Below are 57,671 nucleotides of genomic sequence, written 5' to 3' on the forward strand. Positions count from 1 at the left end.
TCAATGATCACGGGTATAGTGATTTTCCTGTTCCTACCTCCGCGGCTTCTTTTTGAACAAGCGGAAGCATAATGAGAATTAACAATGACCCAAATTAATGAACAACGTCTTGTAGAACATTTCTGCGATCTAGTGAAAATTGATAGTGAATCTCGTAACGAAAAAGCGATTGCTGAAGCTTTGGCTGAGCAACTCGGTGAACTAGGTTTTGAAGTTCACAAACTGGCGGTTCCTGAAGAAGTGTCTAACGGTTTCAACATCTACGCTCGTCTAGATGGCACTCTTCCAGGTAGCACAGTGTTCAGCTGTCACATGGACACAGTAACGCCAGGTATCGGCATTGAGCCAATCATCGAAGACGGTATCATCCGTTCAAAAGGCAACACAATTCTAGGTGGTGACGACAAGTCTGGTATCGCAGCTATCATGGAAGCGGTTCGTTGCATCAAAGCTGAAGGCCAAGAGCACAAAACTATTGAGATTGCGTTTACTGTATTCGAAGAAGGCGGTCTGTTCGGCTCTTTGAACTTCGACATGTCTTACATTCAATCTGAGCACGCAATCGTACTTGATACAGGCGGTCCAATTGGCACTATCGTAAACGCAGCGCCTGGTCAGCAGAAGATTGTAGCTAAGATCAAAGGTCGCCCTGCTCACGCTGGTTTAGCGCCAGAAGAAGGCATCAGCGCAATTCAAGTTGCTGCAGACGCAATCACCAAGATGAACCTACTTCGTATCGATGAAGAAACGACAGCAAACGTTGGTATTGTTGAAGGTGGTCAAGCGACTAACATCGTAATGCCAGAGCTTAAAGTGGTGGCTGAAGCACGTTCTCTAAACGGCGAAAAGCTAACGGCTCAAGTTGAACACATGATCTCTACATTCCAAGAGAGTGCAAAACAGTTCGGCGCTGAAGTAGAAATCGAATCGACTCGTGCTTACGATGCATTCGTTATTGCCGATGATCACCCGCATATTCTTTCTATCAAATCAGCATTCGAGAAGCTTGGCGTAACAGCGAACACTAAACGCACTGGCGGCGGTAGCGATGCAAACAACTTCAACGCAAAAGGTCTAACAACGGTTAACCTTTCTACGGGTATGGCGAAAGTTCACACCACTGAAGAATACATTGCAGTGAAAGACATGGTCGCTATCACTGAGTTTGTTGTGGCTTACGTAACGCAATAATCGAATCCATTAGTTATGGTAGTCACTTCTATCTAGCACAATGAAAAAAGCCGAGACATCATCACGATGCTCGGCTTTTTGCTGTTTAGATGAACATAGAAGGTCGAATCTAAAACCCCCTACGCTTCCAGAACTGGCCTTCGTCTTTTGCCACTAGGTCGAATGTCTTATCAGCAATAATGTTGCCTTTTAGCTCGACCGTCATGCGCCATTTGCCCAGCTTGTTCGAGACAGGCGCCCAGATAGTGTCACCTAAGTAAAAATCCCAATCATTGTTACCGACATACTCTTCACCATCAAACGGTTCGAGCACTTCACCCTTGTCTGTAGTGATGTTCGGGTGATAAATGCAGTAACGAATCTTTTCACCTTTGGCTTTTTTGATATTCAGGATATAGCCAAACTCTACGTCGATTTCAGCATCAACGGTGGTGGTGAACTCTTGGATTTTTGGAAGATCTTTAGATTTGGAATCCCACGTTGTGTAGATCCCGTAAGATGTCATGTCGACCACAACAGAGCGCTTTGCCATTTCAATCGTTACCTTGAAGTTGTTCTATTAATTTAATTCTATTTGCCATTCAGCCACGCCAGCAAAGGAAAAACGAGGCTATTCTTGCCAATCTTTCGCCATACGCTTAATCACTGAAGGTTCAATGTCGTGAATAGTGCCATATTGCTCTCGGCAGACTTCTATAACCAAATCCGCTTTGTATTTACGTGCAAGTTGGCGGTAGGCTTTCATTTCCCAATGCTTAATAAAGGTATTCGAAACCACCACATCAAGCCCTTGCTTTAAGCCGTTTTCCGCCGTGTTTTGACACCACTCATGAGCTTGTTGCAGCTGTCTAGGGTCAAAGTGGTACTCACCTTGCTCATTCACATAATACATATCGGCTTCGACATGCAATGCATCGTAGGTTTTTGCTTTTGTTGATTTGCCAGAACCGGGCAACCCTCGAATGAGTATCAACTTCATCTGTCACTTTACAGGCTAATTCGAAAACATGAGTTTATCGTAAATAGTAACGAGTTTCTCTGATAACTGCCTTAGCTCAGCATACGAAAACCAAGTACTTACACACGACTCAGACAATCACTGAATACAATGAGACTCCCCTCGAAGCGCGTGGATTGCTTTTGATAGAAAACACAAATAATTTACATCTATCCATTTTGCATATCGACAAGCGTATCAAACTACTATAGATTTAGATGTATAGACGTCTACATATCTAGCTTAGGGAGAAAGCTGTGCCTATTCGCATTCCAGACCAATTGCCAGCATCCGATGTTCTTCGTGAAGAAAACATCTTCGTTATGCCGTTATCAAGAGCATCGACACAGGAAATTCGTCCACTTCGAGTCTTGATCCTCAACCTAATGCCGAAGAAGATTGAAACTGAAACTCAATTTTTACGCCTACTATCGAACAGCCCATTGCAAGTGGATGTAGAGCTGCTGCGCATTGATGACCGACCAAGCAAAAACACACCGACTGAACACCTTGATAACTTCTACCGCCAATTTGAAATGGTCAAAGAAAGAAACTTTGATGGATTGATCATCACTGGTGCGCCGCTTGGCTTAGTTCAATTTGAAGATGTAATCTACTGGGACCACCTGAAAACCATCATGGAATGGGCAAACAAGCACGTTACTTCAACTCTATACGTGTGTTGGGCGGCTCAGGCTGGTTTGAAATTACTCTATGATTTGCCAAAACGCACTCGTAAAGAGAAGCTGTCTGGTGTTTACAACCACGAGATACATAACCCATACCACCCTATTTTACGTGGCTTCGACGATACATTCTTGGCTCCGCACTCTCGCTATGCAGACTTCTCTCAAGAGTACTTAGCGGAGCATACAGACCTTGATGTTCTTGCGACTTCTGATGTTGCGGGCGTATACCTAGCAGCGACCAAAGATAAGCGAAACGTGTTTGTAACGGGTCACCCTGAGTACGACTCTCATACACTTCACAATGAATACATTCGTGATTTGGGTGAAGGCATGGAACCTGTGATACCTATCAACTACTACCCGAACAACAATCCAGACAACAAACCGGTTGCCAGCTGGCGTAGCCACGGACACTTGTTGTTCTCAAACTGGCTAAACTACTGTGTTTACCAACAAACGCCTTACGATCTGGATCACTTCAGCGAAGACAACTTTACCAAAGACGATTAAGTTCTTTCTTCCGATTCACAAACACATAAACCGTGTTCAGTATGTTGTTGATAAAACGACGAATTGGACGCGTTTTTTTATGGTGTGTGGGTCGCATTCCATAATAGATTTGCCACTTCAATGGGTTTGATTTCATATGATGGGTTGGTGTTCATAAGGAGCTTCACATGCCTGCCAAGCCGTCATTCTCAAATCCGATTTCGTTATCCCGCCGCCTTTCGTTATCAAGTGCAGTACTACTCGCCTCTCTTTCGTTGGTCGGTTGTGTATCTGTCACTGAAGGCCCACCAAAGATTGAAAGTGACCCTATCGCTATGTCTGAATCTCGAATCGAATTAGGTTTGGGCTATATGGGACAAGGCAATATGGTAAGAGCGCGTGAAAACCTTGAGCTCGCGATTAAACACGCACCTAGCTACTACCGTGCTCGGCTTTCAATGGCGCATTACTACGAACAAGTGGGTGAAGTAGATGAAGCGAGAAGCACTTACCGCAAAGCACTCAGTCTTGATTCAAGAAACGGCAATGTATTGAACAACTACGGTACCTTCTTGTGTAAACAGGGCGAATACGAGCAAGCCGATAAATACTTTAATCGCGCTATCGATCAACCTTACTACTACTTGGTGTCTGCAAGTTATGAAAATGCCGCGTTTTGCGCATTTAAGGCTGGCAATACAGACCAAGCGAAGTACTACTTTAGCAGAGCGATTGACCACGATCCCAACCGGGTGAAATCGATACTACAGTTATCAAAGATTGAAGTGAGTGACGCCGATTACAATGACGCTCGACTTCGTTTATTCAAATTCCACCAACGTTATGGATATCAAATTCCATCGCTTAAAATCTTGGTCGATCTCGAAAATAAAGCAGGCAACAGAGCTCTAGAGCAGAAATATCAGAGCAAGTTAGATGAGTTGCTTTCTGCTTAGCGTATAGGCAAAACACAAAAAACGGGCTTGTTGCGTTAACAACAAGCCCGTCCGTATTTCTGCTTGATATCTTAACTAAGTACAGCGGCTATTTAAGCGCAATCCACTCTTGTCTTTGTTCGTCGTCCATAAAGGTCCATGCGATAAAGCGACTTACCTTCTGGCCTTGCGACATCTCGACGACTTTCACTTGTTTAGCTCGCAGCTTACCCAACTCTGAACGAACCATATCGACGTTGTCTTTCTTAGAAATCAATGTCGTAAACCACAAGACTTGAGTAGCAAAAAGTTGACTCTCTCTCGCCATCTTCATAATGAAAGCGGCTTCACCACCAGGGCACCAAAGCTCGGCTTTTTGACCACCAAAGTTTAAGGTTGGTTTAGCTTGCTTAGTTGATTTATCTAACTTAACTGGCTTCTTGTTCGTTTCTGGCTTGAACGACTGACCGGCTTTCTTAGCTCGGTTCGCCGCTAGATTATCCAGTTTACGTTGTGAACCCTTTTCCGCTTCTTCAAGAGAGCTGTGGAATGGAGGGTTACAAATAGTGACATCGTAACGTTCATTATCCTTAATCACACCCTTGAAGATAGATTCAGAGTCCGCTTGTAGGCGAGCACGGATCTTACCTTTTAGATTAGGGTTACTTTCAGCAATGAAGTTCGCTGTTTTGATGGAGACTGAATCGACATCGGTCCCTGTACAACGCCACTTATACTCTGTCGCACCAATAATTGGGTAGATACAGTTTGCACCAACACCAATATCTAATGCTTTCACGGACGCGTGGTTATAGGGTTCGCCTTGGCCATCGCTATTAAGGATGTCTGCCACTCTGTGGATGTAGTCTGCACGGCCAGGAATTGGCGGGCACAAGTAACCTGCAGGAATATCCCAATGTTTAACGCCATAGTGATGCGCCAACAAAGCTTTGTTGAGTAGCTTAACGGCCAATGGATCAGAGAAATTAATGGTGTCTTCACCCACTGGGTTCTTGATCAGATACTCTTTTAGCTCGGGCAAGGCTGCAACCAACAACTCGAAGTCATAACGACCAGTGTGCTGGTTTCTTGGGTGTAATCCACCTTGAGGTTTTTCAGCCGAACGTCTTTTTTGGGCTGCGCTTTTGTTAAAAGCCGTTTTATTGAAAGAACCCTTATTCGATGACCCTTTATTCGAACCCGGTTTACATTTGCTGTCTTTTGCAAAAGGTCTCTTTGCCTTGTTACTACCAGCACCTTTAGGGACACTATTCTTGCGGCTTTTATCAGATGTGTTCTTTGTAGAAATACGCTTGTCGCTGCCTTCTTTAGCTTGGTTATCTTTTATTTTTGCTGATGAAGTACTGTTTTTCGACAGGCTTAGCGTCGTTCTATTTTGTGATTGGCTCATTGGGCTACTTCTTTAAATCTAAATACATCATGAATAAACGGGCATCCAACTCAAGTTGATGATATTCCGGTTCCATGTGACAGCATAGTTGGTAAAAGGCTTTGTCGTGCTCTTTCTCTTTAATATGCGCCAGTTCGTGTACCACCAGCATTCTTAGCAAAGGTTCTGGTGCATTTTTAAAAACACTGGCGATACGAATTTCATTCTTTGATTTTATCTTTCCACCGTGATTCTTAGCCACGTAAGAATGAAGACCTAACGCATTGTTGATTAGGTGTATCTTACCGTCGTATATCACTTTGCTGAGCGGTGGTGTTTTTTTCATGTAGCGATTTTTTATCTCAATCGCATAGTCAAACAGGGCTTTCTCGCTTTTTATTTCATGATTCTTTGGGTAGCGAGCTTCAAACCAAGGCACCAATTTACCCGACTCTACAAGTTGAGTAACAGGATCAAGAATGTGCTTAGGATAGCCTTGAATATAGCGTAAAGAAGGATGCATGCTGAAAGACCGTACAAGTTACACCACGACAATACGTTGTGGTCTTGAAAATTGAGCCGCATAGTGTAACTGATCACACTTTTCTAATCACCTAGGATTCGTTACACTTTAGCGAGATTCACCAAGAGAATGAAAAAATGAAACGTGTTGTATTGTACGTCGCAGACAAATGCCCGCACTGTAAAGATGCCCAAAGGTATTTAGACTCTAAGAAAATTGTTTACCGCCTGACGAATGCAAAGATGCAGCGAGGTCGTAAAGAATTGCAAGCGATGGGTGCTCGTTCTATCCCCGTGCTTAAGATCGGCGATCAAGTGATGGTCGGTTGGAATCAGAAGAACTTCGATAAGATGTATAACTCAAAGAACACTTAAAGTGATTTAAGAGATTTATATTTCTACAAACAAAGCCCGAATGTCCAACCTAGGATGTTCGGGCTTTGTGTTTTGGGTATCGGCAACCAAGGTCTTTTTCAGCGCTACCCTTTCACTTTAAGAAGACCGCTGCAAGAAGCGCATCTGTACTTCTCTTTTATACCAAGGACTTTGTCGACGGATGTTCTGCGGACTCTAATGAGCCTGCGTTCTTTGCACTTACACTTCATTGGGCTAGGGTTACCGAATTGATTAACTTAGAGACAGTTAATATCTCTTAGCTCCTCTTCGTTAGCCATATTGTAGAGCGCACATTTTTCACAGAATAATATAACCATCACTGGTAACTTTGTTCAAAAAGACAATCACGGCTATTAATCAAAAGGTTACAATCCACTGACATTTAAAGTGGAAGCGAAGAAATCAACGTTAGTCTAACTAGAGACGATTTGGTCAGCTTAACACAAGCCTTATATTTCGATTCCAACCGCATCGATCATTTACCTTTAATTTTAAAAATCACACCGCAGTTCACACACTGGTATCTTCCTTTTATACCAAAGAAACGATCCAACAACGTTCTATGAATCCTAACCAGATTTTGCTCTTTACATTCACATTTCATACCAACAGAACACCATACTCATAATGAATAGGAATTATTAAATATGCTGTACGCTTAGTAAATTATAAACACAATAAATAGTGATATGAATCGCATAATCAGGGTGATAGTGAGATCTTAGTTCAGATTAATTACCCACATATAAAATTAGCTACACATATCGCTTAACGAAATCGATAAAGGTTCGGTCTGCTTTTGACAGATACCCTTCTTTTCTCCACGCCAAAGATAGGTTCAGCTTCACAGGGTCTTTAAATGGCACGCCTACTACGTCTTCCTCGTATTCTGTAACCAAGCTAAGCAACGCGGTGATGGCAAACTCTCGCTTCACTATAGAAAGAATCATCGGTAATAAATTGGTTTCGAAGGCGATGGTCATATCGAGGTTGTACTTCTTACAAGTCGCATCGATAAAATCACGGTGGAAGTAGCCTGATTTGAACATGATCAGCTCTTGAGAAAAAAACTCTTCAAAGGTGATGGATGGTTGCGTTGCGAGTGGGTGATCTTTGCCAACTACAGCTAACATTTCTGAGCTTAACAGGTGGTCAGTTTCAAGATCATCAGGCACGTTTTCATGGTTGATTACGCCAATATCGAGTTCGCCGTTTAACAACATTTCACGAATAGAAGCGGTGCCAGCATCAATCAGAGTCAACTTTAGGTTTGGGTACTGGCTTTTAAATGCCATCACGACTTGGGGAAAAAAATAACTGCCCATCATGCTTGGAGCGCCTAATCGCACTTCTCCCTTTTCCAGTCCCTTTAGCTCATTCATCGCAAGCTGCGCGTCATCAAACTGCTGGGCTATTCGCTTCGCATGCTCAAACAATACCTTTCCCTCTTCCGTTAAGGTGACAGATTTATCTCCGCGACGAAACAGAATCAACTCAAGCGTCTGTTCGAGTTTTTTAATAGAGATACTCAATGCAGGCTGAGCGATATGCAGCGCTTTGGCGGCCTGAGTGAAGTTACCAAACTGCGCAACAGCCAGAAAATGTCGAAGTGGTTTTGATTCAAGCATGGCGATATATTAAATATATAGAGGTGATATTTTTAATATATTTCTTTAATCATACTTGTGCTGATAACTTGTTCACAAATAGCTTACTAACTCGTGCAGGCACAACGTAAATGTTTGATAAAGGCAGTCCTCAATACAAACGAATTACCCAATCATTGGCGATTGGTTCATTTATCATTTTCTGTAACCTTTATCTCTTTCAGCCAATCTTGCCGCACATGGCGGAGCACTTCCAAGTATCTGAAACTCAAATCAACTGGCTGTTTGCTGCAACAACACTTGGGCTCTCCATTAGTTTAGTGCCTTGGGCAATCGCTTCTGAAACCTTTGGCCGAAAACCCATCATTCTGTTCAGTCTGTTCGCTATTCCTTTGATTGGATTGAGCATGGTGTTCACAACCACCCTACTACAGCTTGTTATTGCCAGAGCATTCATGGGAATTGCGGTCGCTGCTTTTGCGGGCGTGGCGGTTGCCTATATGGTCGAAGAGTTATCACCCAAAGCATTCGCAGTCGCGATAGGCGGTTATATAGCGGCTAACTCTCTAGGCGGTATCTTCGGGCGTGTACTCGGTGGCTTGATTACGGATTATTTCGACTGGCATGCGACAGTTTTGTTTTTCGTTGTCGGCTCTTTGCTTGGCGCACTCTATATTGCGTATAGCCTGCCTGACCAACAAAACTTCAAACCACAGAAAGGGCTGTTCTTTCATCATAACCGATCTGTAATGATGCACTTAAGAAACCGTACACTTTGGTTAGCTATGCTGATTGGTGGTGCTAACTTTGCCCTGTTCGTTAACCTGTATTCAGTAATGGGCTTTAGGCTGGTATCTGCGCCTCATTCAGTGCCTGTGGGTTTAGCATCGCTGATATTCCTATGTTACTTGTCCGGTACGGTAAGCTCTAAGCTCTCCAACAAATGGACACTTCGCTTTGACCCTTTAAACGGAATTTTAATGGGTGTGTGTATCAGCCTAATTGGGATGTTGGTTTCAGCCGTCGATAAAGTCCCGTTCATGTTAGCAGGCTTGTTATTGATTAGCGGCGGCGCGTTCTTTGCCCACACTCTTGCCTACTCTTGGGTGAGTCAAAAAGCGCCGAGCGCGAAAGCGACAGCAACGGCAATTTACTTAGTCCACTACTACATAGGTGGCAGTTTAGGTGGTTTCTTACTCTTATATTGTTGGCAGTTGTTCGGTTGGAATGGCGTGATTGCAGGCGGTTCAATCTTCTATGTCGCGATATTTGCTTGGGTCTACCAATTAAAACAACTTCAAGTATCGGCCTCTAAACTCGCACAAGCATAAGTGCGACAGAGGTTGTAACTCAATTATTGCTTTTGATTAACGTCCGTTCTGATATCCTACGCAAAATTTCATTTCGGAACCTGTTATGTCGAACACTCAAAGCACAGACCTTCAAACCATCCACGACCAAGTTAAACAGTGGTTAGACGATGTCGTTATTGGCCTAAACCTGTGTCCATTCGCAGCCAAGCCACAACGTAATAAACAGATTAAGATCTTTGTGAGTGAAGCAAATACGGAAGAAGCGTTGTTGGAAGACATCATGACGCATTTCGTAGAGTTAGATAACACGCCAGTCGCAGAGTTGGAGACGACTTTGGTGGTTGTACCTAACATGCTGCAAGATTTCTTCGACTACAACATGTTCATTGATTGGATTGAAGCACTGATCAAGCAAGAAGATTGGGAAGGCGTTTACCAAGTAGCAACCTTCCACCCAGACTATTGTTTTGGTGGTGCGGATCCTGGAGACGATGAAAACCTAACGAACCGTTCTCCGTACCCGGTTTACCATTTGATTCGTGAAGCGAGTATGGAAAAGGTGTTAAAGCACTACCCTAACCCTGAGGCGATTCCTGATACTAACATCGCGAGAGTCGAGTCTTTAACGCCAGAAGAACGCCGTAAACTGTTCCCTTACTTGTTTAGCTAATAGTTCAGTTAATCGCTAACAAGGTGGCTCATATTCCTGAGCGCTCTTGATGATATGGACGAGAAATAAACTGATCTCGTCCATTTTGTTTCGCAATGTACAGACATTCATCGGCAACTTTGATCAGCTTATCTAACGCCGACATCCTTTCCCCTTTGGTATCCCCTGTACTCAACTCAAAATGACACGCACCAATCGATATAGTGACAGGTTTTCTATCCAGTGTGATTTTCTTCATCTCTCGCAAAAGAGTCATGAACTTATCTTCAACACAACTTGGTGTTTTATTTGGATACCAAAGAATGAACTCTTCACCACCAAAACGCGCCACAAACTCACCCTCTTGAGTGTTATTGCTTAGCACGTTCGCCACTTTCTTTAATACAACATCACCCATTTGGTGGCCATAGGTGTCGTTGACCTGTTTAAAGAAATCGATATCGACAACGGCCAAGGTTCCCTTTCCTAAAGAACCTTTTAACTGCTCCACTTCTGCATTCAATGTTTTGAACAAACAACGTCTATTTGGCAAGTGTGTCAGAGGATCATACAGAGCTTGGTACTCTAACTTCTCATTCAGCTCTTTGAGCTTTCGTTCTTGCTGCCTTCTAACCAGCTCCACTTCGATCCATGACGCCATTAGCCTCATCACGTCGACATCGAACTCTTTGAACTCGCGATGATAGGGGGCTGGGCTTGAAAAATTTAAAGTGCCATAAAGCTCATCATTAACGAAAATGGGAACCCCAATATAAGACTCCAAACCAAAAGACTGGTAAGCGGGATGCTTCGCATATTTATCGTGTTTGCCACAATGCTCAATGCAGATAGGGCCAATCGATTTACAGGTAATTTCGCAATAGGTTGAACGATAATCGAAGGTGTCACCGCTATTGAGTTCTACTCCTTCAGGCGTAACACAATGTTCAACAACATAAGTATTGCCATCGACTTTCGATAAGATACCAATATCAAGGTTGAAGCGTTCAAGCCCCATAATAAGCAGCTGAGCGATTTGAATATCGAAGCCCTTTCGATAATCATTGGTGATTTGATACAAGCGGCGTATAACAATTTCGCTTTCACTGGCTTGGTTCATAAATGGGATTCCACTACTGCTGACATTAATGGCAACATTAATATTTCGTATATTAAGAAGAGTAAAGTGTAAAAAAACATAATAATCAATTAGTTTGTATGCAAAATACCTCATTGGTCCAATGAATAAAAGTCGACTTCTTCGACTTTGCGTTAGCACCCTATTCCTAGCTTTGGTAAAATAATCCATTAACGAAACAGAATGGATAGGAAAATGAACCTTTCTCAACTAAACCAAGAAATCTACGATCACCTTTACCGCGACATTGAAGAGTTCCGCAGTACTTTTGATCTGCCTGTTGCTGCTCCTGAAACAATGGACGAAAAAGGCGATACGCTACATACCTCTCTAGCGATCGAAGAACTAACAGAACTTGCAGAAGCTGACTCTAAAATCGAACAAGCGGACGCTATTGTAGACAGCGTTTATGTTTTGATGGGACGCTTGGTTCACCTTGGTCAAGCTAAGGTTGAAGACAACCTAGCAATCAGCTACCTGATCGACCTACTGTTGAATGTTTCTAAAAACCGCTCAATTGACTTCTTGCCTTGCTGGGACGAAGTACACTCAAGCAACATGAGCAAAGTATGTCGCAACGAAACTGAATACGCTGAAACAGAAGCTTTCTATGCTGAGCAAAACATCAAGCTGATGGCTGTTCAAAAAGGCGAATACATCATCGCTAAGTGTGCGGAAGATTTCGTATCTGAAGGCAAGACAGTTCGCCAAGGTAAAGTACTAAAATCTGTACACTACCGTCCTGCGAACCTTGAGCCACTAACGGCTTAAGTAAGGTTAAGACTGAAGCGGTTAAAAGCTTCAGCTAACTTGAATAGCAAACGCCACGTTTAAATAACGTGGCGTTTTATTATCTGTCAGTCAATTCTAACTGTGTAAATTGCAGCTGTGTGTCAGTTGTACCTGTATGTTAATTGTAGCTAAATGCTATACCAGTCGCGCCATATGATAAGCTGCCACATATTCGCCATTTCTGAAAGCGAACCCTGCGGACTCTCCTTCAATCACGAAACCGAACTTCTTATACAGGCTGATCGCTCTTTCATTATCGGTGTACACCGTTAACTCCATTCGCTTGATGTTAATCCAGTTATCACACAGATCGATTGCTGTTGCGAGCAGTTGGCTACCCACACCTTTGCCTAACACATCGTCTTTAACACCCATACCAAATGAAGCAACATGTCGTCTTCTTGGGTTCACACACACTTCCATTCCCAAGTTGCCAACGATCTCATCGTCGATCATCGCGACATACGAGTACACGTTGTCAGGCATATTAGAGATTCGTTTTTGCCAGCTTTCCAGAGATGGATTTGGGAGTTGCAGCGTACCGGTATAAGCATTAGTGCATTCGTAAACTTCTTTTATTCCCTTTGCATCTGACGGTTCAGACCGTCTCACTATAATACTCATCGCAACTCCTACTATTTTCATCGCTAAATATGAAACACATCCTTAATGTGCACCTAAACACACTAACAAATAGTAAATATTTAACAATAGGTTAGATGAAATTGTTTTTATTAGGGCTGATGTGGGGAATGTATGTGGATGATCTGAAGAAGTAAATTTGAGGAATCAAGGTTAATTAAACTGGAGGTAATTCGATATGGGCACCTCGGGTGTGCCCACGCCGCTAAATCTATGGAGTTAGTTAGCATGATCTAACTAATTCTGTTCTGGTTAATCATGAACTAGTTCATCTTGATCTAGTTAATCACGCTCACATTGAACTTGCATGACTTTAAGGTCTGTTGCATTTAGCTTCTCAGCTAGCGCTGCGCCTTCTTCATTACATTGCTCAAGAGTCGTAAATTGGGTGTTAACTTCCATTTCTGCTGTGCTGTCAGCGCCACCCATCATTAGACTTAGAATCAGTGTTAGTTCGTACATAAGTTAATCCTCTTTCGAGTTTTGAAAGCATCCATTCGAATAAGATAAAGTGATCAGATTAAGTCCTAGCTCACTTGTTTCGTTTGAGATAATTCTAGTCATTCGCTCGATTCGAGTCTTACCATTTTGTGCCAAGAGGTAACAAAGTAAGTACGCTTATCTTATTGGGCTTAGTTGATACTGAGTAAACGCCCTCTCTCAATATCTTGCTCAAGTACCTCTGGTGTTAAATCGCCATGTCCATGGTGGTCATGTTTATGGTGATGCCCATGATCGTGTCCGTGGGAATGACCTTGATGTTCATTTGCTCTTTGAGCTAACTTGTCTGAGTCCAAATAAGTATCAGTCAAATCAGCACAATAATCTTCAGTCCATAAGCGACGAGCCTCGTCATCACTCATGATTTGCTCGGCTTTAGGACCCAACTTGTTCATGTAGAACATCCCTAACTCCTCTCCTTCCACATTGGCGTGGTTGATCAGGTTCATGAAAGCAGGTTCTTGATTCTCATCTGATAGATGACCATTTTTGTAACACACGGTTAGACCAATAATGTCATCACCAAGTTGTTCTAGTGCAGGGTTGAAATGATTGTGACTGTGATTATGTTCGGCAGCGGCTACAAGCATTGGAGTAAGTAAAACACATGCGATAGCCAGTAGTTTAATAGTGTTATTCATGGATAGACCTTCTAAATTTGAGAGAACAATTTGATTAGTTGCTTGGCTTAACTTCTGGTGAGATGAGCAGATGGGAACGTCAGGACCATTTCAGCCTGAGCCCCTCTCTCATCTCACTACAAATAATCAATATGATTGGATAACGAGGCTCGATATAACGAGAGCTCTGAAAACAAAAATCACTTATCAACCACGATTCTTGCTGGCGCGATGGTGTAAGCCATCTGCTTCATCTCCCATTGCCCTTTTGCTTCCAAGGCAACCGCTAATGCTTGCGCCTCTTCACATACCTTCGCTGGTTTTCCATCAGCCCAGAATGAAGGACCCGAGGTATATCCACACATAACAGAAAAAGCGTGTTGGCCATCCTTTATTGTGTATTCCGTCATAATGCCTCCACCTTCACCGTGCGTTATTTTTAGCGAGCCTTCATCGGCAACATGCATTGCATCGGAAGGGTTCGGTTTGACATACGTTGTGTAGGTGCCGCCATCTGACATGTATTGGTTGTCATACATGGTGTAGCCTTCTTTTTCTGAAGGTAAGGTCAGTTCGTAGTTAGGATCAATATCCGCTAAACGTTCCGAGTTATTCGTCGCACCAGGTTGATAGTTGTGAGCATTTGATTGTCCGTTAGCGAAAACAGAACCTGCCACTAAAGATAGAATGACGACCGCTAAAATTGATTTTTTCATAATGAACTCCAGATATTCTAAGCAAAGATGTTGCTAGCAATGATTTTTATGATTGAGTAAGAGAGTGAGCTGTTTCCTAAGTTTTTAGGATGTGAGGGCACATCAGCCCTCACTACAAATGCCCTATTTGCTATCGGTTCCCGCCCCTTCACCAGGCTCAGTTGGACGACTTACCGACTTGCGCTCAAGATTGTGGTGAGCACGCACTCTATCCATGTATTCTTGCTTGGTGTTCATACCTTGCTTCATTGCTTCTGGTACTTGTTCAGCTGGGATCACGATGTCACGGTCGACTGGCCACTCAGTTAACAGCTCTGGATGGTAGCCTTCTGGGTAGTACAGTTTTGGATCCAGCTCTAAATCACGAATCTCTTGTTCTTGTATGTCTTCACGGCTGTTTTTCGGTAATGGAATTCTAAAATCAGACCCATCTGCCATATCAAATTGTGGCGCTCGCGCGTTCGGGAAATCAGGTAAAATACCTTCACGAACCCACGCGTTATCTTTAGTCATGTTAACGACAATGCCATCTGGCGCACCGAAGTGGTAAGGCCCTTGCCAATGGTGTCGAACCTCTGCAACGGTTTCCTCATTGAGATATGGGTCGAATGTCATGTGCGTTGTCATGAACAAGCGCGGTTGTACTTCATTGGCCACATAACCCGCCGCGTACGCTGGCGTATGGTGAGTATCAACGGTGTAACGTGCTAAGAATGGCGGCACACCTTGAATAATCGAAGACACACCAAACGTTTCGGTTTGCAGCTCAGTAATGAACAAGTCTGCACCTTTTGCGTATTTCAAATCCAACTCGGTTGGACGACCGTCTCCTGTCCAAACAAACGAAAGCACTCGACCGTCATCTTGAGTCCAATTTAAGCGATAGCCAGACGCGCCATCTTTTGCATGGCTGCGTCGCCAGTGAATGACTTCGACATTGTCTTGGTCATAGATAACGCCTCCGTCATCGCGGAAATCAAACTCGTGTACCACAATGTCGTTGCCTGATGGGAACACATCAAATGCATCGGTGTGCCAGTTCAACATTTGCTGCATGCCTTCAATCATATGACGAGTGCCATATTCTGGAGTCGCACCACTCGGACCATAAATGTTAAGCGGCTTTTCCCAGCGACCATTCCAACCACCAAATTGATACAGGTAAGGTAACGAGCCGTAATGGTCTACGTGTAAGTGAGTAATGAAGATATGGTCGAGTTCATTCATCGCGACACCCGCCGCTACGTAGTTCGCAATTGATCCTTCACCTAAATCAAAGACAAAGTTAGAGCCGTTACCCAATTCGACGTATATCGAGGTGTTTGCCTGCCCCGGGCGAATCATTGGTGATGTCCCCATGAACGTGACACGCATTTCATCCGGTTGAACTTCTTCAGTGCGTGGGAACCAGTTGGCGCCGGACACCATGTGATCGCCATAAGGTGCAATGCCTTCAAACATCAGGCCTTCTTTCCAACCTGAATTGGTTTCTTTGCGATAGTCACCATTGTTTACACCGCCCATTAACACAGAAAGCACTTCTTCTTCTGAAGAGTACAAGTTCCCCTTGGGTTGGTTGCTCAAATACTCTTCAAGGGTTTCACCCTCGTGATATTCAAATTTCTCGAGTTTTTGAATATCAGAGTTAGTTTGCTTGGTGTTGTATTGCATCATTGGGTCAGCAGCAAAAGCGGTTGTCGTGATGATCATTGCTGTAGAGATGATTGATAATTTTGCGAAAGTTCTCATAGTTTCACCTATCGGTCTGAGTATTTAGTAAATGAATGAAGTTCCTTCCTCACTCCGATGCAAACAAGTTTATTAATAAACAGAACCTTGATATATAGTGTAAACTTTACTTAAAACCTCCATTTCATTTATGAATTAGAAAGGCTTCACAATGATTTGGATGAGTGGCAATAAGAATAGAGGGAACTGAATTTGGACCTTAATCTACTGACGACATTTTTGGCCGTTTACAAACACAGCTCTATCACCGTGGCATCAGAGCAGCTCGATATTTCTCAACCCGCGGTAAGCGCGGCGATTAAGAGACTTGAAGGTGTCGTGGGCAAGGCTTTATTTGTAAGAGAAGGACGAGGTATCGCGCCTACTGGAGCAGCGGTATCACTCGCTAATAAGATAGAAGACCCATTGAACATCATTGGAACGGTTGAGCAGCAAAAGAATGACCTTAAAGTCTATTGCACAGAGAGCTTGCTTCATTTCGTTAGTCAGGTTGAAGGCGTAAGCTTCACGGAAGCGCCGCTTGAAGAGGAAGAACTGTTTGATGCGCTTACTGCACAAAAAGTGGATATCGTCATTGATGTACTTTCGAGTAAGAAACATTCACTGATTGAAGAAACCATCGTCGATGAGGAACCCGTGTGTCTGACTCGAATTAACCACCCTCGAATTGGTGAAACGCTGAGTAAAGAAGAGTATTTCCAAGAGGAACATATTGCACTTAAGATCAAACGCGCCAATATGAACACGGTCGAGTTTTTATCAGAGAGCGATATCGAGCCGAGAAAAGTCAGAATTGAAACCAGCTCAATTTCAAGCATGCTGATTTTGGCAAGCACGACGGATTATATCGCCGCTTCTACTCGTTCTTTTGCAGAAATGCTTGCACCAGCGCTTGGCTTACGCGTTCACCCTATCCCCATCAAATTAAGACCGATCACGTTTCGAATGCTCTATCACCGCCGTTATGCTAATGACGAACAGCACATCAAAACCCGCGAAGCAATCAAATCAGCATTAAGAAAACATAAATGAAACTGAGGTTTTAACTAAAGTTAACCCTATTAATATAAATTCAGTTTAATTACATACTCTCCAGCAAGTTAATTCAATAGAACGACACTGGAGAATCCATGAAAAAGCTTAACCTTATTGCTCTACCACTTACGTTACTCAGCAGCGCAGCGTTTGCGACTTCGACTCAAGTTTACATCGAACAAAACGTTGCCTCTAATGCTGCTGATAACGGTGTCTACACCACAGAAGCTGGCGCATTAATCGATACCTCAGAAAATGGACAAGTCTATATAGGTTTTGATGACCAGGGTTGGTTAGCCGCGGGTTACGGCCACGACTTTCACATCAGCGAATCCTTCACGTTCAACCTATACGGTGAACTCGGTAAATGGGACAACGGTGAAGAGTTATTAATCGAAGGTATTATCGATTATCAAGTGAACGACAACTTCAATGTATTCAGTGGATTGGGATATAACCAGTCAGGGCAAGTACTCGAGAATGTAAGCGACACCACGATCAACACCAATAAGTTCATCGCCGGTGCGGGGTACTCACTCGCAGGCTGGGATTTAGCTTACCAATACACTCACGAAAACAGTGATGGATCCAATGGCGGGTTTACCCACAACGATGACAACGTTATCTTTCATCAAGGCGACTACCGTACCAATGAACACGAAGTCGTTCTCTCTAAGAGCATCGACGACTGGACACCCTACGTGAAATACACCTACTTCAATACCAACGAAGGTGACCTTTACTTGAACGGCCAATCGATGGGCCCGATCGACAACGACAATATCATTACGCTTGGTTTGTCTTACGACTTCTAAACATCTCAGATTCAATTCTCATAGGCAGATGGATTTGCCCACCTTTCGAGGGCACTACTATGAAAATGACTCCTCAACGTAACAAAGTCATTAATATCGCTGCAGCGATCAGTATCGTTTTGTTTTCCGCGATTCCCACCTACGCAAGTGCTGATCACTTAGATTCCCATTATCTAGAATCGAGTTATCTAGAAACCAGCTTTCTAGACTCCTCCTTCGTCGCATTCAGGACACCAGATTTTGATCAGGGGTATCTTAACGATGAGATTAAAGAAAACCTTATTCTGGAATAATTCGTCAACACATTACAAAACGTAAAAGACCAGAAACTCACGCTCTGGTCTTCTTATATAGCTCTTGTTTTCTATATAACTCTCATCTTCTTACAGAGCTTTACTCAGCGATTAAGACTCTGTTTCTGAGTCACTTTTCTCTAAGCTAATCACATTCAAAACTGCGAATGCTGAGGCTAGGAATAAGCCCAATATCCAAACAAAATACCACATGAGAAACTCCTTAATACAGTGAATGGCCATTACGTTCGACATACTCGCTATCGAGTCGTCCAAACATGGTTCGATAACTAAAAGCGGTATAACACAGGATGATTGGCACCATCACAAACGCCACACCTGTCATGATGTTCAAGGTCAGTTCACTGGAGGTTGAATCCCACAACGTTAGGCTATGACTCGGGTTAACGCTAGACGGGATAACAAACGGGAACATCGAGAAACCAGCCGTTAAAATGATGCAAGCATTAGTCAGGCTTGAACTGATAAAAGCAATCGCATCCCATTTCAATCTTGCGCCAATCAAAGCCAGTAATGGAATGGTCACGCTGCCGATCGGTGCAAACCACATCCAAGGGTACGTATCGAAGTTGGTTAACCAAGCGCCTGCTTGTGTGACGACTTCTTTGTTCAAAGGATTCGAAGCCGAGCTATGATCCATCGCACTGACTATCACATACCCATCACTATGGTTAATCGCCATACAGCCAACCACCATAAGGAAAGCGACAAGTACCGCACTCGCCTGCGTCACCGTTCTTGCCTTTTTGTACACTGCGTCTGTGGTTTTCATCATCAACCACGCACTGCCTTGTAACAGCGCCATCAATAACCCAACCAAACCACACAAAAGCGCAACTGGATTAATTAAATCGATTAACGAACCATGGTACTCAACCATCAATAAGCTATTGAGTGTAAAAGGTAAGCCTTGCATCAAATTGCCAAACGCCACCCCAAACAAAATAGGAGGGAAGAAGCCTGAGAACGAGATTGCCAAGTCACACACCCGTCGCCACTGATCGCTGTCGATCTTTGCTCGATACTCAAGCGCCAAAGGACGCAACCACAATGAGATAAGCACCAAATACATCGCTACATAAAGGCTTGAAGACGATGTCGCATAAACCAAAGGCCAAGCTGCAAACAACGCACCACCTGCGGTAATTAACCATACTTGGTTGCCGTCCCAATGGGGCGCGATGGAGTTGATCATGACTCGTCTCTCAGCGTTCGTTTTACCAATAAACGGTAACAACGCCCCCACTCCCATATCAAAACCATCGGTGATCATAAAACCAATCAGCAGTACACCAATCAGAACCCACCAAATTAAACGCAATGTGTCATATTCGAACATGAGTCAATCACCTTATTGTTGAACTTGTTGTGCCAATTTGGCTTCAAGTGAAGTTGTATTTTGTTCATAGTGATAGCGACCCGTTTTTAAACTGCTTGGCCCTTTTTTAGCCACGGTAATCATCAAGTAACTTTCAACAATGATGAATAGGGTATACAGGCTGATAATGAGAGCAAGAGACGTAAGCAGGTTTTCAACGGTTTGAGAAGAAGCCGCGACCGTCACGGGAAGGATTTCACCTACTGCCCAAGGCTGACGGCCGTATTCCGCAACAAACCAGCCAGCTTCAATGGCAATCCAAGGTAATGGAATCGACCATAGCGCCGCTTTCAGTAACCAAGGCTTTTGCGTAATGTTTTTACGGTAGGTTTGCAGGAAGGCCGCACCAAAGACAAACAACATAATGAAGCCAGAGCCCACCATGATTCGGAATGACCAGAAAAGTGGCCAGACAGTTGGGATTGAATCATCTGCCGCTTGTTGGATTTGCTGTTCAGTCGCATCGGTTACAGCAGGGGTATAACGCTTGAGCAATAAGCCATAGCCGAGATCGTGCTTGGTTTGATCAAAGGCTTGTTCCGTCTCATAAGAGGTATCGCCTGCTCGTAAACGCTCCAGCAATTCATAAGCGATGATTCCGTTCCGAATGCGAACAAGGTGTTGGTCGCGTAGGTCATGAAGGCCCGTTACTTGCTCATCCAGAGATCGCGTCGCAATAATTCCCATCACATAAGGGATTTTGACCGCGAAGTCGGTTTTGCCTTCCTCTTGGTTTGGTAATCCGAACAAGGTAAATGCCGCAGGTGCGGGTTCTGTGTGCCATTCCGCTTCAATTGCCGCAAGTTTCACTTTTTGAACATCACCCAGTTCATAGCCCGACTCATCACCTAATACGATCACCGAGATAATAGAAGCAATGCCAAACGAAGCTGCGACAGCAAACGAACGTTTTGCAAAAGCAACGTCACGACCTTTAAGCAAGTAGTAAGAGCTCACACCAAGGATAAACATTGATCCACAGGTATACGCTGATGCCACGGTATGCAGGAATTTAACTTGTGCGACAGGATTAAGCACCACGTCAGCAAAGCTGGTCATTTCCATACGCATGGTTTGGTAATTGAACTCTGATCCAATCGGGTTTTGCATCCAACCGTTAGCAACCAAAATCCACAATGCAGAGAAGCTTGAGCCCAGAGCCACCAGCCAAGTGACTAAAAGGTGTTGGCGTTTAGATAGCCTTTCCCAGCCGAAAAAGAATAAGCCGACAAAGGTGGATTCTAGGAAGAACGCGACAAGCGCTTCGATGGCTAAAGGTGCACCGAAAATATCGCCGACATAGTGAGAATAGTAAGACCAATTGGTGCCGAACTGGAATTCCATGGTTAAACCGGTCGTGACACCCAAGGCAAAGTTAATGCCGAACAGTTTGCCCCAGAAGCGGGTCATGTCTTGATAGATTTGCTTACCGGTGAGTACATAGGTCGACTCCATGATCGCCAGTAAGCACGACATACCGATAGTCAGAGGGACGAAAAGAAAGTGGAACATAGCGGTTAGCGCAAACTGTAAACGCGACAATTCAACTACATCAAACATTTAAGCTCCAAACATCATAATGATGGCTTTCATATTAAGAATTGGAGCGTATTTCAGCACAGTTCTCACGAACCAAACTAGAACAGATTGATTGTTAAAAAACAGAACAGATTTGCTTATTAGACGAACGACTGGTCAGAATTTAGCTGCAACTATTGGCTTGCAATTCCATTGTCTGAATCAAGCCGCCTAATGTTTGAATGGCTTCTGCTATTTTGTCGTCACAAGCGTACGAACAGTTGAGACGAATGTGATGAGAGAACTTTTTGTCACTGCTGAATATGATTCCCGGTGCGACAGAGATGTTTTGTTCAAGGGCTAGTTCATACAACTTCTCAACACAAACAGAGTGAGGCAGTTCAATCCAAATGAAGTAACCACCTTGGCTTTTATGCACCATCGCACTTGAAGGTAAGCTAGATTCTAACAATGCAATATGTGCCTTCTTCCTTTCATTCAAAAGCTTGCGAAGTTTTTTAAGATGGTTGTCATAACTATAAAAGGTTAGGTAGTGAGACAGTCCAAGTTGAATAGGAATACTGCTTGAGAGCGTCGAAAGGTGCTGCAATCTCTGAATCTTTAACGCTTGTTTCCTTGCAACTACCCAACCGATTCGAAAGCCAGGTGACAATGATTTGGAAAATGAACCACAAAGCATGATCTGCTCGTCAGTGTCATACGCTTTAGCAGGCAATGAGCTTTGATTACCGACGTGAAGCTCTCGATACACATCGTCTTCAATCATCGGGATCTTATGTTGGTTCACCAACTCGGCCAATCGCTGCTTGTTTCCATCACTCATCGAATAGCCAACAGGGTTTTGCGATTCTGTCATGAACCAGCACGCCTTGATGTCCATTGAAGCGAACACCGATTCCAACACATCTAAATCAATCCCTGTTGTCGGGTCTGTTGGAATCTCTACGGCAGTGAGGTTTAGTCTTTCAATTGCCTGTAACACACCATAGAACGCAGGATACTCGATAGCGACCAAGTCACCCGGTTCGGTACAGGATTGTAGGCAAAGATTAAGCGCTTCCATCGCCCCAGAAGTAATCACAATATCGTCTGGCAGTACGTTCAAACCTTGAACTTGATAACGTTGGGCAATTTGCCTGCGAAGTGTTTCACTGCCTGGAGGCAAATTGGTGAGCATACTGTTGTCGGGCATTTGACGGCTGGCATTAGCTAAACTGCGTGACAATGCTTGATGCGGAAACAAGGCGGGATCAGGGAATGCCGAGCTAAGTGGAATAATGCTAGGGTCTTTGGCTCGTTGAAGTACATCGTATAGCAGGTCACTGATTCTAACAGGATACGGCTTGATGGCTTTTTGCTTTGAATGATCCGAAACGAATACATTTCTGCGCGGTAACACGAAATAGCCAGACTTAGGCTTTGAGCACACATAGCCTTGGTCTTCAAGCTGCTGATAGGCTTGCAGTACCGTCTCGATACTGAGTTTATAGCGCTTACACGCATCTCTAATTGATGGGATCTTCTCACCACTCAACCAAATATTTTGCTCTATCTGATTCTTGATTGTATTGGCGAGTATCTGTGATTTTTTCATCAAAAAGTCTTTCGTGTTCGAAGATAGTAAACACATCATGTTACAGGCAAAGGGATACTCTGCCCTAATCGAAATTTATTTGCCTTGGTTTAAAGTAGACAGCACCTTAGCAAAACGTCTAACTAACTTAAGGCGAATACCAATTGAGTGACCACCAATACCAAGCACAGCACTACCGTTGAATAAAAGGTTAACGCAAAACCAAAAGCCCTTGCCGGTGCTCCATGACTGTAGCCTTTGAAAAAGAAGATACGCCCAATAAAAAATAACACTGAACACACGAGTCCCGCCGATAACCAAGCAAAAGGCATTAATAAACACCACGCGGTATAGACACCAAATGCGATGACCAGTTGCTCTAAGGTATTTTGAAGCAAGCTTTGCAGCATGATGGCTTGCTTTGTTCCAGACGTTAACCCACTGCCATCGATATCTTCTGGGCTGAAGAAGCGAAACTTGGCTAAGCGTCCAATAGAGACGATTAACATCAAGGTCGGTAGTATCAGAGACTGCCCTAAAACAGTCACCCTATCTTCTAGCAAACTGGTTTGAGCGTAATTGAGAGGGTCTAAAACGATGGCTGCCCAGATTGCAACAATGGCGGTTAGCATAGCCCACGCCATTCCCTTAAAGACTCCAACTTGCTTACTGGTTAGTTCCATAAAACCCTCGTCATCCATCCAACAGATTTACTCATTATTAACTATCAACCAGTCGATATTTGTGACGTTCTCTTACTATATGAAAGGATAAAACCAATAGAAATCAAATCTATTTCGCTTATTAAGCCTTTCCAATAAAAAAGACACCACACTCGTCAAAAAGTGTGGTGCCTTGGTTATTCCTTTAAAGCTAATTAACTAACGATAGTTAAATTAGTTCGCTGGACGCCAAACGCCCCATTTGTCATTTTCGTAGGTCGCTTTAGGGTTTGTACCACCTTGAATCCACCATTGTGCTTTCCATGACTGGTTCGAGTAAGTCACGACTTCACCACCAAGGTAAGTCGCTGATGAGTCCCACGAGCCCGGGTCTGGCGTAGGGTCTGGGTCAGGAGTCGGATCAGGATCCGGCGTTGGATCTGGGTCTGGTGTTACGCCACCGTCATCAGCAATCACCTCGAAAGTAAAGGTTTCAACACTGTCGCTTTCAATCGAGCTAGCCATAAACGATAGAGTTTCGTTTGCAGTGATGCCAGTGGTATCCACTACGATAGAAGCCGTGCCGTTATTTTGAATGCTTACAGAAGAACCTTGAGTTTGAGTTAGATTTGCCGCTTCGCTTGTTGCAATCACAACCTTATCGCCAGCATTCACTACATTGTCACTCTTCACTAGCTCGTAGATGTCACCTTTCAGTGGTTCAACACCACCGTCGCCACCATCAATCAGCGTTAACTGACCAGAAGCACGGCTATCTTTTGAGTTGAAGAAGTTACGTGAAGGATCGTTTTGGAAATACATGTAGTGCTGCATTTCAGCATGCCAGTCACCAATGAAGATCGCGCCATCTTTAAACTCTTCGTGCCAGCCATTAATTTCTGAAGCTAACAAACGAGCCCAATCGTTAACGTTTGAAGCATCGATGACGATGTCGAAGCTACGCGCTACTTCACCATACTTGTTGATGATGTCGTACTTAACGGTGTCACCAATTTCTGGCGTTCCAAATTGGTCTGAAACAAACAAATCACCACGCACTAGATCAGGCTCTGGACCCGGCTCTGGTGGAGGGGTTGTACCACCCGCGATAGTGATGTCTGAACAGTTGTAGAAGCCTTCGCCCGCAGCATCATCACGTTGCCAGCGAACGAATAGAATCGCATCGCCAGAACGGTCTGAAGGAATAGTGACATTAATGCGGTACTTGCCGCCATTAACCGGAACATTACCCTCTTCTTGGATAAGATCTAAGTCTCCCCACGCTAGGCCTTTGCTTAGGTCTGCGTTTGGTTTCGTTAGGTAGAACTCCCAGAAAGAAGGGTTGTGTGGCGCAGTCGCATTGAATACATATTCAAACGTACCAGTATTTAGCTCGGTACGAGTCCAACCAGTATGAGGCGCACCCATGCCGCGTTTTTGCGAATCATTGGCGTAACATAACGTGCCGTCAGGAATCGCCGCTTTTACAGCATTGATGTTATTGAAATCCTGAACATTTTTAGCGTATTCGTTACGTTGAACAAATGGGTATGAACCCGAAATGTCTTTTGCTTGAGCACACGCAGCATTAGGTGGTGTACCCGACCAAATCCCGCCTTGCTCGTAACACGTGTTCTGACGCGCACTTGGAAACTCAGACCAGCCATGAGCATTTGCCACCGAAGGCACACTCGATAGCATAGCCATACCTACTGCTACTTTTAGAATATTATTATTTATTGTTGTCACTTTCCCACTCTCTATTATTTTACCCTGCACACAACATTAACTGGTCACTTACCAATCAAAATTGCACTTCGAGGGTTTATAGTTTTTATTTGAAGAACAACGAAAAATATATACGTCAATTTTATCAATGACAGCGGGTTTTATATTGATAGGAATCAGAGTCACACAACTCAAAGAAATGCGTTGTCGATAGATGATGTTGCTTCGAATTATTGGATCTCAGTATTCCGTCTTGATTGAGGGAACATTATTCAAAGTGAATAAAAAAGCGGCTCGATGATTAAGCCGCTTTTGCATCTGGAGATTTAATATACAGCTAAGTGAGTTCGATTAACTCGTAATTAATCTAACTTTTTCCATTGTTGCTCAACCCAATTTGGATCTGCTGCCACGCCTGGAAGATACGCTTCATTGTTACATTCTGCTGCCCATGGGCCGTAACATTGATAAACACCTTCGCCTTCAAATAAAACGACGTCGCCATCAACATAGTTACCAAAGCCTTCTGGGTAGACATAATCATGTGCAGGTGGTGGCGCATCGGCATCAACTAAATGGAAATCCATCATTTGTTGGCCTACCAATTTACCTTCGCTGTTTTTGACACTCACTACCAACATATGATGACCAGCCTCTGATTTAGACAAAGGTAATGATACCGATTCTGACGAGTTATCTTCAACCTCCCCACTCCAGTATGCTAAAGACTCTCGAGCATGGTTATACACGGTGAGTTCAGCTTGGGCATCGCCCCCAGCTACCAATGATAAATCGAGTACGGTTGCCTGTTCTCCGATCACGTATTCTGAATCCAGACCTTCACCGTAAGGGACGTATCGGGTTCTGGCACCTCAACATCGTAGCCTATTTCCACACGCTGAATACCGCTGTCAGAATTCACATATATTGGGTTCACACCGTAAATAGGTGCAAAACCATTTTCAGTCAACACGCCAGACTTAATGTTATTGCGATCTTCATTAACTTTGGTTGCTAATGCCTTAGACCAGTTCTTTGGTTGGCCATCCTCACTATTTGCAATCTCGATACGAGTACTGAGCGCTGAGTTTTCACCAGATCCATCAAACACGCGCGTATATACCGCGTCGCCTTCTTTCAAATTAATCGTAGGAATTATCTGACCTGCTTTTTCCCAACCCGGAAGTTGAGAATCATCACCATCAAACACCACATCAATCGCGTTATAGAAAGCCTTGTCGGTGTCGCCCACATCCCACACAGCCAGAATCACGTGATAGCCTTCTCTCTCTGGCACGTTACACGTGTGAGTCGCCGTGTTCTGTGTCATCTCTCCATGGGCATCAACTTCACAAAAGGGATTTAAGTCAAACTCTGAGCGCGCTAATGGTGAATTTTGGTCCCAACCTTCTTTCGTGATGTAATATTTAAAACCAGCCGCAATATGGTTGGCTCTAAATGTCCATTCAAATTCTTGAGAGCCCGCTTCTATTGGGCGTTTCTGCCAGCGCTCTGAAGTTTGTTCATCTAGGTTTCTTGCCATTAATATTTCAGCACTGACAATGTAACCATCAGCAGGGCCATCTTCAGGGAAGCCGTCAAAGCCTTCCACACTTTGTGGCTCATACTGTATGTCGCCACAGTCCATGTTCTTCGCCTGACCTTCAGAATCTTCTAAGTGACACAAAGCGACACGACTTATGATGTTGCCATCATCGTTCAGCGATATAAATCCATGTGCCATAGCGCCACCACAAGCCGCAGACAAAGCGATGGCTAAAGCCGTTTTCTCTATTCCGATTCTCATAACATTTCCACTTAAAGACGTCATATTTCCCATTAACAAGACAAAATGATCTTCGCTTGTTTACCTATCCACTTGTTTGACTGAGTAAGCACCTCAATTTGCTATTAACCGTTACTTGGCTCGAACATTAATAAAGCAAATGCATATCAATCAATTTGAGCATGGTCGAGGAAGGTAGGATTATTTATTCAATAAGGCTGATTGATATTCATCAAAGGTAATACGAAGGGGAAATTATCTTATACATCTGAAGACTATGAAGTTTATTCAATAAATAGAGCAAGGGAACAGGCTAAGAACCTGAGAGACTAGAGGTGAGAAACGTCTGAACGGGCTGTTCAGGATATCGCATTGACGCGAAAGTAGAGGGTTTGTTGTCAAAATAACGGTTTTGACGAGTCACATTAGATAAAGGTGCTTTGATGCAAAGTTGATTTAAATAGAGGGAGCTTGGTAGAGCTTTAATAGCGGCTATGCATGCCCATGCGATGTGACATGTCGTCGTCCATACGACCGCCCTTCCAACCGCCGCCACCCAATAGATTAAGTACATCTCGCGCTGTGTAGTCTTCTCCGCCGAAGAAGTCATTAGACACATCATTACGCAGCAACTGAATAGTTGGAGCTAATTCAACAGCAAGATCTTGTGGATCCGCAAACAAGGCTAAAGCAATCTGTTGTTGGCGTTTACTCAACTCACGAGAACTTGTTTCAACCTGTCCAATAGAGAAGAAATCACGGCTTCCATAGCTCTTTACCATCTTTGCTGACAAAGACTTAATCACCTTTTTGATTCTTCTTCTTTGGATGTATCTAAACATATTTGCTTCCTTTACTAACTCGCCTTAAACCCAATGAGCAGCTTAACCAATTAGTCTTTTAACCAAACAAAAGATAGGTCTGATTGTCGACTGAGATACTTTTGACTTCGGTGTTAAACACGGACTCTAGCTGCTCAGGGGTAAGCACTTGATCAGCTGTGCCTGATGCTTGAAGTACGCCTTTATCAAGCAGCAACACTTGGTCGGCGTGTCTCAGGGTTCTGTTCAAATCATGGTTTGCCATGATCACTGCAATGCCCTTCTCTGCCACTCGTTCAATGAGCTTGTACAACAAGGCTTCTTGAGCAATATCCAGTGGAGCTGCGGGTTCGTCGAGGATCAGCAGCTTCGCGTATGGGTTAAGTATCGGCCAAATTTGCAAGCACATTCCCGCCAAACGAACGCGTTGCCATTCACCACCCGACAAGGTCTGAATTGAACGATGAAGTTTGTCTGTGATGTCCAACATCTGACTTATCTCTTCCAAAGCTGCGTTGATTTCAGCATCAAGTCCATGCGATGAACTTGGCAATGACAACGCAAGGTATTGGAACACTTCTAAGTTGAAGGCTGGCCTTGCGCTTTGGCACAAGTAAGCACGATGCAATGATAAATCTTGTAAAGACAGCTCCGACAAATCCTGCCCGTCGATCTTTATATCGCCTTTGTAACCATCACCAACGCCAGATATCGCTTCGAGTAAGGTACTTTTACCACTGCCATTAGGACCGATGACATGAGTCACCAGCCCTTGCTTGAGCTCAAATGATAGTGGTAATAAACGAGCGCCAACGCTCAGGCTCTTAATTTGAATCATGATTTTTAATTAACATCCAAATGAAGATAGGCGCACCTATACTGGTGGTCATCACACCCAAAGGCAGTTCTGCGGAATCTAGCAAGGTTCTTGCACAGATATCAGCAAATACCAGCAGTGCTGCACCAGCAACGGCAGACAAAGGAAGAAGGTATCGATTATCGGTACCAATCGCTAAACGCAATAAGTGTGGCACAACCAAGCCAACAAAGCTGATCACGCCACCTAAGGCAACTGCGCAGCCGACTAAAATAGACACAGCGAAAATTAAACGCCAACGTAATCTCGGAACGTTCACACCCAGTTGCGCGGCATGCGTTTCGCCAATCATCAGTTTGTCTAGTTTACTGCCTTGCAAACACAACCAAATAATCACAGGGATCATCACTAACGTAAGCGAGTGTTGATACCAAGTGACGCCACCTAAGCTGCCCATCAGCCAATACATCAGCAAGCGTAGGCTTAAGTCATCACTAAAATAGAACGCCCATGTCACCATCGCGCCAGAAAGAATGCCTAATGCGACACCCACCAGCAGTAATTTAGCCGTGGTGAGTCGCATCGTTTTTACCATGCTCACCAGTATCACGGTGAAACAGAGCGAGCCTAAAACGGCGGCAATCATGAACAGTTCTGGTGTAGGAGCAAACGGCAAGAAGAACAGCACGATAACCATCGCCAAACTTGCGCCACCAGAAATGCCGAGCACACCTGGCTCTGCTAATACGTTACCCAATAAGACTTGTAAGCTTGCGCCAGATACAGCTAACCCTGCCCCGATGGCAATAGCCGCCAATAATCGAGGTAAGCGTAAATCAATCAGCAGTTTTTGTTCTAACGTGGACAATGTGCCCAGAGGGGAAATGAAAAGATCGCCAACCATTAGGTAAATCGCACTCAGCGCGACAAGCAGTGCTGCCATCAGATAAATGGCTCGGGTCCATTTGCGCTGTTTTTGGTGAAGAAGTTGTTGGAAATCCATATCAAGCTACTTTGAAATTGTTCGCGTAACCTTACCTGTATCCCTAAATAAACTCAAGGCTCACACCGTAATGTGAACCTTGATATTTCAACCAGTTGAGCGGTTGTTTTGGCCGTTCTAGTTCGACTAGGTATTAATCGTACACAAGCTGACCGTGGTCGAATCGAGTTTCAACTTCGCACACCATTAAGGCCGCTCGTTGACCGATAGCAACGTTACGATTTGGGAATACCACCGCTTCGTTTTCATTCTTCGCCATCAATGGCTTATCGCCATCATGACCAAACACTTCACCGTGCTTGAACGCCGTAAAGTTCTCAACGTCATCAGAGAACATGAAATCAAAGTCATCGTGCAAACGAACAATGGTTCGGCTTACGCGGTAAGTAATGGTTTTCTTTGGTAAATGCTCTGGTTCTATTTCAGCAATCAGATTGCGCATTGCCAAATCGAAAGCCGTTAACTTATCAAGTTGGTTCTCACCAATTCGTGCTACCTGCCCCAGCTCCATTGTCAGTGCTTGCGCTTCGAAGTTTTCAGCGCTGTACCAACTGAAAGTGCTGGTTGGCGCATTCGATAGCAACACAGCTTCAACGTGAGCACTGTTGATGAAATCGAACAAAGCTTTGCTGCGTACTTCGTGGCGAACCTTAGGGCTTACGGCGAACGAGTAATGCTTGGACAAACGGATCGCACAGTGTAGATCTAAGTGCCAACGAGTAGCAGGTACCGTTTCCTTGTAAAACTCAGTAACCAAGTACTTAAGGTTCTTCGCGATATCCACTTCTCGATTACTTTCGTGCTGTTTTTCATCAAACAGACGGTTCATATTCACATCAAGAAAACGAGTATGCGCGTTGGTTGCTTCTGGGTGAGCAATGATGAATAAACATCTTGCTGTCACTACTTGGAAGCCTGTTTCAATATCCTCAATGAGCTTGTCAATCAGCTCCATTGGTGAAGTTTCGTCGCCATGAACACCTGTTGAAAAGATGATGTTCTTGGTTTCAGAATTGTACTCTGCGGGAATCACTTCCAATACACCGCGTTGATGAAGCTTAATTTGAACACCGTTACTCAGTACGGTCTGTCCTGCAACCACTTCTTGCTCAAGATCTAGGCTGTCAAAAAGAAATGATTGGCGAAAGAGGGTCTTCGTCATGCGCTACTCCTTAATTGCACGGCCGTATGTTAATAAATTGTACATAGAAATTGTGTTGCTAGGATCGCACTTATCAATAGAAACTCCGTTATCACTCACAAATACTACCCATATATTTTTGTATTACCTGCTGATTTTGCTAACCGACATCTGTTCCAAATAACTTTCTCCATTTAGAGCAGCTTTTGGTTGTCTCTGGTCATCTCAGCAAGATAAGAGCCACGTAAGCTAACACAGCTCTTACCTGCCATGAACAGATTGAGATCAATTAATCTTCCTGATCGAGCAATCTTTCAAATTCATCGATTTGAACTTTGACCATGTCGATGCTTTGTTGCCAAAAATCCGCTTGAGTCAGGTCCATACCAAGGTGCTTTTGAACCACTTCTTCCGCCATCATGCTGCCTGTATCACGAAGCAACGACACGTAATCGCCGTAGAATTGCTCGCCTTTTGCATCACGCTGAGCGTAAACACCTTTACTGAACAGGTAACCGAACAAGTATGGGTAGTTGTAGAAGCTTACTTGAGAGATGCTGAAGTGCAGCTTGCTCGCCCAGAAGTAAGGGTCGGCTTCTGTCATTGCATCGCCGTACCACTCTTTCCAAGTCGTTTCCATCAAGTCACACAGCTGCTGAGCCGTTAGCTCGCCTTTTTCACGCTGCTCGTAGAAGGCTTTTTCAAATTCAAAGCGAACGGGAATGTTCACCATTAATGCCAAAGAAGAAGAAAGCTCTTCCCACAGCATTTCAAGTTTCTCATTGCGTGTTTGGGCTTGCTTCAATAGATGGTCACGAACGATGTTCTCTGCAAAAATTGAAGCGGTTTCTGCTAGCGTCATAGGGTAGCGTGTTTGACACAACGGCATGTCTTTCATCACCCAGTTGTGGAACGCGTGGCCTAGCTCGTGTGCCAATGTCATTAAATCTGAGCGGCTACCGCTCCATGTCATGAACACAAGCGGTGTGCGTGTCGCAGCAAACTTGGTGCAGTACGCGCCTAAACGTTTGTTGGCAGCTGGTGCGGCATCAATCCAACCGTTCTCAACCATCAAAGCGACGAAATCAGCCATCTCTGGATTTACTTCTGCGAATGCAGTTTTAATCACTTCGATCGCTTCATCAAATGGGTAAACCTTAGATTCAGCGTCACCCAGTGGTGGCATTGCTGCTAAATGATTCCAAGGCTTCATTTCATCGAGCCCGTGAACTCTTGCCATCAACAAACCCGCTTTCTGACCAACAGCTCGATTCGCTTTCGCTACCGACATCATGGTGTCTAGCGTTTCTGGAACAATGCGGCTGCCGTGTAGGCTTGGATCAAGGAAATGCACATCGCTAATCTTCGAGCGCTTTTTGTTTTCAGTGAGTCGCCAACCCGCCAGTGCATTTAGGATTGAAGCAAAAGACTCTTGATGCGTTTTCATTGCGCCTTGAACCGCGCGCCATGCCGGTTCTTGTTTGTCGAATTCGCTACCATACAACAGGCTCGCGGCTTGTGAAAAACCTAGAGCTTCCTCTTCACCGTCCAGCTTTAGCGACAGTTTTAAAGATCCGGTTAGGTTATCGTATAAACGACCCCATCCGTCACGGCCATCAACCTTCATCGCTGCCAATAACTGCTCTTCAGCAACACTGAGTCGGCTACTTGATAACTTACGAGAGCTTTCAATCGCAAAGCGCTGCCCTGCTACGTCCGCACTCTCATGCTCTAATACTGCATCAATAAATTCTGGTTCTGCGTGAATTAACGTGTCTTCGTAAGGGCTAAACGCTTGAGACATTTCAGAGTTCAGCTTCGCGACGCGACCAAGCAGTGCTTTAGCTTCTGTGTGTGTCGCGTCTACCGATGCGTGACAATTCGCGAAGGTGTTGATCGTGCTGAGTAGCGTGCCTGCCGCTTCTGAAGTCTGAATCGCGTTTTGCATCGCTAGAATGATGTGACGCTTTTCAACGTGTAGGTTCAACAGCTCAATGCACTGCTGAATGAGTTCAATGTCCTGTTCGATTTTTGCATCATTAAGATCGCTATAAGCAATGCTTAGATCCCAACTTGGTGTTGTCATGACTAAATTCCTTTCACGTAGGTAGTAATACCAATCAGGTATAGCGGCTGTGAACGCCGCTTTATATTTCGATTCTTATTTCTGTTTCTATTTACAGATTTATTAGCTTGTTAATTCTTAAACTGTGTTTTTTGAACACTCAGAGAACAGGTAGCCCTATTGATTTAACGCTGATAAAACTCTGCGCAAACTGAGTGATTTGAATATGCGTTATCGATGCGTTTTCTATCGATAACTTCGAGTACAAACTCGGGTTTTTCCAATCAATATCAAGGCAGTGCGCTAACAATATGCGAATCACACCACCATGAGTAACCAACAATATATTGTCACTTGGATCATTCAAAAGTTGCGACCAAGCTTGAGTTACTCTGTCGTGGAAGCCCTGTAAACTTTCTGCACCAGTTAATTGATGATTAGCAGGATCTTGCCAAAAGGTTTCTAACATTCCCCACTTGTCTTCAAGTTCATCAAATGGGACACCATCAACTTCACCGAAGTTCATTTCCTGAAAGCCTGGCGCAACAGACAAAGGCACAGACAGACGCTCTGCATACAGGTTTGCTAGGTCGCTGCATCGTCTTAATGGCGAGGTAACCACACTATCAAAGGTAATATCTTGTGTAGTTAGTGCCTCACATATCTGTTCTTGAAGCTCAGGGTTGACCAACACATCAGATAAACCATTGAGCGCAGCTTTTCCTTCGACTTTGCCATGTCTTAGCAGATAGATGTTTTTGGTAGTTCCATTGACCATGTGTGCGACCTAGCCTTGAGTATCAAGCAAGTGATTAGATGGTTTTAAGAGCAGCGGCAATCCGGCAGCAACCAGCGTGACGCGCTCAACGACGCGAGCTAGCGCTTGGTTCATTCGTCCTGCATTGTCCACAAATAAGCGCGACACTTTACCCAACGGCACCACACCTAAGCCAACTTCGTTAGACACCATGATAATTTGCGCTGGGCTTTGCTCGACGCTTTTGACCAATACTTCAACCACAGCTTCAACCTGTTCATTGGTTGCGTCTTCACCCTGTTCAAAGATGATGTTGTTCAACCACAAGGTTAGGCAGTCAATCAGCACCACATCTTCTTTCGCAAAAGACTGCAGTTTTTCGGCTAACTCGACGGGTACTTCATGCTCAATCCACTGCTCACCACGACGTTGTTGATGGTGCGCGATTCGTTCTCGCATTTCGTCGTCCAAATAAGTGGCCGTTGCAATATAGTTAAGGCGTCCATTTGAACATGCTTCAAACGCACATAATGCTTGTTGCTCTGCAAAACTCGACTTGCCAGAACGAGCGCCGCCCAATACCAGATGGCTGTTTCGCTGTCTTTCTTGATTAGTTTGACTAGCTTGAATAGTTTGATTCGTGTTTGTCATAGGAAGCCGTTATAGAAAGCCATTATAAAATGCAGTAATGAATACAAGGTAAGTCAGCAACTCCATCAACTGTTGAGCCGCCCCCAAGCAGTCGCCAGTAAAGCCGCCAATTCGAGCCGTTAACCACTTTTTTAAACCTGTTCTGAACAGATAGGCGACGACAGATAAAACCAAAGCGAATTCAAGACCAAACCACAGGCTAGGCAGCACGCCTACAAGCAATAAGAAGGCAAGTTCACCTTTGGTTTGCTTGTTGGCCAATGGCTTACTTTTACTGGTATCTAAATCGCTAACATAAGGCATGTCGTAAATCAGTGATGCTGCAATCGCGCGGCTAAAGGTATAACTGGTCACGATAACCATAAACAGTCCGGTCATGCTTATGAGTTCATTCAATAAAACCCACTTGCCGAGCAAAGCCATAACCAGTGCAGACGCGCCATAAGTACCAATTCGACTGTCTTTCATGATGGTCAAACGACGTTCTAGAGTCATGCCGCCACCAATGCCATCCGCCATATCAGTCAAACCATCTTCATGGAATGCACCTGTGAGCATCAGGCTAAAACTCATCATCAAAAAGATCGCCACTGCACTCGGAAGTACCGTATCAAGTAGCAAAAACACACCGCCACATAGAACACCAAGTAACAAACCAACCGTTGAAAAGTAGCGACCAGAACGATTCATTCGCTCTGATGAATAGGGCGTGTTCTTTGGCATTGGCAAGCGAGAAAAGAAACCCATCGCCAGCGCAAACAGCTCCCACTGATAAGTAACTCGATCTTTCAACGATCTTTCTGGTGCATCACTCATTAAACTGTGACTCCAGCACTTTCGAAGCTCGCCATGTTGTTATAGAACTCGGCTGCCGCACGAATAATTGGCATAGCTAGCACAGCACCTGTGCCCTCACCTAATCTCAATCCAAGATCGAGCAGTGGCTCAGCGTCTAGCAGCTCTAACAGAATTTTGTGCCCCGACTCTTCAGAGCGATGTGCGAAGATCATATAGTCTCGGCAACTCGGTTCAATTAAGGTCGCGACATACGCTGCAACCGACACGATAAAACCATCGACCAATACTGGGGTTCTGTTTTGGTAAGCACCAAGGAAACCACCCACCATTTGAACGATTTCATAGCCACCGACTTGTGCTAGTACCTCTTTAATACCTTTAACTTCTTTAAGCTCTAAACCTTTGCAACGCGCAACACCTTGCTCAACTACAGCCACTTTACGTGCAAGCTGTTCATTGTTGATGCCTGTTCCTAGGCCAACACACTCATCTGCAGACCGATTCGATAATGCACTTAAGATCGCTGATGCGCTGCTGGTATTTCCGATACCCATTTCACCAAACATGATGATATTGGTGCCATTCGAAATGGTTCTAGAGACAAGCTCACTACCTAGGTCAATCCCACGCTCAACCGTTTCTAAACTCATTGCCGCTTCATTGGCAAAGTTATTGGTTCTCGTACCCAAACGCTGAGAGATCAACATGTCACTGTCAGATTCCACAGGCAACAATATCCCCGTGTCCACTACCGTGATATCGATGTTATTCACCGCACAGAAGCAATTGATCGCCGCTCCACCGCTTAAGAAGTTCAACACCATCTGTTGTGTGACCGCACTTGGGGCAATACTCACACCTTCGTCAGCAATGCCATGGTCGCCAGCAAAAATGATGATACTTGGCTTATTTAATTCGATGTGTTCAACCGCCGCTTCTTTGCCTTGGCTCTGAATCAATGCCAGTTGATGTGCTACTTTTTCTAATAAGCCAAGCGCACCGAGTGGCTTGGTTTTTTGGTCAATTCGGTGTTGGATGTACTGCGAGTATTGGGTATCTAACATAGTTTTTAAAAACGCTTATTCTGGGTACGTTGATTTAGGGACTGCTACTTAGGGATTGTTACTTAGGGCGTGCGACAGAAAACACATTGGAAAGCGTCGCGTATTCACCGCCACCAAGTCGAGACAAAGGGTCCAATGCCAACGCATCAATCTTAAGACGTTCACTCTCTTTGTCGATCACGTCTTCGGAAATGTACACGGTTTCGACTTGAGCAAAGATGAGGCTTTGTGGCACCTCTCCAACCTCTTTTACTTCGTACAAGGTGCAGCCAAAAGCGACCGCGCACTCTTTCACTCTCGGTAAAGAAAATCCTTCAAATTCAACTAGCTCAATGTTATTCGCGGTGACTTCCGAATCACCATGTTCAAGGGTAGCTGCTGTCGCTGTCATTGTTTCTGCAGAACTTGAAGAAGCAATGTGAATCACTAGCTTCCCCGTTTCAAGGGCGTTGCGAGTAGTGTCTTTGATTTCACCTGAAGGCTTTTTCCCAACCGATAACATCAGTAGCGGCGGATTACTAGAAACAGGCGTGAAATAAGAGAAAGGCGCTAGGTTGTACTCTTGGTCAGAAGATTCCGTCAATGCCCACGCAATAGGGCGAGGGACAACGGTTTGTGTCATCAGGTGATAAATCTGAGTGGGAGCAAGAGTATCAAGCTTGAGGTTCATAGCACGTCCTTGGTCTATGTGAATTACGACTCAGTTTACGTGTTAAGCAATGCTGTATCTATGCCTAATCAACAGAAACCGTAGAGAGTGTTCTTAATTTAAACAGATCACACTGGTTTTTTCTCAAATTGACAATCAAATTGACGAACCCTAAAACACCTACAATACTGATAATAGATTTATCAATAACTTACATTTTGGCATCGTTTATGCTTTATTTAAAGTACTTGTTAATCTCTCCATTGATAAGTACCCATACAGTGAATGCCCACAACACTAACGCTACACAAAGAAAGACAATCGATTGAAAGACAAAACAGAACAACGATTTAGGAGGTGTAATGATTCCAAACTCAAGTAAAAGAAAACCAAATAAATCAAGTAAGAAAACCAGCAAAAAGGTAAGGAAAATCCCACTATCCTTCACCTAGTAAGAAGCAAGAAAAGTAACAAAGCCCGTCGCCCAGCGGGCTTTGTTATGTTTAACGCCTAACTTAAGTTTCAAACCGCATTTATCTTTCCCACCGCCATTATGTTTCATATCGTACTTATGCTTCAGACCGTACTTATGCGTCGAGCCAAACTAAATCATCTCTTTTTCCATAAACAGGCGACTCCCCACATACTACTGACCACTCGTTTAACAAACTTTTATTCGCTTAAAATTCAAACACTGTTTATATTAAACAAGCACTTGTGGAGTGAAGAAGGGATTAAAATGAGCATTTCTGGAGACAAAACATCGGTCGTGGTAGCTGGTGCAACCGGGTTAATTGGTCATCATGTGATGAAGTTGCTCATCGATGAACCCGCCGTTGATCATATCTATGCCCTATCTCGCCGAGCGTTAGATTCACAGTTTGATTCCAACAAGCTCCACACACTCATTCACAGCGACCTGCAAGTTACCAGTTGGGATGACACGAATGCGACGCCTAATCTTGGCGTTATCTGCTTAGGTACGACTAAGAAAAAGGCAGGATCAAAAGAAGCGCTTCGCAAAATCGATGTGGAACTGGTTAGCCAAGTCGCACAGTCGATGAAGTTTCTTGGGGTTCAACGCGTAGCGGTCGTTTCTAGCTATGGCGCTTCACCAGATTCCTATTCGCACTACCTTCGCTGTAAAGGACAAATGGAACAAAATTTAAAACGTATTGGCTTCAAGCAGCTTTTCATCGCACGCCCTGGGCCTCTGGTGGGTGAGCGTGATGAACCTAGAGCTGATGAAAAACTCCTGCAAAGTGTCTTTCCTCTGCTGTCTCCATTTATGCTTGGTAAGTTCAAAAACCTACGCCCTATTCAGTCGGAAGACGTAGCCAAAGCAATGTTGTTCCGGTTATTCGAAAATAATTTCCAAAATATCGAAATTTACTCGTCAAGTGACATGCTCAATTTATTGGCAAAATATCGCTAAAAAGCTCACCTATTCATCACAATGTTGAATATCCACCCATCCTATTGAGTGGATATTACTAATCGTTCTAATAAATTACTTTTCCTTATTTTACGTTTTGTTACAGGTCGCTACTGTAGCTAACAGTATTTGCGCCCATATATCTAAGCGCCCTATCGATTTAAAGAAATTCATAAGGAAAACAAATGTCATTTTCAGCTATCGCTGCCTTAGCGGTATTCACTGGTATCCTCTTTTTTCTCTACGGACAGCAGAAAAAAGAAAACACACTTTCTCGCCTCGTTTTACTCGGTTTAGTATTTGGTAGCGCATTTGGTCTTGGTCTACAGCTGTTATTTGGTGAAGGCAATCCGGTCATCAACGAAACACTTGATTGGGTAAACATTGTTGGCCGTGGCTATGTTGGCCTACTGAAAATGGTGATCATGCCATTAGTATTGGTTTCAATGATTGCCGCAGTAGTGAAGCTTGAAAAAGGCGGTTCACTGGGCAAGATTTCTGGCATCACCATTTCTGTACTGTTAGCAACAACCGCGATTTCTGCGATTGTTGGTATTGTTGTGACTCAAGCATTCGGCTTATCTGCTGAAGGTTTAACAGAAGGCGCTCGCGAAACAGCACGTATCGCAACACTTGAAAGCCGCATCGGCAGCGTTTCAGACCTAACAATTCCGCAGATGCTGATTAGCTTTATTCCGACTAACCCATTTGCAGACCTAACGGGCGCTCGCTCTACGTCTATCATCGCAGTGGTTATCTTTGGTGTGCTAACGGGTATTGCTGCTCGTAAAGTGATGGCTGAGAAAGAAGAATTAGAATCTCCAATCCGTACGTTCGTTGAAGCGGCACAATCTATCGTTATGCGCTTAGTTAAGATGATCATGGCACTCACGCCATACGGCATCGCAGCGTTAATGGCGAAGGTGGTTGCAACATCAAGTGCTTCTGACATCCTGAGCTTATTGGGTTTCATCGTTGCATCTTACGTTGCGATTCTACTGATGTTCGTTGTACATGGTGTGTTGGTTTCTTTTGTTGGTGTAAACCCGAAAGAGTACTTCCAAAAGATCTGGCCTGTACTGACGTTCGCTTTCACGTCTCGTAGTTCTGCAGCAACGATTCCACTGAACGTTGAAGCTCAAATCACTAAGCTAAACGTGCCACCAGCGATTGCTAACCTGTCTGCCTCTTTCGGTGCGACGATTGGTCAAAACGGTTGTGCGGGTATCTACCCTGCAATGCTAGCAGTCATGGTTGCACCTACAGTTGGCATCGACCCAATGGACATCAACTTCATTCTGTCTCTGATTGCTATTATCACAGTGAGCTCATTCGGTATTGCTGGCGTAGGTGGCGGTGCAACGTTCGCGGCACTTATCGTACTTCCTGCTATGGGCCTTCCTGTAACGATTGCAGCACTGCTTATCTCTATCGAGCCACTTATCGATATGGCACGTACAGCGCTTAACGTATCTGGTGCAATGACAGCCGGTACCATCACAAGCCGCCTATTGGGCAAGAAAGACAAGCAGCAAGATCTGGAACAAGCGAACGCTTAATGAGTTCGATTGATTCAAGCACTTGAGTCTCGTTAAACAAAAAAACCGATGCACATGCATCGGTTTTTTATTATCTTTTGCTTCTAACTTCCATTACTTCACAAGCAACAGCACTTAGAGCACACGTTGAATCACTTTTTCGGCAAGTGCTTCATCGTCATCTTCACTCAATCCGCTGATACCAATAGCACCAATCACCTGCCCCTTTAACTCAATAGGAACACCACCTTTAAAGCCAGTGATCTTTGAGTCGGTCCAGTAACTTAAGTCTTTACCAGTTTCTCTCGCCCAAGCACCTAAGTTACCACTTGGCTGTCTATCTCTTGCAGACGTATAAGCTTTGTTCTGTGCTAACAATCCGGCTTGAACACTCACATTATCCATGCGAATAAACGCCATTAATTCACCATGCGTATCACACACGCTCACCGCGATTGCTTGTTGATTACGCTCAGCAATGTCGAGAGCATTAGACACCAGTTGTTGTGCGATCTTTTGATTCAACATATTCATTCCTTATGGCAGAGCTTGACCACGTGAGTACACGTATAGGTTGTACCACTCTTCACGCGACAGGTTTATCTGAGTCGCGATTGCCGAAGCTTTGATTCGCTCTAGATTTGTGGTGCCAATTACAGGTTGGATACGAGCAGGGTGACGAAGCAAAAATGCTAACACAATCGCTTCACTTTCTACGCCGTATTGGTTCGCTAACTGAGCCACATAGTGCGCTGTCTTTTTCACATTTTCATGTTCTGAATACAAACCCTGCTCAGCAAATCGGCCTTGTGCCAAACAACCCCAAGCTTGCAGTTGGATGTTATTCATTTGGCAATGCTCTAGCGTACCTGAGGCGAAGTCTGATTGATGGTGCCCTTGCGAGTTAATCATCACCCCATCGTTCAACCAATCCAATTTGGCTAAGCTCATCTCAACTTGATTCGCGACAATGGGTTGCCCGAGCGCAGATTGCAGGTACTGGATTTGATGGCTGTTCATATTCGACACACCAAAGAAATCGACTTTACCTTGCACTTTTAAGTGCTCTAACGTTCTTGCTAGCTCATCGAGTTCCATCAAAGGATCAGGGCGATGCAATAACAGCACATCGAGCTTCTCAGTATTCAAACGGTCGAGAATACCGTCTACCGATTGACCTACCCAATCAGCCGAGAAATCATAACGACCAACATTGCCCTCGCCTTCAAAACGAATCCCACACTTAGATTGAATGAACATCTGTTCACGCAGATCAGGCGCTTGTTGTAATGCTTGACCAAAGGCTTGCTCAGCTTTGCTGAAGGTATAGATGTCCGCATGATCGAATAAGTTAATACCCGACTCTAATGCGGTGTCGATTACGCTTCGCGTTTGAGCAACATCCGCACTCGTCACTGGATTATCATTCCAGCCACCACCTAACCCCATACAGCCATAGGCAATTTGCCCAACATTCGGTAGATAATTTGATAATTGGATACGTTTTTTGTCATTCGTTTTGTTAGTAGATTCAGTGCTGTTCGTCATATCGATTCTCGCTTAGAAGATTTGCTGACCAGAAATATGCCTCTATCATATTGTTCTTTTTAAAAAACAGAATATGCTAGTTACGAAATGATTGTTTTATATGACGAACAATAGATTAGTAGGAACGCGCGAATGAACGAACACAAAAGAATAGAACGACTGATCCTGTTTGTAGAGCTTGCTCAGCAGCTTAACTTTACCAAGGCAGCCGAAAAGCTCGGTATCTCTAAGAGCTACCTTTCTGAGCAGATCAAACGTTTAGAGAATGATTTACAGTGCCCGCTTTTGGTCAGAACCACGCGCAGTGTTCGTTTAACCCAAGAAGGCGAACGCGCGTTACAACAAGGCTTAACGATTCGCTCACAAGTCTTACAGCTTGAACGCAGCGTTTCAGAGCAACACGACATCGTAAAAGGTCTATTGCGCCTCACCGCGCCAAAGATGTTTACTGAGGTATATCTATTCGATATCTGCCAACAGTTTAGGCAGCAATATCCAGAAATCCGCTTTGAAATAAACAGCAGCTACACCAACTTTAATCTCAACCAAGATGATATCGATATCGCGTTTCGTGCCACCAATACGCCACCTGACAACATGGTGGCGAAACACTTGATTAGCTATCAACATGATTTAGTCGCGACTCCCGGTTATCTTGATCAATTTGGTCGCCCTACCAATGTGAATGACTTAATTGATCATCAATGCTTAGCAACGCTGCACCAAACCGAGTGGCCTTTAAAATCGGCAAATATTGATGTGTCCGGCTGGCTTTCAAGTAATGACAACCACTTACTTAAGCAACAAGCCATGGCAGGCAGCGGTATCATCCGTATTGCAAGTTACTACGTTGCGAAAGAGGTCGAGCTTGGAGAGTTAGAGCAAGTGCTGCCTGATGAATGCTTACAACAAGGCAACAGTATTTATCTGTTCTATCCGCAAGTTATTTATCCGGCAAAGAAACACCAAGTGTTCGTGAAATTTGTTCAAGCTTACTTTGATAATTTGAGAGCTTGATCATTTGGCAGTTTAAGAATATGAGAACTGAGTTAACGAATTGAAAAATGAGAAGCCGAGGAACCGATAAATTAAATAACACGAAATAAGGTTTAAATAACCCTCTTGGTTTATATACCTATATTTAGAATGGGATTATCGAACAATAATAAAGCGATTTGGGGAATACTCTCATCGATGATTGTGTTTAATAGAAAGAAATCGTGCATTTGTTCAATAATACAATGAGTTAGTTATGAACGATTAACATAACTGATATATGATGCACCGCTTCAGTATGTCACATCATTTTGGCACCAGTTCGATAACGGGATCCTCATGAGCTTTATTATATTATTACTTCTTCTGCTATTCGTAGGCTTTACACGTTTACTTCAGTGGCGAAAAACTTCTCTGTTTTTATCTCTTGTTCTTATATCGTCATTTGTGCTGATTGGTTCAGGTTTAATTCCTCGTTATTTACTGAACGATCTGCAAGCCGATTACGAAAATAAGCCTGATATCCAATGGTCTGACAATAACGCCATTGTTCTTCTGGGTGCGGGAACGCAGTTAATTAAAAGCACACAAGAGTTCGAGCCAGCCTTTTTCTCTTTTGGCCGAATCAGTGAAACAGCCAGCCAATATAAAGATTGCGCTAAAACCCAAACCACATGCAAAGTGATCATCAGTGGTGGCGATGCACAAAATAACGGTGTTACCGAAGCAGAAGTTTATCAACAACAATTGCTGAGACTTGGCGTTCCGATGGGTGACATCATTCAAGAACCAAATAGCGTCAACACTTGGAAGAATGCACAGCTCACGAGTGACCTAATGAAGCATCATAAATTCGACAGCATTGTGTTGGTTTCGTCTGGCCTGCATATTCGTCGCAGCGAGCTCTACTTCAACCACTTCGGCTTGAATGTTATTCCAGTGAGAGCCGACTATATGGCCTCTCAAATTTCATGGTTGCCATTGTGGTACAACTTTGCAGTCACAGATTTTGCTTTGCATGAGCAGATAGGCTTTGCCCGTTACAACATCTACAACTTTATGGGTTGGAACAGCAAACGCGAAAAGCCAGGTGATGCTTAATCTCGTTCAATTAGGTTAACTCGAATCATACAAAATGCAGCAACAATCGAACGGTTGTTGGCTGCATTTTTTGATCCTGATTATTACAACATCCTTTCTTATTTGGCTTACTCAGTACTTCCCCACCCTTTAAGCAATAAACCTCTCTAATCCATCTTGCTGGCCTAATTTTTCCAGGCCAACATACCAAATGGCTAGACTTCAAAAACAGAAACGTTCAACAATTAATCACCCATAGATTGGATTGTTGAAACTAATTGAAGTCATCAAGATAACTCTTTATCAAACAACAAGTTGTTCAATACAACCTCCTGATATCTATAAGTATTTATTTTCAATTCATTTCAGTATTTTTGGCATTGTTTTATATGACAAAGTACACCCCGCTAGAGCCCCTCGGCTTTAAATAATATCAATAAAATCTAATAACTCGATTCTAATAAAAATAGCCAAATAATGGCATTTAGGAACTTATTCATGCTTAACGTCAGTAAAACCGTTCTATTTAGCACTGCCCTATCGGTAATCTCTTTTACAGCTCATGCAAAGATATACTCAGACCAAATCGTATTGGATAACCTCGGTGAAGACATCTGCCGCTCCGATTATCGTCCGCTCAGTAATACAGAAGCGCAAGAACATAAAACTGCCCTGCTATCGCGCATGAATGTGTGGGACATTGCTGGCCTTAAAAATGACTGGGTGATCATGGGGTCTGGCTACCACGGGCTTATCAAAAAAGGACAACCAAGCGACAATACTTGGTGCTACCCCAATACCCCAGACGCAGGCCTGCCTTACTACGAAGCGCAAGTCATCGAAACGAACAATAACCTTGATGTTCAACGCGCCTTAGTCAGCGACAACACAAACTTTATCAGACCACTGAGTTACTTGGCCCATAACCTGGGTTACGCTTGGGTTGGAGGCGATAGCGCGCGTTATGTCGGCCAAGACATGGCAATAAAACCGCTTAACAATGGTTGGGAGATTAAGGGCAATAACGATGGAAGCTGTGCCGGTGATCGCTGTAATGAGAAGACAAGCATCACTGTTGATAACTTCGCTTATACACTCGATAACACATCGTTTTTACACGGTTCTATAACAGAGACCGGCCAAGAGCTGATTGAAACCGTCTCGGCTTATGCAATCAATGATGGCGACCAACCTAAACAAATCGTCGTTGACCTTCATTTTGAGCAATCCACACAATGGAGTAAAACACAGCGCTTCGACCTTGCTGATTCAGTCGTCATGGATGAGACCTTTCACTGGCCACAAGTTGGAAAAACAGAGGTAAGAGTCGCGCTAGAAGAAGGCCAACGTTTCTCCGATACCAACAGTGGTTCTCGTTTTGAACCAACAGAACTTCAAGCCATCATTACCGTGCCTGCTCACTCAGTGCTACCTTTTCAAGTCGAGTTCTTACGCTCTACCATCACTTACCCATACCGTATCAAAACCAACATGAGTTACGACGTCAACTTCATAGGTTTCCTTCGTTATAGCGGCAATGCGCTAAGCTCACACCCAACAAACCGCCCTACGGTCTCTCACACCTTTACTATGGGAACCACCAGCGAAGATCAAGCCAATATCCGCTACCAATGGGATCACCGTTATATTCCTGGAGAGATGAAATGGTGGGATTGGAGCTGGGCAATCAACACCAATGGCTTGAGTAGCATGCAGTATGCCGCAGGTGCCAGTGTGCGTCCTTTCTACACCTATGTTTCAGGCCAGTTTAGTGCGGAGTCACAATACTCTGGAATGATAGACATTGGTACCGAGCACTCTATTGATTCATTTAACGCCATGACACCTTCAGGCGATTACACAACCTACTACGCAGGTGACATCGAAGTTCTGACTGACTTCGACCCTGTGGCTCTAGCGCAACTGGGTTATAACAGCGCTCAGCTAACGCTTACCCTAATACAGCAATAACGTCATAGAAAGTGTCATCTGTTATTTCAAGCCCATTGCGTCTGCTCTGGGCTTGAGTCGTCTTACATTCTCTCAGTCATACATCTGCATTAGCCGCTAAGTATTCACTTTCTGAATCGTTTTTCATTGACTTAAAAATGAAATCATAACGACACACTAATTTGCGTAACTTAGGGTGCAAATAGGCAATCAGATTACAGTGCCTATCAGGAGGATGTATGAAACCAAATCGATCTACGGTACTCACTGGACATGTAAAACACTGCCCATGTTGTTCTACCGAACTGGTCATCAAAGACCACATTCACGTTTGCCCGCGCAATGAAATTGGCGACTGTTACTTCGATGGCTATGACCAACACGAACAGCGTGCTAATACCGATTTTATCGATCATGCAAGTGCCAATGATAGCCTTGTTTACGGCATGTCAGAACATTAGCTAGCGAACGAACGTCAATCAGTCTCAATTCCTGTTCAAATGCAAACAAGCCCTGATGCGAAAGCTTTTTCTAATTAAAAGCGCATCAGGGCTTTTCATTTATTGCGCCCTTTTTATTCTTCAATAATCCCTCTTCCTCCTATCAGAATTCCCACCCACTCTTGGCGCAAAGTGACCTATCTGTATTTTCAGTGGTTGCTATTATTCACAGCACGAATCACGGAGAGCAAATCAATAGGATTTGACAAAGCTTCGTTACTTACTATTCGTTTAGATTGATAGCGAATAGCTGAGACATTGCGAATGACCCTACGACAACGCTGGAGAATCCATCAGATGCTATTTCGATTTAGTTCACTCTTTACGACTCTGTTACCAGGTTTACTGCTTAGCTTTAGTGCTATGTCGTCAACCATGGTGATGTGGGAAGACCTGATTCCGCCGCCAACAAAAGAAGTCGCGCTACCCGCGTTGAATCAAGATCAAGTCTCTAATCTATTTGCCGTTTTGAACTATCAGCAAACGAGCCTCAAGCGCGAGATGAACTCTGAAGAGACACAACAATACGAAGCAAGCAAGCTCGCATTAAGTGAATCTGGTTATGACGCTGATGAACTGCTGGCACTAAGAGAAGAAGCACTAGCGGTAGAACACATTCGCTTAACAACGGTCAACACCGACCTCGAACTGAACGATGTGACTATTCCGGGCTTCGTTGTCCCGCTTGAAATGGACGGCATGTTAACGACGAAGTTTCTTTTGGTGCCCATCGCAGGCGCGTGTATCCATACCCCGCCGCCACCGGCAAATCAGACCATTATTGTCGATATTGATGAAGGGTTCCCACTTCAGGATCTTTACAGAGTCGTTATGGTGTCGGGAGATATCGCCACCTTTGAACAAGATCTACCTATCTCATTCATTGATGGAACCGAAGTGATCAGCACGGGTTACTCAATGGCGGCGCATAAAGTCAATTACCCTTAGCAATTCGCCAACTTTCAATAACGTATTCATTTTCAATAACGTATTTATTTTCAATAGGAAAGCAGTCATGAAATCATCCATTCGCTCTGTTGCGTTACCCATAGTCTTAATTGCGTCAGCAGCTAATGTTTATGCGGCTAACGCTTACGCAGAAAACTACGATGTAGTCATTCAAGGTGGTCATGTTATCGACCCAGAGACAGGTTTGAGTGATGTACGAAATATTGGTATCAACAAAGGTACCATTGAAGCGATCACTAAAGATTCAATCACGGGTAAAACCATCATCGATGCGAACGATCACATTGTCTCCCCAGGTTTCATCGACCTCCATCACCATGGTCAAAACATTGCTGGCTATCGTATGCAGGCACAACAAGGTGTGACCACCGCCCTTGAATTAGAATCGGGGATTTTGCCTATCGGCGACTGGTACAAAGGACAGGCAGAAAAGAACCTGCCGATTAACTATGGCGCATCAGCAGCGTGGACATTTGCTCGTATCGCAACGTTCACCGACAGTGAGCCACAAGCTAATTTGCAGTACTTTCAAAGCATGCAAGGGCTCGATAACTGGAAACAGAAAATCGCGACACCAGAGCAGCTAGAAAAGATCATGGCATACGTTGAACAAGGCTTAGACGAAGGCGCGATCGGAATTGGTATCAATGCGGGTTATGCCCCTGGCTATGGTCAAAAAGAGTATTATGCCCTTTCTAAACTTGCAGCGGAGCGCGACGTTGCGACTTACACGCACGTTCGTTACGCAAGCATGATGGAACCAGGAAGCAGCTTTGAAGCTATTCAAGAGTTGATTGCGAACTCTGCACTGACTGGCGCAAAGATGCACATCAACCACATCAACAGTACCTCACTGCGCGATATTGACGCGACATTAGAACTGTTCGATGAAGCAACAGAGAATGGTTTCCATGTTACAGCCGGCGCTTACCCGTGGGGAGCAGCAAGTACGGTGGTTGGCGCGGCGATGTTTAGCGGGCCAGAATGGAAAGAACGTTTAGGCTATCAAGAAGAAAGTATCCAAATGGGTACCGAACGCCTAAATAACGAAGAGCTTCTCAAAGCACAGAAAGAACAACCGGGCTCAATCATTAACTGGCACTTCTTAGATGAAGCGGTACCAAGTGAGTTGTCTGCTCTGGATAAATCAATCATCCATCCCAATGTGTTGATTGAATCAGACTCTATGCCTTGGATGTTGATCGAAGATGGCAAGGTAAGCTATTACGATGGTGATGAGTGGCCAATTCCAAGCGAAGCATTTGCACACCCTAGATCGAGCGGTACGTTCACTAAGATCTTAGGTACGTACGTAAGAGAGCGTGGTTTGCTTTCTATGGAAGAAGCGATTCGAAAAATGAGTTACATGCCTGCTACTGTGCTTGATGGCTTCGTTCCTCAAATGGAGAAAAAAGGCCGTATCCAAGTGGGTATGGATGCAGACATCGTTATCTTTGACCCGAAAACGGTCGCGAACAAAGCGACATACCAAGTACCGGCCGCGATTTCGACAGGCATTGATACCGTGTTAGTTAACGGTCAGTTTGTGGTTCAAGATGGTGAGCTTGTAACAAGTGCAGCCCCAGGACAAGCAATACGTCGTGACACTCAGAAGTAACGTCATTCGAGCGTTAGAGTAAGATACACAGCTCAAAATTAAATTAAATCAAAATAAAGCCAGCCCCCTCCAACTTACATCTAGTAGTTGGCAAGGGCTGGCTTTTTGTTTACCCGTTAAAACATATCTTAATTAGCTGGTTTGCTTTTGATATTGCGCCGGCGTTTTGCCCAACCACCCTTTGAATGCTCGGTTAAAGTTAGATAAATCGCTATAGCCACATCGCCATGCTGTCTCGAAAGGTGATGTGTTGGCTTTAAGCAACCGCTTCGCCACCTGACAACGAGCCTCATCTCGCAAACCACGAAATGTACAACCATGATCAGTGAACTGCCTTTGTAGAGAACGCGACGAAGTTCCAATCAATGAGGCAAGCCATTGAATATTAAACCACGGTAGCACCGCGTAGGTTTGTACCAATGCATTAATTACCGTCAACCAATCGCTGTCTATTGGCTTGTCTACTGGGACAAAATCCGCTGACAACGGCACTTCAATGGCACCAAATGCATGGTCGAAATGGAACGCGTCTAGATTCGCAGTATTGGTAACATCTCTCGCCAAGTGGTCAGGAAAACTCATAAACACCGAGTTAGGCTCCCAATGATTACCCAAGAACATGCGACACAGCGAAATATAAGCAAAGGTTCGAAACCATTCTGCTTGGTCATAGCCGGGTAACGAAGGATGGTATGAGCCTCGGTGACACAAGTACCACTTGCCATCGATTTTATCGACCCAAACCACCATGTAGTTGTTTAACGTCGGCATCATTTCAAGCAGATGATGAAGTGCATGTTCTAAGTTTTCACATCCCGAGAACTCAGAAACTAACTCAGGCGAGATTTGGTCAAGCGTGATTAACCGCCCCACGTCAAACCCAACATTCTTATTGGTTTGTTTGACCATTGCACCGAGAAAAGCCATCGCTTGATGAGAAGACAACCAATACTCTTGGTCTTCAATATCTTCAGGGAAGTCGTATTCAGCTGCAATTTTTCGCCACTCAATCCCCTTTTGTTCAAAGTAAGCTAAGAAGGGAGCAAGGTTGTTTGAATTACTGATATTAATAGGATTCTGCATTAAGCGATTAAAACCTTAGAGACTATCTATTAACGACTATAGCGTTAATTGTTTTTCGATGTGAACTGTTACCGAAACATTGAGTAGTACGCTGCGAAAAAGTACGCTGCGAAAATACACTACAAGTGATAAGAGCCACGTAGATGTGCGGGCATAGATCTTTGATTGAATGGTTTTGGGTGAGCAGATGGAAGAAGCGTACAAGGGGCGATATTAAAACAGGTTGCGGAAAGTGAAGGAGTAAGATGAGAAACTGAAATTGAATGAAGCCTCCATGCTTCGGGATCTTTAATCGTTAAATAGGTGTAGGTTCTAGAAGTAAACCTTATAGAAAACCCACGCTACCGTGTCATCAATATCGATTTTTTTCGATGTAGATTTCATGCTGCCATTGGTGTTTTCAATCTTAAATTGCCCCCAACGAGTACCATCGCTCGACAAAGGCGTACCCGCAGTTATTGAGCTTTTCAGTAATGAGGTTTCAATATCACCATCCATGTAGGTGTATTCAGGTGAAAGCATAAAGTACGTGCCATCAGCACCCGGCTTCCATGAGATATACGCCGCAGCCATACCACCGAGTATGTCGGTCTTTTTTTCACCCATCGAAGATGCAAAATCACTGTCATAATCACCCGCTAGTACGCCCACTCGACCGAACAGAGTTAGGTTTTCTACGTCCGGTTTGATCATCACGACTCCGCCCAACGCTGCAGTCGTGAACTGAGTATTGTCGATGATATCAATCGAGCCCGCCGCTGACGGCATAACAGGGTTAGCGAAATTCATAACATGGAAATATTGCAGTCGGCTGTCTTTGTATTTTCCGTCTTGGTCCATGGTGCCTTCGATGGTACCCATCGCCATTTGACCGTTTTGTAAACCATAGCCAATAGAGCCCGACAGTTTCACGTCTCCTTGATTACTAAAGCCTAGGTAAGCGGAAGTGTTAACGGCGGTCAGGTTGGAAGGATCAATCACTTCCTCATTAGAATCTTGTGCGTGAGCTAAAGTGATGCCAGCGCAAAACAGAGTGGTTGCGAAAGCAATTTTGGTGCGTTTTTTCATGTGTGTTCTCCCGTATTAAGGGGACGAACTATAGAGGTTTACCTAAGTTTATTAAGGTCATTTTGCGCCAAAAAAAATGCAGCGCCAATCGAGTGATTGTTCGCTGCATTCTTAGATCCTGTAAACTTAGCTAGCCATTAGAATGGAGCTAGGTAAAACGGATTACCACATTAGATCATCTGGGATCACGAAGTCTTTGTACGGGTCATCTTCGTCTACTTCGTCTGTGCTACCTGCCTGCGTATCAACGATAGATTCTTCGTCGCGCATAGCAATCTTGTTCGCTACTGCTGTTGGAATAACAACATAGCTCTCGCCTTGACGAGCAATACTTAGAATGCCTTTACTTAGTTGCTTTTGAGTCAGCTCTTCTACGTAAAGATATTTAACTAGCGTACCGTCGGTGAAGTTGTATTTGATCTCACCGTTCTTCTGTTCGATCTTGTTCATCTCAATCAGTTGCTTCACTTGAGCTTTAATTTCTTTGCTCAACTGCTGTTCTTTCAACTGTTGGTTTAGCTCTTTGTCTTTCGCTTGCTGCGCCAGTTTAGTTTCTTCTGCTGCCGCTTTTGCTTCACGAGACTGAACGCGAGACTTTTTAGAGCCTTTCTTCGCCTTCTTTAATTTTTTCTCATTTACCAAGCCAGCTTTAAGCATCTGCTCTTGGAGTGTTAACTTTGCCATGACTTTCCCAGTTCAGGATTAAAAACGGCACTATCATACCTGTTTTTAAGGTTTCTGTTTACTGAACAAGAATAAATTACAGAACAATCGCAAAATTTGTGCTGATAGGTCTAAGCTGTCGACATAATCCCTTCTAGCTGCCCACAATCTCTACTCTCCCCGAACAAACAGTTTTCATTCAAGCATGCCAACATTGGCTGTTCCGCAGACTCGAAACCATTATCTGACTCTATTATTCGCGCGCGTACCATTTATCATTCCAACAAGACAATATGTTAATTTTCAATGGTTAATCAATTTTATAAAACCTTGGCATATATCTCATATTTGAATAAATGCCATAGAGTTATAACTCCAATGTCATAACTCTTGACTACGTTATTCTAGACATCAATCAATAAGGATAACGTAAACGATGAAAACTCAATGGACTTGGTTAGCTGCACTTGTGGCATCCACATCAATCGCTTCGACCTCTGCCATAGCAGACACTGACGTGTATCTCACCAATAACACCAATCAAGTAATGACCATTCAAGCCAACCACAGCGGTACCGACCTGCTTCAAATCGGTGATGAGTGGCAACAGCATGTTGAACAGATTGGTCCTTGGGAGACGAAGAAGCTGATCAGTTTTAACCGCTGGACTGGTGTGAAATCTGGGAAGACCTATGAGTTTGACACTGTGGTATCGAACGCTGTGGGTGAGAGTGTCACGCTCAACCAAACCATGAAGGGACATTGGTATAACTCGACACTGCAACATGGTTTAAGCGCCGCAGACGTCAATCTAACATTGCATGACGATCGTAATATTCATCGCAGCACGACCGATGCATTCGGGGTCAATGCAGAGCTAGCCCTCAAAGCCGATTCTACGGCGCGCTATGATGATATTTATTACACCATCACCCCACCAAAAGTGGATGAACAGCCAGAGCCGGATGCCAATACACTGAAAGTCATGACTTACAACATCTGGGCGCTGCCTGCCATCGCTTCGCATATTGGTGACCGCTACGATCTTCTTCCTCAATACGTAAAAGGCTACGACGTGTTGGCGCTTCAAGAGGTGTTTGCCAACGGCAGAGATGAATTCTTGCGTGAACTTGCAAAAGAGTATCCTTATCAAACCAAAATGCTCGATAAAGATGGGATTAACATCTATGACGGCGGCGTAATCATTGTCAGCCGCTACCCTATCGTTAATGAAGCTCAGTATGTTTTCCCTGATTGCACGGGCACAGATTGCTTTGCTGATAAAGGTGTTAACTACGCCGAAGTGATCAAGAACGGTCAGGCTTACCATGTGTTTGGCACTCACACCGCATCATTCGATACGGACACCGCTCGTGACTACCGACAACGTCAATTCAAGCAGATGCGTCAGCTTGCTCAATCACTGGAAATACCAACCTCTGAAACGGTTATTTACAGCGGTGACTTCAACGTGAACAAGCTCAAGTTCCCAAGTGACTACCAACAGATGTTCGCTAACTTACAGGCTGATGAACCACAATATTCAGGTTACACCGCTTCTACCTTTGACCCACGCATCAACAACTTTGCGGGCGAACCTATGTCGGGTGGCGAGAACGTTGAGTATCTCGATTATGTGGTGGTGAGCTCGGAATATGCCGCTAAAGCGCATAACGACAATCGCGTGGATGTCCCAAGATCAACAAGCAGTGAGTTATGGAAGCACTACAATCTTTCAGACCACTTCCCTGTTAGCGCTGTCATCAAGTAACTCGGTGAACCCATAATGCATCGAGTTATATTAATCCTAGTGCTCGTCTTAACGGCGAGCATTGTTGGCTATTCGTGGTCATCAAAATCCACTGAAACACCGCAACCTTCTGCTCAACACACAGAACCTAAGCCGCGTGTTTCTACGACAACTGCTGACGATAACTTCACACCAACTGCAACCGCCAGTTCGGGAAATGTAGCATCGCAGAGCAAACCAGCCGAAGCTGAATCATCGGGCGGAGAAACGAATGCTGAAAACTTGACTGAGCTTGAAGGCAAGGCTTTGCTCGATAAACTCGATGAGTTCTGGAAGCTGTGCCAACAACGTGATGACTGCACTGAGCAACTCGCACGAATAAAATCGGAATTGCCGGGCATATGGTTTGAGTTACTGAGCGACTATCCGCAGCTATCAGCCGACTGGCAATTAACCCAAAGCACTATCCCTCTTGAATCCATAGAGACTCTTGAAGATCGTGTTGCCTTATTCAAGCAGTCTGCACAACAAGTATGGGGAGAGTTGGCCCACCAGCTATTCGCAGACCAGTTTGCGCATCTAGATTTTACGCTCGACGCCAACACCCTTGAAGAGAACGAAGCGAGCCAGTTTTTGGCCAATTATCAAGATTTGCTTAGTGAATGGCAAAACAATACGGGCACGTTAAACGCCGAAACACAGCTTCAAAAATATGAACTGGCAGTCTCTTTGATACCCAGCAGCTATAGCCCTGCTGAAGTTGCATCAGTCAAAGCCGACCTCCAAGGTGCCTACTTAGATGAAGCGCAGGCCAGCAACATTGCCGCAAGAGAACAACAAGTCGCGCAACAGCAGCAAACCGTGATGAGTTATCACGAGCAACTGGATCAGCTCCAAGTGACCTTAGACTCTCAGCGAAGCTCGAGTTATGCCACTTGGACTCAATACGATTGGGACAGTTACTACCAACAGCAAGTCACCGATTTCAGGGAGCAGTTTTTTAGCAAGTAACTCTTTAACTTAAACCGTCACGAAACTGCGCGGGCGTTTTATTGAGCCAACCTTTAAACGCCCTTCTGAAATTTGCGGGGTCGCTATAACCGAGCCTTTCACCGATGTCATCGATACTCATAGTTGTGCCGAGTAACAGCTCTTTGGCCAGTTCCACTCGAACTTCGGTAAGCAATATTTGATAACTGGAATCATGGGTCACTAGCTCTCTCCTGAGCGTACGAGAGCTACAACCAAACTCATCCGCGAGTTGCTCTATATTCGGGAAACTACCTGCGGTTTGATAAAAGATCGTTTTGATCTGGTTAGTCAGCAGGTGCTCAGAGTCCAGCGTTTCGACTATCGACTGGCAAGACGCAAGATAGCGCTTCAGTGTCGCGGCATCATGAGTCAATAAGGTTTGTGATAAAACCGAGGCATCAAAACGCAGTTCACAATGGTTTTGCTCAAAAATCACCGGGCACTGGAAGCGGTTGTCATAAAGCTTGGTGTAATTGGGACGAGCGTAAGGCAAAGCCAAAATATGAATATCCAACTCATGACCAGTCAGTTCTTTGAACAAAGAGACGATTGAACTCAAGAAATATTCACTGCAGAAAGGGAGCAGATCACCCACTTCCAAGGTGTTCTCAATCTGAATCACTGCTTGCTCGAAATGTAGAAACAATTTAACCGAGAAGATAGGACCGTTCAGGCGCAGATATTTAAAGCCCGACTTGATGGCCTCCCCGACATTTTGACTGGTCGATAGCGCATAACCCAACACACCAAAGTGGCTCAAGCTAGCGTGTTCCCCCAGCCAAAGCCCTAAGCCATCGTGAGGAAAGCTCTGATTCGCCGCGCTAAATAACGCAAGTTTATCAGCGTATGTCAGTTTTCCATTCGGATCTCGCCAATCCATGTTTGGCAAACCCACATCATTGAGTAGCCTTTCAATATCGATACCTCGTTGCTCTAGCGTATTCAACAGCAGCGCGATATCTAATGTCCCCAACTGATGCCGATGTCCGGTCGGCTTATACTCCGCGATAATCTCCAATCGTCTCTCCTTATATCGAGCCCATTCCCATCAACATGACTACTCAGCTTCAACAGCACATGCTGACGAAATCGTGATTGGTAACATGCTCTTGTCCGAATATGACCTCCCAATTCTACGCTACTCATCGCACAATGATTTTAGTTGTTAAAATAATGTGAACCATCGCAATGATAAAAACCAACCCAGCCCCACACAGTTTGATTGATTCTAATGGTCAGCCGATCATTGGACATTTCGATGGCATCCCAAAGCACCTGAACATCGAGAACTTTGACTACCGAAACTCGATGGATTCAAAAGCAAACTCTTGGCAGAAGCACTTCCACTACAAACAATTCCAGTTTGTCAGCATCGTCACCGACACACATATTATTGGCGTGGCCATCGCGGATATTCGCTACTTGGGCTCAGCATTTTGTTATGTCTACGACATCGAGAACAACCATCTACAAGAGTCATCTTGGTTGAGGCTATTAGGGTTTGATAAGCATGTAACGCGTTCACCATTCGAAGGAAAGACAAGCATTGCAGATCAAAGTATCACCTTTGATATTGAAGACGGACAATGGCGAGTTCGCTTGAATACCAAACTCATCAAGGCCGATATCGCTTTAGAGCCTGAAACTGATAGCTTGCCCATCGCGATGTGCAGCCCAACGGGTTATTCAGGTTGGACTTACACCCAAAAGCACAATGCTTTGAACATCAGCGGCGACATCCAAATCAAAGGAGAATCACTCGATCTCACTCAAGCTCGTGCTGGTTATGACCTTTCAGCGGGTTACATGAGGCGCGAGACCAGTTGGCGCTGGGCAAGCATTAACTCGCAATCCAATGGTACTGATATTGGCTTGAACCTCGCGGCGGGCGTGAATGAAACTGGAGGCTGCGAAAACGCATTATGGATCAATGGAACTCGGCACTTGCTTAACCCGGTACAGTTTACGTTTAGTCGCCAAAACACGGATTTACCTTGGCAGATAACATCACAAGATGGACGTATAAACCTGACCTTTACGCCCTTAAATAATCGCAGCGAAAAGCTCAATTTATGGCTGTTAAAAAGTAACTTCCGTCAGTTCGTTGGTCACTTTTCTGGCTCGGTTGAAGACAACAATGGAGTGACACATCAACTCGATGGTGTTCTTGGCCTAACAGAAGATCACTTTGCCCGATGGTAGCGAAATTCTGCTGACTGAATCTCAGGCGAGCAAGTCTAAGTAAACTGATACTAAGAACGCTTATGGCGTCTCAACAAGGATAAAACATGAATATCGACGCATTAATCAATCACCCAGAATGGCTACTGCTGGTATTAGCGCCCTTGTTCGTGGTGTGCATGTTGGCTGAGTATTTTATAGGTCAGAAGCAAGGTCGATTGCCAGATAACTCGAGCTACAAACTTTCAGAAGTAATGTGTAACTTCACGCTGGCCGGAATGCATCAACTCTCCGATTTGCTCACCGGGTTATTGGTCGTGCAGCTGTACCTTTGGATGTTTGGTTGGCGCTTAATGGACATTGAAATGGGCGTGCTGAGTTTTGTTGTATTGATGGTGTTGCAAGACTTTTGCTATTACTGGTTCCATAGAGCAAGCCATCGTGTTCGCTGGATGTGGGCAGCACACGTTGCGCACCATAGTTCAGAAAGCATGAACTTCAGTACGGCTTTCCGTCAGAGTTTGATGTACCCATTCGCAGGCATGTGGCTATTTTGGGTACCGCTCGTCATCATAGGTTTTGACCCTAAATGGGTGATCTTTGTAGTGCTTCTGAATCTAGGTTTGCAGTTCTTCGTCCATACACAATGGATACGAAGCTTGGGGCCACTTGAATACATCTTTAACACCCCATCACACCACCGTGTGCATCACGGCAAAAACCCGCAATACATCGATAAGAACTACGCCGGTGTTTTGATCATTTGGGATAAGTTGTTTGGTACGTTCGAACCTGAAGTTGAAACCGTACGTTACGGCGTCACCAAACCCGTAAACAGTTTTAACCCGATAGTCGTCACCTTTCAAGAATGGAAGGCGATAGTCAAAGATTTGAGGAACCGAGAACTAACCGTGAAACAGAAAGTGCGATTGATACTCTCACCTCCATCAGACTAAACAAAGCGATCGGATTTAGTACACCTTATGAAAATCAATGAGGTTGAATGTGAGGTCGCTTACCCAGAAATCTCCGTCCAAATCGGCACCTTGCACGTATCGCTTGTCGCCCATTTCTAAAGTCACAATGTATTTGCCCGCGATTAGCCCCTCTACCATGTAAAAGCCATCACTCTCAATCTCGCTCGAATACTCGGTGCCTTTCTGGATATGTTTAAAGTGCAGATAAGCACTGTCTTCTAGGTCACCTTCTACCGTGCCATCGACGCCAAATGACACCACCATTTCGATGTGAGCATGAGTTAGCCCGACTTGCTTAGTATTTACAAACACAGGGTTTTGGATCGGCGTGAGGTTAAGGTCGAGTGCCCC

Annotated in this window: 56 protein-coding genes and 1 pseudogene (1 of these 57 running past the window's edge); 22 read left to right on the forward strand and 35 right to left on the reverse strand. The window is 44.3% G+C overall.

Translation table 11 applies throughout. The features are described 5' to 3' along the window. Nucleotides 1–84: 84 nt before the first annotated feature. Entirely contained in the window at nucleotides 85–1,191 is a 1,107-nt protein-coding gene (locus AB4484_RS16820; protein ID WP_017059177.1) for a M20/M25/M40 family metallo-hydrolase, read from the forward strand. Between the two features lie 109 nt (nucleotides 1,192–1,300). On the opposite strand, the gene AB4484_RS16825 is transcribed toward AB4484_RS16820, so the two are convergent. Together AB4484_RS16825 and AB4484_RS16830 are read right to left on the reverse strand one after the other, a co-directional pair. Then, nucleotides 1,301–1,723, reverse strand: coding sequence for a DUF3859 domain-containing protein (locus AB4484_RS16825; protein ID WP_050645258.1), 423 nt, complete (start codon nucleotides 1,721–1,723; stop codon nucleotides 1,301–1,303). 78 nt (nucleotides 1,724–1,801) lie between these two features. Next, nucleotides 1,802–2,170: an ATP-binding protein gene (locus AB4484_RS16830; protein WP_122082900.1), complete on the reverse strand. Its 369-nt coding sequence runs from the start codon at nucleotides 2,168–2,170 to the stop codon at nucleotides 1,802–1,804. Nucleotides 2,171–2,445: 275 nt separating this feature from the next. Here AB4484_RS16830 and metA point away from each other — a divergent pair, with 275 nt between their 5' ends. Both metA and pilW read left to right on the forward strand, forming a co-directional pair. Then, nucleotides 2,446–3,387, forward strand: a complete 942-nt coding sequence (gene metA, locus AB4484_RS16835) for a homoserine O-succinyltransferase (RefSeq protein ID WP_017066439.1) — start codon at nucleotides 2,446–2,448, stop codon at nucleotides 3,385–3,387. Between the two features lie 167 nt (nucleotides 3,388–3,554). Then, a complete protein-coding gene (pilW, locus tag AB4484_RS16840; protein ID WP_372079368.1) occupies nucleotides 3,555–4,322 on the forward strand; it encodes a type IV pilus biogenesis/stability protein PilW in 768 nt (255 codons plus the stop codon). 88 nt (nucleotides 4,323–4,410) lie between these two features. Here the strand turns inward: pilW and rlmF are convergent, their stop codons facing one another. Beyond that, complete coding sequence (rlmF, locus tag AB4484_RS16845) at nucleotides 4,411–5,712, reverse strand: 23S rRNA (adenine(1618)-N(6))-methyltransferase RlmF (protein WP_372079370.1); 1,302 nt, start codon at nucleotides 5,710–5,712, stop codon at nucleotides 4,411–4,413. Between the two features lie 4 nt (nucleotides 5,713–5,716). After that, the gene (locus AB4484_RS16850) at nucleotides 5,717–6,214 is read right to left on the reverse strand and encodes a YgjP-like metallopeptidase domain-containing protein (protein ID WP_372079372.1); all 498 of its coding nucleotides are present in this window, start codon (nucleotides 6,212–6,214) and stop codon (nucleotides 5,717–5,719) included. Nucleotides 6,215–6,351: 137 nt separating this feature from the next. On the opposite strand from AB4484_RS16850, the gene AB4484_RS16855 reads away from it, so the two are divergent. Then, complete coding sequence (locus AB4484_RS16855; protein ID WP_016786183.1) at nucleotides 6,352–6,588, forward strand: glutaredoxin family protein; 237 nt, start codon at nucleotides 6,352–6,354, stop codon at nucleotides 6,586–6,588. Nucleotides 6,589–7,364: 776 nt separating this feature from the next. Here AB4484_RS16855 and AB4484_RS16860 read toward each other — a convergent pair. Beyond that, nucleotides 7,365–8,237 (reverse strand): LysR family transcriptional regulator, encoded by an 873-nt coding sequence (locus AB4484_RS16860; RefSeq protein WP_372079374.1) that lies wholly within the window; start codon nucleotides 8,235–8,237, stop codon nucleotides 7,365–7,367. A 110-nt stretch (nucleotides 8,238–8,347) separates the two neighbouring features. On the opposite strand from AB4484_RS16860, the gene AB4484_RS16865 reads away from it, so the two are divergent. Then, on the forward strand, nucleotides 8,348–9,547 hold the full coding sequence (locus AB4484_RS16865; RefSeq protein ID WP_372079376.1) for an MFS transporter: 1,200 nt from the start codon (nucleotides 8,348–8,350) through the stop codon (nucleotides 9,545–9,547). 85 nt (nucleotides 9,548–9,632) lie between these two features. Beyond that, a complete protein-coding gene (locus AB4484_RS16870) occupies nucleotides 9,633–10,199 on the forward strand; it encodes a DUF1415 domain-containing protein (RefSeq protein ID WP_372079378.1) in 567 nt (188 codons plus the stop codon). 28 nt (nucleotides 10,200–10,227) lie between these two features. Here AB4484_RS16870 and AB4484_RS16875 read toward each other — a convergent pair whose 3' ends face one another. Beyond that, complete coding sequence (locus tag AB4484_RS16875) at nucleotides 10,228–11,298, reverse strand: diguanylate cyclase domain-containing protein (RefSeq protein WP_372079380.1); 1,071 nt, start codon at nucleotides 11,296–11,298, stop codon at nucleotides 10,228–10,230. Nucleotides 11,299–11,511: 213 nt separating this feature from the next. Here AB4484_RS16875 and AB4484_RS16880 point away from each other — a divergent pair, with 213 nt between their 5' ends. Next, complete coding sequence (locus AB4484_RS16880; RefSeq protein WP_304564037.1) at nucleotides 11,512–12,087, forward strand: nucleoside triphosphate pyrophosphohydrolase family protein; 576 nt, start codon at nucleotides 11,512–11,514, stop codon at nucleotides 12,085–12,087. A 156-nt stretch (nucleotides 12,088–12,243) separates the two neighbouring features. Here AB4484_RS16880 and AB4484_RS16885 read toward each other — a convergent pair whose 3' ends face one another. The 5 genes from AB4484_RS16885 to gntH all read right to left on the reverse strand — a co-directional run bounded on the left by AB4484_RS16885 (nucleotide 12,244) and on the right by gntH (nucleotide 16,336). Next, a complete protein-coding gene (locus AB4484_RS16885) occupies nucleotides 12,244–12,732 on the reverse strand; it encodes a GNAT family N-acetyltransferase (RefSeq protein ID WP_017068284.1) in 489 nt (162 codons plus the stop codon). 300 nt (nucleotides 12,733–13,032) lie between these two features. Further along, nucleotides 13,033–13,212, reverse strand: a complete 180-nt coding sequence (locus AB4484_RS16890; protein ID WP_017095358.1) for a hypothetical protein — start codon at nucleotides 13,210–13,212, stop codon at nucleotides 13,033–13,035. Nucleotides 13,213–13,382: 170 nt separating this feature from the next. Then, nucleotides 13,383–13,892, reverse strand: a complete 510-nt coding sequence (locus AB4484_RS16895; protein ID WP_372079382.1) for a hypothetical protein — start codon at nucleotides 13,890–13,892, stop codon at nucleotides 13,383–13,385. A gap of 179 nt (nucleotides 13,893–14,071) precedes the next feature. Then, nucleotides 14,072–14,587, reverse strand: coding sequence for a hypothetical protein (locus AB4484_RS16900; protein WP_048611397.1), 516 nt, complete (start codon nucleotides 14,585–14,587; stop codon nucleotides 14,072–14,074). 123 nt (nucleotides 14,588–14,710) lie between these two features. After that, nucleotides 14,711–16,336 carry a guanitoxin biosynthesis MBL fold metallo-hydrolase GntH gene (gene gntH / locus AB4484_RS16905; RefSeq protein WP_050621463.1) on the reverse strand — a complete coding sequence of 542 codons (1,626 nt, stop codon included), beginning with the start codon at nucleotides 16,334–16,336 and terminating at the stop codon, nucleotides 14,711–14,713. Between the two features lie 192 nt (nucleotides 16,337–16,528). Here gntH and AB4484_RS16910 point away from each other — a divergent pair, with 192 nt between their 5' ends. From AB4484_RS16910 to AB4484_RS16920, 3 genes are all read left to right on the forward strand, one after another. Then, entirely contained in the window at nucleotides 16,529–17,368 is an 840-nt protein-coding gene (locus tag AB4484_RS16910; RefSeq protein WP_017070907.1) for a LysR family transcriptional regulator, read from the forward strand. A gap of 98 nt (nucleotides 17,369–17,466) precedes the next feature. Continuing rightward, complete coding sequence (locus tag AB4484_RS16915) at nucleotides 17,467–18,186, forward strand: hypothetical protein (RefSeq protein ID WP_372079384.1); 720 nt, start codon at nucleotides 17,467–17,469, stop codon at nucleotides 18,184–18,186. A gap of 59 nt (nucleotides 18,187–18,245) precedes the next feature. Beyond that, nucleotides 18,246–18,479 carry a hypothetical protein gene (locus tag AB4484_RS16920; protein WP_372079386.1) on the forward strand — a complete coding sequence of 78 codons (234 nt, stop codon included), beginning with the start codon at nucleotides 18,246–18,248 and terminating at the stop codon, nucleotides 18,477–18,479. Between the two features lie 111 nt (nucleotides 18,480–18,590). On the opposite strand, the gene cydX is transcribed toward AB4484_RS16920, so the two are convergent. The 17 genes and pseudogenes from cydX to AB4484_RS17005 all read right to left on the reverse strand — a co-directional run bounded on the left by cydX (nucleotide 18,591) and on the right by AB4484_RS17005 (nucleotide 36,953). After that, on the reverse strand, nucleotides 18,591–18,692 hold the full coding sequence (cydX, locus tag AB4484_RS16925) for a cytochrome bd-I oxidase subunit CydX (RefSeq protein ID WP_017083482.1): 102 nt from the start codon (nucleotides 18,690–18,692) through the stop codon (nucleotides 18,591–18,593). Between the two features lie 10 nt (nucleotides 18,693–18,702). Then, nucleotides 18,703–19,839 carry a cytochrome d ubiquinol oxidase subunit II gene (gene cydB / locus AB4484_RS16930; RefSeq protein ID WP_372079389.1) on the reverse strand — a complete coding sequence of 379 codons (1,137 nt, stop codon included), beginning with the start codon at nucleotides 19,837–19,839 and terminating at the stop codon, nucleotides 18,703–18,705. 12 nt (nucleotides 19,840–19,851) lie between these two features. Next, on the reverse strand, nucleotides 19,852–21,438 hold the full coding sequence (locus tag AB4484_RS16935; RefSeq protein ID WP_372079392.1) for a cytochrome ubiquinol oxidase subunit I: 1,587 nt from the start codon (nucleotides 21,436–21,438) through the stop codon (nucleotides 19,852–19,854). A gap of 142 nt (nucleotides 21,439–21,580) precedes the next feature. Continuing rightward, entirely contained in the window at nucleotides 21,581–23,011 is a 1,431-nt protein-coding gene (locus AB4484_RS16940) for a PLP-dependent aminotransferase family protein (RefSeq protein WP_372079395.1), read from the reverse strand. Nucleotides 23,012–23,133: 122 nt separating this feature from the next. Then, the gene (locus AB4484_RS16945) at nucleotides 23,134–23,691 is read right to left on the reverse strand and encodes an MAPEG family protein (RefSeq protein ID WP_048611886.1); all 558 of its coding nucleotides are present in this window, start codon (nucleotides 23,689–23,691) and stop codon (nucleotides 23,134–23,136) included. 195 nt (nucleotides 23,692–23,886) lie between these two features. Continuing rightward, the gene (locus AB4484_RS16950) at nucleotides 23,887–25,353 is read right to left on the reverse strand and encodes a lytic polysaccharide monooxygenase (protein ID WP_372079438.1); all 1,467 of its coding nucleotides are present in this window, start codon (nucleotides 25,351–25,353) and stop codon (nucleotides 23,887–23,889) included. Nucleotides 25,354–25,742: 389 nt separating this feature from the next. Continuing rightward, a pseudogene (gbpA, locus tag AB4484_RS16955) lies at nucleotides 25,743–27,187 on the reverse strand (N-acetylglucosamine-binding protein GbpA). 461 nt (nucleotides 27,188–27,648) lie between these two features. Continuing rightward, nucleotides 27,649–28,008: a DUF6559 family protein gene (locus AB4484_RS16960; RefSeq protein WP_017066163.1), complete on the reverse strand. Its 360-nt coding sequence runs from the start codon at nucleotides 28,006–28,008 to the stop codon at nucleotides 27,649–27,651. Nucleotides 28,009–28,066: 58 nt separating this feature from the next. Beyond that, nucleotides 28,067–28,825: a vitamin B12 ABC transporter ATP-binding protein BtuD gene (gene btuD, locus AB4484_RS16965; protein ID WP_372079397.1), complete on the reverse strand. Its 759-nt coding sequence runs from the start codon at nucleotides 28,823–28,825 to the stop codon at nucleotides 28,067–28,069. After that, entirely contained in the window at nucleotides 28,812–29,807 is a 996-nt protein-coding gene (gene btuC, locus AB4484_RS16970; protein WP_004734896.1) for a vitamin B12 ABC transporter permease BtuC, read from the reverse strand. Before btuC ends, btuD begins: the two co-directional genes overlap by 14 nt. Before the next feature lie 133 nt (nucleotides 29,808–29,940). After that, entirely contained in the window at nucleotides 29,941–30,969 is a 1,029-nt protein-coding gene (locus AB4484_RS16975) for a succinylglutamate desuccinylase (RefSeq protein WP_017057427.1), read from the reverse strand. Between the two features lie 268 nt (nucleotides 30,970–31,237). Continuing rightward, the gene (locus tag AB4484_RS16980; RefSeq protein WP_048611426.1) at nucleotides 31,238–33,034 is read right to left on the reverse strand and encodes a M3 family oligoendopeptidase; all 1,797 of its coding nucleotides are present in this window, start codon (nucleotides 33,032–33,034) and stop codon (nucleotides 31,238–31,240) included. 139 nt (nucleotides 33,035–33,173) lie between these two features. After that, nucleotides 33,174–33,791, reverse strand: a complete 618-nt coding sequence (cobC, locus tag AB4484_RS16985; RefSeq protein ID WP_050634472.1) for an alpha-ribazole phosphatase family protein — start codon at nucleotides 33,789–33,791, stop codon at nucleotides 33,174–33,176. A gap of 9 nt (nucleotides 33,792–33,800) precedes the next feature. Beyond that, nucleotides 33,801–34,421, reverse strand: a complete 621-nt coding sequence (cobU, locus tag AB4484_RS16990; RefSeq protein WP_372079400.1) for a bifunctional adenosylcobinamide kinase/adenosylcobinamide-phosphate guanylyltransferase — start codon at nucleotides 34,419–34,421, stop codon at nucleotides 33,801–33,803. Nucleotides 34,422–34,430: 9 nt separating this feature from the next. Beyond that, complete coding sequence (locus AB4484_RS16995; RefSeq protein WP_050634474.1) at nucleotides 34,431–35,237, reverse strand: adenosylcobinamide-GDP ribazoletransferase; 807 nt, start codon at nucleotides 35,235–35,237, stop codon at nucleotides 34,431–34,433. Beyond that, nucleotides 35,237–36,283, reverse strand: coding sequence for a nicotinate-nucleotide--dimethylbenzimidazole phosphoribosyltransferase (gene cobT / locus AB4484_RS17000; RefSeq protein ID WP_372079403.1), 1,047 nt, complete (start codon nucleotides 36,281–36,283; stop codon nucleotides 35,237–35,239). Before cobT ends, AB4484_RS16995 begins: the two co-directional genes overlap by 1 nt. 58 nt (nucleotides 36,284–36,341) lie before the next feature. Next, nucleotides 36,342–36,953 carry a flavin reductase family protein gene (locus tag AB4484_RS17005; RefSeq protein ID WP_371721625.1) on the reverse strand — a complete coding sequence of 204 codons (612 nt, stop codon included), beginning with the start codon at nucleotides 36,951–36,953 and terminating at the stop codon, nucleotides 36,342–36,344. Nucleotides 36,954–37,671: 718 nt separating this feature from the next. Here AB4484_RS17005 and AB4484_RS17010 point away from each other — a divergent pair. Beyond that, entirely contained in the window at nucleotides 37,672–38,367 is a 696-nt protein-coding gene (locus AB4484_RS17010) for an NAD-dependent epimerase/dehydratase family protein (RefSeq protein WP_017059149.1), read from the forward strand. Nucleotides 38,368–38,552: 185 nt separating this feature from the next. Continuing rightward, nucleotides 38,553–39,926, forward strand: a complete 1,374-nt coding sequence (locus tag AB4484_RS17015) for an L-cystine transporter (RefSeq protein WP_048611859.1) — start codon at nucleotides 38,553–38,555, stop codon at nucleotides 39,924–39,926. Between the two features lie 114 nt (nucleotides 39,927–40,040). On the opposite strand, the gene AB4484_RS17020 is transcribed toward AB4484_RS17015, so the two are convergent. Beyond that, nucleotides 40,041–40,433, reverse strand: coding sequence for a heme-binding protein (locus AB4484_RS17020; protein ID WP_050645287.1), 393 nt, complete (start codon nucleotides 40,431–40,433; stop codon nucleotides 40,041–40,043). Between the two features lie 9 nt (nucleotides 40,434–40,442). Beyond that, nucleotides 40,443–41,453, reverse strand: coding sequence for an aldo/keto reductase family oxidoreductase (locus AB4484_RS17025; RefSeq protein ID WP_372079407.1), 1,011 nt, complete (start codon nucleotides 41,451–41,453; stop codon nucleotides 40,443–40,445). 132 nt (nucleotides 41,454–41,585) lie between these two features. Here AB4484_RS17025 and AB4484_RS17030 point away from each other — a divergent pair, with 132 nt between their 5' ends. The 6 genes from AB4484_RS17030 (at nucleotide 41,586) to AB4484_RS17055 (ending at nucleotide 48,566) form a co-directional block, all read left to right on the forward strand. Beyond that, on the forward strand, nucleotides 41,586–42,470 hold the full coding sequence (locus AB4484_RS17030) for a LysR family transcriptional regulator (protein WP_372079410.1): 885 nt from the start codon (nucleotides 41,586–41,588) through the stop codon (nucleotides 42,468–42,470). A 318-nt stretch (nucleotides 42,471–42,788) separates the two neighbouring features. After that, nucleotides 42,789–43,550, forward strand: a complete 762-nt coding sequence (locus AB4484_RS17035; protein WP_048611850.1) for a YdcF family protein — start codon at nucleotides 42,789–42,791, stop codon at nucleotides 43,548–43,550. 477 nt (nucleotides 43,551–44,027) lie between these two features. Further along, entirely contained in the window at nucleotides 44,028–45,500 is a 1,473-nt protein-coding gene (locus tag AB4484_RS17040; protein ID WP_372079413.1) for an aerolysin family beta-barrel pore-forming toxin, read from the forward strand. Nucleotides 45,501–45,718: 218 nt separating this feature from the next. Continuing rightward, nucleotides 45,719–45,940 carry a hypothetical protein gene (locus tag AB4484_RS17045; RefSeq protein ID WP_017059142.1) on the forward strand — a complete coding sequence of 74 codons (222 nt, stop codon included), beginning with the start codon at nucleotides 45,719–45,721 and terminating at the stop codon, nucleotides 45,938–45,940. Nucleotides 45,941–46,243: 303 nt separating this feature from the next. Then, nucleotides 46,244–46,927: a DUF3299 domain-containing protein gene (locus AB4484_RS17050; RefSeq protein WP_372079416.1), complete on the forward strand. Its 684-nt coding sequence runs from the start codon at nucleotides 46,244–46,246 to the stop codon at nucleotides 46,925–46,927. Between the two features lie 67 nt (nucleotides 46,928–46,994). Beyond that, nucleotides 46,995–48,566: an amidohydrolase family protein gene (locus tag AB4484_RS17055; protein ID WP_372079419.1), complete on the forward strand. Its 1,572-nt coding sequence runs from the start codon at nucleotides 46,995–46,997 to the stop codon at nucleotides 48,564–48,566. A 132-nt stretch (nucleotides 48,567–48,698) separates the two neighbouring features. On the opposite strand, the gene AB4484_RS17060 is transcribed toward AB4484_RS17055, so the two are convergent. The 3 genes from AB4484_RS17060 to AB4484_RS17070 all read right to left on the reverse strand — a co-directional run bounded on the left by AB4484_RS17060 (nucleotide 48,699) and on the right by AB4484_RS17070 (nucleotide 51,401). Further along, nucleotides 48,699–49,649 (reverse strand): helix-turn-helix domain-containing protein, encoded by a 951-nt coding sequence (locus tag AB4484_RS17060; RefSeq protein WP_372079421.1) that lies wholly within the window; start codon nucleotides 49,647–49,649, stop codon nucleotides 48,699–48,701. A 312-nt stretch (nucleotides 49,650–49,961) separates the two neighbouring features. After that, nucleotides 49,962–50,717 carry a hypothetical protein gene (locus AB4484_RS17065; RefSeq protein WP_081228617.1) on the reverse strand — a complete coding sequence of 252 codons (756 nt, stop codon included), beginning with the start codon at nucleotides 50,715–50,717 and terminating at the stop codon, nucleotides 49,962–49,964. Nucleotides 50,718–50,879: 162 nt separating this feature from the next. After that, the gene (locus tag AB4484_RS17070) at nucleotides 50,880–51,401 is read right to left on the reverse strand and encodes a DUF2058 domain-containing protein (protein ID WP_010441213.1); all 522 of its coding nucleotides are present in this window, start codon (nucleotides 51,399–51,401) and stop codon (nucleotides 50,880–50,882) included. A gap of 415 nt (nucleotides 51,402–51,816) precedes the next feature. Between AB4484_RS17070 and AB4484_RS17075 the strand changes: the two genes are divergently transcribed. Together AB4484_RS17075 and AB4484_RS17080 are read left to right on the forward strand one after the other, a co-directional pair. Further along, entirely contained in the window at nucleotides 51,817–53,151 is a 1,335-nt protein-coding gene (locus AB4484_RS17075) for a sphingomyelin phosphodiesterase (RefSeq protein WP_372079424.1), read from the forward strand. A gap of 39 nt (nucleotides 53,152–53,190) precedes the next feature. After that, nucleotides 53,191–54,141, forward strand: a complete 951-nt coding sequence (locus AB4484_RS17080) for a chromosome partitioning protein ParA (protein ID WP_372079441.1) — start codon at nucleotides 53,191–53,193, stop codon at nucleotides 54,139–54,141. Nucleotides 54,142–54,145: 4 nt separating this feature from the next. Here AB4484_RS17080 and AB4484_RS17085 read toward each other — a convergent pair whose 3' ends face one another. After that, entirely contained in the window at nucleotides 54,146–55,180 is a 1,035-nt protein-coding gene (locus tag AB4484_RS17085; RefSeq protein WP_372079427.1) for an AraC family transcriptional regulator, read from the reverse strand. Nucleotides 55,181–55,350: 170 nt separating this feature from the next. Here AB4484_RS17085 and AB4484_RS17090 point away from each other — a divergent pair, with 170 nt between their 5' ends. Further along, entirely contained in the window at nucleotides 55,351–56,364 is a 1,014-nt protein-coding gene (locus AB4484_RS17090) for a DUF2804 domain-containing protein (protein ID WP_172379397.1), read from the forward strand. Nucleotides 56,365–56,450: 86 nt separating this feature from the next. Beyond that, the gene (locus AB4484_RS17095) at nucleotides 56,451–57,299 is read left to right on the forward strand and encodes a sterol desaturase family protein (protein WP_372079430.1); all 849 of its coding nucleotides are present in this window, start codon (nucleotides 56,451–56,453) and stop codon (nucleotides 57,297–57,299) included. Between the two features lie 15 nt (nucleotides 57,300–57,314). On the opposite strand, the gene AB4484_RS17100 is transcribed toward AB4484_RS17095, so the two are convergent. After that, nucleotides 57,315–57,671, reverse strand: the 3' portion of a protein-coding gene (locus AB4484_RS17100) for a carboxypeptidase-like regulatory domain-containing protein (protein WP_372079433.1). The gene runs 2,082 nt beyond the window's last position; 357 of the gene's 2,439 nt are visible here — the last part of the coding sequence; its start codon lies off the right edge, out of view; it ends in the stop codon at nucleotides 57,315–57,317.

Source organism: Vibrio sp. 10N.261.46.A3, assembly GCF_041472995.1.
In the GTDB taxonomy this organism is placed as follows: Bacteria; Pseudomonadota; Gammaproteobacteria; order Enterobacterales; family Vibrionaceae; genus Vibrio; species Vibrio coralliirubri.

What these genes read in the sequence shown, in the direction of transcription:
- AB4484_RS16820 (WP_017059177.1), top strand. Translation starts at nt 85, where the DNA reads ATGACCCAAATTAATGAACAACGTCTTGTAGAACATTTCTGCGATCTA.
- AB4484_RS16825 (WP_050645258.1), bottom strand. Translation starts at nt 1,723, where the DNA reads ATGGCAAAGCGCTCTGTTGTGGTCGACATGACATCTTACGGGATCTAC.
- AB4484_RS16830 (WP_122082900.1), bottom strand. Translation starts at nt 2,170, where the DNA reads ATGAAGTTGATACTCATTCGAGGGTTGCCCGGTTCTGGCAAATCAACA.
- pilW (WP_372079368.1), top strand. Translation starts at nt 3,555, where the DNA reads ATGCCTGCCAAGCCGTCATTCTCAAATCCGATTTCGTTATCCCGCCGC.
- rlmF (WP_372079370.1), bottom strand. Translation starts at nt 5,712, where the DNA reads ATGAGCCAATCACAAAATAGAACGACGCTAAGCCTGTCGAAAAACAGT.
- AB4484_RS16850 (WP_372079372.1), bottom strand. Translation starts at nt 6,214, where the DNA reads ATGCATCCTTCTTTACGCTATATTCAAGGCTATCCTAAGCACATTCTT.
- AB4484_RS16855 (WP_016786183.1), top strand. Translation starts at nt 6,352, where the DNA reads ATGAAACGTGTTGTATTGTACGTCGCAGACAAATGCCCGCACTGTAAA.
- AB4484_RS16860 (WP_372079374.1), bottom strand. Translation starts at nt 8,237, where the DNA reads ATGCTTGAATCAAAACCACTTCGACATTTTCTGGCTGTTGCGCAGTTT.
- AB4484_RS16865 (WP_372079376.1), top strand. Translation starts at nt 8,348, where the DNA reads ATGTTTGATAAAGGCAGTCCTCAATACAAACGAATTACCCAATCATTG.
- AB4484_RS16870 (WP_372079378.1), top strand. Translation starts at nt 9,633, where the DNA reads ATGTCGAACACTCAAAGCACAGACCTTCAAACCATCCACGACCAAGTT.
- AB4484_RS16875 (WP_372079380.1), bottom strand. Translation starts at nt 11,298, where the DNA reads ATGAACCAAGCCAGTGAAAGCGAAATTGTTATACGCCGCTTGTATCAA.
- AB4484_RS16880 (WP_304564037.1), top strand. Translation starts at nt 11,512, where the DNA reads ATGAACCTTTCTCAACTAAACCAAGAAATCTACGATCACCTTTACCGC.
- AB4484_RS16885 (WP_017068284.1), bottom strand. Translation starts at nt 12,732, where the DNA reads ATGAGTATTATAGTGAGACGGTCTGAACCGTCAGATGCAAAGGGAATA.
- AB4484_RS16890 (WP_017095358.1), bottom strand. Translation starts at nt 13,212, where the DNA reads ATGTACGAACTAACACTGATTCTAAGTCTAATGATGGGTGGCGCTGAC.
- AB4484_RS16895 (WP_372079382.1), bottom strand. Translation starts at nt 13,892, where the DNA reads ATGAATAACACTATTAAACTACTGGCTATCGCATGTGTTTTACTTACT.
- AB4484_RS16900 (WP_048611397.1), bottom strand. Translation starts at nt 14,587, where the DNA reads ATGAAAAAATCAATTTTAGCGGTCGTCATTCTATCTTTAGTGGCAGGT.
- gntH (WP_050621463.1), bottom strand. Translation starts at nt 16,336, where the DNA reads ATGAGAACTTTCGCAAAATTATCAATCATCTCTACAGCAATGATCATC.
- AB4484_RS16915 (WP_372079384.1), top strand. Translation starts at nt 17,467, where the DNA reads ATGAAAAAGCTTAACCTTATTGCTCTACCACTTACGTTACTCAGCAGC.
- AB4484_RS16920 (WP_372079386.1), top strand. Translation starts at nt 18,246, where the DNA reads ATGAAAATGACTCCTCAACGTAACAAAGTCATTAATATCGCTGCAGCG.
- cydX (WP_017083482.1), bottom strand. Translation starts at nt 18,692, where the DNA reads ATGTGGTATTTTGTTTGGATATTGGGCTTATTCCTAGCCTCAGCATTC.
- cydB (WP_372079389.1), bottom strand. Translation starts at nt 19,839, where the DNA reads ATGTTCGAATATGACACATTGCGTTTAATTTGGTGGGTTCTGATTGGT.
- AB4484_RS16935 (WP_372079392.1), bottom strand. Translation starts at nt 21,438, where the DNA reads ATGTTTGATGTAGTTGAATTGTCGCGTTTACAGTTTGCGCTAACCGCT.
- AB4484_RS16940 (WP_372079395.1), bottom strand. Translation starts at nt 23,011, where the DNA reads ATGAAAAAATCACAGATACTCGCCAATACAATCAAGAATCAGATAGAG.
- AB4484_RS16945 (WP_048611886.1), bottom strand. Translation starts at nt 23,691, where the DNA reads ATGGATGACGAGGGTTTTATGGAACTAACCAGTAAGCAAGTTGGAGTC.
- AB4484_RS16950 (WP_372079438.1), bottom strand. Translation starts at nt 25,353, where the DNA reads ATGCTATCGAGTGTGCCTTCGGTGGCAAATGCTCATGGCTGGTCTGAG.
- AB4484_RS16960 (WP_017066163.1), bottom strand. Translation starts at nt 28,008, where the DNA reads ATGTTTAGATACATCCAAAGAAGAAGAATCAAAAAGGTGATTAAGTCT.
- btuD (WP_372079397.1), bottom strand. Translation starts at nt 28,825, where the DNA reads ATGATTCAAATTAAGAGCCTGAGCGTTGGCGCTCGTTTATTACCACTA.
- btuC (WP_004734896.1), bottom strand. Translation starts at nt 29,807, where the DNA reads ATGGATTTCCAACAACTTCTTCACCAAAAACAGCGCAAATGGACCCGA.
- AB4484_RS16975 (WP_017057427.1), bottom strand. Translation starts at nt 30,969, where the DNA reads ATGACGAAGACCCTCTTTCGCCAATCATTTCTTTTTGACAGCCTAGAT.
- AB4484_RS16980 (WP_048611426.1), bottom strand. Translation starts at nt 33,034, where the DNA reads ATGACAACACCAAGTTGGGATCTAAGCATTGCTTATAGCGATCTTAAT.
- cobC (WP_050634472.1), bottom strand. Translation starts at nt 33,791, where the DNA reads ATGGTCAATGGAACTACCAAAAACATCTATCTGCTAAGACATGGCAAA.
- cobU (WP_372079400.1), bottom strand. Translation starts at nt 34,421, where the DNA reads ATGACAAACACGAATCAAACTATTCAAGCTAGTCAAACTAATCAAGAA.
- AB4484_RS16995 (WP_050634474.1), bottom strand. Translation starts at nt 35,237, where the DNA reads ATGAGTGATGCACCAGAAAGATCGTTGAAAGATCGAGTTACTTATCAG.
- cobT (WP_372079403.1), bottom strand. Translation starts at nt 36,283, where the DNA reads ATGTTAGATACCCAATACTCGCAGTACATCCAACACCGAATTGACCAA.
- AB4484_RS17005 (WP_371721625.1), bottom strand. Translation starts at nt 36,953, where the DNA reads ATGAACCTCAAGCTTGATACTCTTGCTCCCACTCAGATTTATCACCTG.
- AB4484_RS17010 (WP_017059149.1), top strand. Translation starts at nt 37,672, where the DNA reads ATGAGCATTTCTGGAGACAAAACATCGGTCGTGGTAGCTGGTGCAACC.
- AB4484_RS17015 (WP_048611859.1), top strand. Translation starts at nt 38,553, where the DNA reads ATGTCATTTTCAGCTATCGCTGCCTTAGCGGTATTCACTGGTATCCTC.
- AB4484_RS17020 (WP_050645287.1), bottom strand. Translation starts at nt 40,433, where the DNA reads ATGTTGAATCAAAAGATCGCACAACAACTGGTGTCTAATGCTCTCGAC.
- AB4484_RS17025 (WP_372079407.1), bottom strand. Translation starts at nt 41,453, where the DNA reads ATGACGAACAGCACTGAATCTACTAACAAAACGAATGACAAAAAACGT.
- AB4484_RS17030 (WP_372079410.1), top strand. Translation starts at nt 41,586, where the DNA reads ATGAACGAACACAAAAGAATAGAACGACTGATCCTGTTTGTAGAGCTT.
- AB4484_RS17035 (WP_048611850.1), top strand. Translation starts at nt 42,789, where the DNA reads ATGAGCTTTATTATATTATTACTTCTTCTGCTATTCGTAGGCTTTACA.
- AB4484_RS17040 (WP_372079413.1), top strand. Translation starts at nt 44,028, where the DNA reads ATGCTTAACGTCAGTAAAACCGTTCTATTTAGCACTGCCCTATCGGTA.
- AB4484_RS17045 (WP_017059142.1), top strand. Translation starts at nt 45,719, where the DNA reads ATGAAACCAAATCGATCTACGGTACTCACTGGACATGTAAAACACTGC.
- AB4484_RS17050 (WP_372079416.1), top strand. Translation starts at nt 46,244, where the DNA reads ATGACCCTACGACAACGCTGGAGAATCCATCAGATGCTATTTCGATTT.
- AB4484_RS17055 (WP_372079419.1), top strand. Translation starts at nt 46,995, where the DNA reads ATGAAATCATCCATTCGCTCTGTTGCGTTACCCATAGTCTTAATTGCG.
- AB4484_RS17060 (WP_372079421.1), bottom strand. Translation starts at nt 49,649, where the DNA reads ATGCAGAATCCTATTAATATCAGTAATTCAAACAACCTTGCTCCCTTC.
- AB4484_RS17065 (WP_081228617.1), bottom strand. Translation starts at nt 50,717, where the DNA reads ATGAAAAAACGCACCAAAATTGCTTTCGCAACCACTCTGTTTTGCGCT.
- AB4484_RS17070 (WP_010441213.1), bottom strand. Translation starts at nt 51,401, where the DNA reads ATGGCAAAGTTAACACTCCAAGAGCAGATGCTTAAAGCTGGCTTGGTA.
- AB4484_RS17075 (WP_372079424.1), top strand. Translation starts at nt 51,817, where the DNA reads ATGAAAACTCAATGGACTTGGTTAGCTGCACTTGTGGCATCCACATCA.
- AB4484_RS17090 (WP_172379397.1), top strand. Translation starts at nt 55,351, where the DNA reads ATGATAAAAACCAACCCAGCCCCACACAGTTTGATTGATTCTAATGGT.
- AB4484_RS17095 (WP_372079430.1), top strand. Translation starts at nt 56,451, where the DNA reads ATGAATATCGACGCATTAATCAATCACCCAGAATGGCTACTGCTGGTA.